Here is a 55,980-nt window from a genome sequence, read left to right as displayed (position 1 = left end):
GCCCTGAACACCGATGCGTCGGTGCGCCGCCTGAAGGGCGACGGACGTCCCGTGAACGATCTCGACAGCCGCGCCGTGGTCATCGGCGGTCTGGCCAGTGTCGACCGCGTCACCTCGTTCGACGATCCGACCCCGCTGTCCCTGATCGAACGCCTGCGCCCCGATGTCCTGATCAAGGGCGCGGACTACACCCGCGAGGGGGTGGTCGGCGGCGATCTGGTCGAGAGCTGGGGCGGCGAGGTGCGTCTGGCGGCGTTCGCCGACGGCTATTCCACCACCCGGACCATCGAGAAGATGGCTGAGAGCACCCCCGGAGAGGCCGGCTGATGCGGCGGATGATCGTGGTCACCGGCGGCGCCGGCTTCATCGGCTCCAACATCGTCTCGCGCCTGTGCGCCGAGGACCGCTGGGACGTGGTCGTCTGCGACCGGCTGGAGGACGCTGGCCTCGGCAAATGGCGGAATATCGCCAAATCGGCCATCGCCGACTTCTGGCAGCCGGAGGAGCTGTTCGGGCAGCTCGAACGTCACGCCGAACGGGTCAGCGCCATTGTCCACATGGGCGCCATCTCCTCGACGACGGAGCAGGACGCCGACCTGATTCTGCGGACCAACTTCAGCCTGTCGCGCGACATTTGGGACTGGTGCGCCCTGAACGACACGCGGATGATCTACGCCTCCTCGGCGGCCACCTATGGCGACGGCGAGGCCGGGTTCGAGGATGCGGACGATCTTGAATCGATCTCGAAGCTTCAGCCGCTAAATGCCTACGGATATTCAAAGAAACTCTTCGATCAATATGCCGTGCGCGAAGCCTCGCGCGATCACGCGCCGCGTCAGTGGGCCGGGCTGAAGTTCTTCAATGTCTATGGCCCGAACGAGGGTCACAAGGGCGGGATGAAGTCGGTCATCGCCCAGATCTGGCCAAAAGTCGCGGCCGGCGAGACCGTCAGCCTGTTCCGCTCGCACCATCCCGACTACGCCGACGGCGGCCAGTTGCGGGACTTCGTCTTCGTCGACGACGTGGTCGACATCATCGACTGGCTGCTCTGTACCCCCGACGTCAGCGGCGTCTTCAACGCCGGATCGGGCCAGGCGCGGTCCTTCCTCGACCTCGCCAAAGCCACCTTCGCGGCCGCCGGCAAGGCACCCGCCGTCGCCTATATCGACATGCCCGAGGTCATCCGCGACCGGTATCAGTATTTCACCGAGGCCCGCATGGATCGCGTCCGCGCCCTCGGCTTCGGCGGCCAGTCAACGCCGCTGGAAGAGGGCGTGCGTCGCTACGTCCAGTCCTTCCTGTCGCAACCGGATCCCTATCGGTGAAGCTGCCGCGCCTGACCTTCTGGCAGGGCGTGGGCTGGGCCGGGTTCGCCCTGGTGTTCCTGATTGCGACCGCCGTCACGGTCTGGCGCGGGGATATCCTGAAGGCCGGTCTGGACCCCCAGGTGCCGTTCCAGACCTACGATCCGCCGCCCGCGCCGGACTACGCCTCAGCGGCCTCCTGGGTCATGAGCGATGAGCGGGCCCCCACCTCGGGCCCGGCCGCCATCTTCTTTCTGCACTCGACCACCTTCGACGGCGGAGAGGACTGGAACGGGCCGATCGGCGCCGCCGGGGCCGACGCCTATCTGGAGCGGGTGGTGATCCCGAACTATGCGGGTCCGTTTGCGCGGGCCGGCGCCATCAGCCTGCCACGCTATCGCCAGGCGTCGCTCTACACCCGGTTGACGCTGAGGGATGACGCTCGCGACGCCCGCGCCTTCGCCTATGGCGATGCCCTGGCGGCCTTCGAAGTCTGGCTGACCGCCCATCCGACCGGACCGCTGGTGCTGGCCGGAGTGGAGCAGGGGGGCGAGTTGATCGACCGGCTGGTGCGGGAACGCGTGTCGGCGGACGCCGCGCTTCGCCGCCGGATCGTCGCCGTCTATCTGGTCGATGTGATCGTGGCCGAAGACTCTCTGTCGCCCGCCGTGCCCGCCTGCGTCACGGCCACCAGTATCGGCTGCGTCGTCGGCTGGTCACAGGTCGGAGACGAGAATGACGGTGCCGCCTGGCGTCGTCTCCGCCGCGCCCTGGTCTGGGACCAGGCCGGACGACTGGTCGATCTCGGCGGCCGTGCGGCCCTCTGTGTCAATCCGGTCAGCGGAGCCCGCAGCGACGCCGCCGTGCCCGCGCGCCTCCATCACGGCGCGGCGAATGCGACGGGGCTGGAATGGGGCGTGCGACCGGCCTTCATCGACCGCGCCGTGGCGACCCGGTGCGTCGAAGGCATCCTGCGCCACACCGAGCTGACCACGGAATCCTTCCGCGAGGTCGGCAACTGGGCCGATCGACGAAAAGCGCGTCCCTACAATCTGTTCTACGCCGATATTGAAGCGGACGTTGAGCGACGCCTGAATGTCTGGGAAGCGTCGGACGCGCCCTAATCCAGCCCGCCCCGCTCTGTCTTCCAGTCGAACAGCGCCTCCAGCACCTGGATCGCCTCGCCGCGCGGACTGGTCAGGTCTGGATCGCGGCCCAGCACCAGTCGGGCGTCGTCCGCCGCCGCCAGCAGCAGGGACCGGTGCCGGATCGGATCGGCAAATCGATAGGCTGGGAAACCGCTCTGCCTGAGGCCCAGCGGATCGCCGCCGCCGCGCAGACGGAAATCCTCTTCCGCGATCTCGAACCCGTCCTCGCTGCGCCTCAAGGTCTCCAGACGCTCCCGCGCCGTATCGCCCAGGCCCCCATCCTGACCGCCGTACAGCAGGATGCAGGCGCTCGATTTCGCCCCGCGCCCGACCCGCCCGCGCAACTGGTGCAACTGGGCCAGGCCGAAGCGGTCGGCGTGTTCGATGACCATGATGGTGGCGTTCGGCACGTCGACGCCCACCTCCACCACCGTGGTGGCGACCAGCACCGACAACCGCCCGTCGGAGAAGTCGGCCATGACCGCCTCCCGCTCGGCGCCCGGCATCTGCCCATGGGCCAGGCCGACCTCGATATTCAGGATCCGCCGCAGATCGCGCGCGCGTTCCTCGGCGGCGGCCAGATCGCTGACCTCGGATTCCGCCACCAGCGGACAGATCCAGTAGGCCTGGGCTCCGCTCTCGACCGCCGCCTTGAGCCGCTGCGCCACCTCGCCGATCCGCGCGAGCGGCAGGACGGCGGTGGAGATCGGCGTTCGCCCCGGCGGTTTCTCCATCAACCGGCTGACCTCCAGTTCGCCGTACTGGGTCAGTTCCAGCGTGCGCGGGATCGGCGTCGCCGACATGGTCAGCAGGTGGACGCCGCCGACGCGCGGATCGCCCTTGGCCTGCAGTCGGCTGCGTTCATTGACCCCGAACCGATGCTGTTCATCGATGACCGCCAGGGCCAGTCGGTCAAAGCGGACGGCGTCCTGGAACAGGGCGTGGGTGCCGATGGCCACCCTGGCCTCGCCGGACGCCAGGGCCGCCAGCCGTTCGCGCCTTTCCGCCGGCGTGTCCCGGCCGGTCAGCAGGAGGGTGGGCGCTCCGGCCGCCTCCAGCATCGGCGCCAGCCGCTGGTAATGCTGGCGGGCGAGGATCTCGGTCGGCGCCATCAGGGCCGCCTGGAAACCCGAACCGGCCGCATCGGCCAGAGCCAGGGCCGCGACCGCCGTCTTGCCGGAGCCCACGTCGCCCTGCAGCAACCGGCCCATCTGCTCGCCCGAGGCGAGGTCGCGGCGGATCTCGGCCACGGCCCTGGCCTGGGCATGGGTCAGGGTGAAAGGCAGGGCGGTCAGCAAGGCCTGCGACACGGCGCCGGGCGCGATGATCGGTGCGGGCGTGATCTGGCGCGCGCGCTTCCGTCGGGCCAACGCCAGCTGATGGGCGAACAGTTCGTCATAGGCCAGACGCTGGCGCGGCGCGGCGTCCGGCGACAGATCGGCCTCGCCCTTCGGCCTGTGCAGGGCCTCGATCGCCGCGTGCCAGGCCGGCCACCGCTGCTTCGCCAGCCAGGCGGGGTCCTGCCACTCGTCCAGCTCCGGCGCGGCATCCAGCGCGCCCAGCGCCAGCTTCCGCACCACCCGCGAGGTCAGCCCGGCCGTGGCCGGATAGACGGGCTCTACGGCCGGAATCTCCTCGCCCCTGTCCAGGGGCACGATCCAGTCGGGATGGACGATCTGCACCTCGCCGTTGAACCGCTCGACCTTGCCGGAGACCAGCCGTCGCTCGCCCTGCGGCAGCTGACGGTCGATGTGCTGCGGACTGCCGCCGAACCAGATCAGGTGCACGAAGCCGGTCTCGTCGCTGGCCCGGACCTTGAGCGGCACGCCCGGGCGTGCCGGCGCGATCATCCGGTCCACCACGACGTCGAAGATCCCGACCTCGCCCTCCACTGCGTCCGCGGCATGGGTCCTGCGGCGCGTGATGACCCCGACCGGCGCCAGGAACAGAACGTCGCGCACCAGCGGCCCGGCCAGCTTCTGGATCAGGGGCGCGACCTTGGTCCCCACCCCCTTCAGGCTGGTGACCTCCGCAAACAGGGGAAAGAGAATCTGGGGTCGCATCGCTGATGACATTAGACGGTGCGGCGGCGCTGGCGAAACGGGATGGGGAGGGCTATCTGAGAACCACTGTTGAATGACTGGACCGGGCAAGGATTCTTGTGGCCGATAACGATGCGCGTGCCGACACCGACCTTCGCCAGCAGCGGCTGGGCCGGATCACCTTCAGGGCGTGGCGGCGGGGCTTCCGCGAGGCGGACCTGGTGCTCGGCCCCTTCATGGAGCGAGAGGGCGCGACCCTGAGCGACGACGATCTCGACGCGCTGGAGGCCCTGCTGGCCGAGGACAACGATCACGACCTCTACGCCTGGATCATCGAGACCAGGCCGACGCCGACCGGGCATGACACGCCGCTGATGATGAAGCTGCGCGTCTTCATGCGAGCCCACGTCGCCGCGGCCGTCGCCGATGGGGCGGGCTGATGGACGGCGCCCGGATGGATCGGCGGACCGATCAGGAACTGGGCGGCGCGCCAGAAGGGCTGGACGCTCTGGTCGTCGCCGACCGACTGAAGGCCTCCGGCGGCGTCGGCGTCTTCGTGGCCCGGGACTTCTCGCGCTCCGGCGCCTTCGTCCAGGCGTTCAACTTTTTCGCCGGGGACGTCGAGGTCCTCGAGTTTCCGGCCTGGGACTGCCTGCCCTACGACCGGTTGAGCCCGACCTCGGGCATCTCGGCCGAACGCATGGCCGCCCTGACCCGACTGGCCGGGCGCGCCGCCGACGAGACCCGGCCTCTACTGGTCGTCACGACCGTGGCCGCCACCCTGCAGCGCACGCCGCCGCGCGAGGTCACCTGCGCCGCCGGATTCGGGGCCGTCGTCGGGCGGGAGCTCGATATCAAGGCGCTGGAGATCTATTTCACCACCAACGGCTACATGCGCGCCTCGACCGTCAACGAGCGCGGCGAATACGCCGTGCGCGGCGGGGTCATCGACGTCTTCCCGCCGGGCTTCGAGGAGCCGGTGCGGCTCGACATGTTCGGCTCCGAACTGGAATCGATCCGCACCTTCGACCCGGCGACCCAGCGCTCGACCGGCCAGCGCACCGAGGTGGCCCTGTCGCCCGTGTCCGAGGCCCTGCTGGACGCCGGGACCATCAGCCGCTTCCGCACCGGCTATCTGAACCTGTTCGGCGCGCCGGGCGACGATCCGCTCTATGCGACCATCAGCGAGGGCGCCCGGCGTCAGGGCATGGAGCACTGGATCCCGCTGCTCTACGACCGGCTCGAGACCCTGTTCGACTACCTTCCGGATCGCGCCTCGATCTTCCTCGACCACCAGGCCGACGCCGCCCGCACAGACCGCTGGAACCTGACCCGCGACGCCTATGAGGCACGCCAGGAGGCGTCGAAGGCCAAGGGCGGCGCCGCCAACCGCGCCCTGCCGCCGAACCGCCTCTATATGCCGGAGGAGGACTGGAACTCGGCGCTGGCCGGGCGAAATGTCCGCCGTCTGTCGCCATTCGACGCCGCCGCCGAGGACGCCGGCGGCCGTCTAGGTCGGACCTTCGCCGCCGAGCGGGCCCAGGACAGCGTCAACCTGTTTGAGGCCGTCGCCGACCATGCCGCCAGGCTGAAAGCCGACGGCAAGCGCGTCCTGTTCGCCTCCTGGAGCGAGGGCTCGTCCGATCGGCTCGGCGTCATGCTGGCCGATCACGGGCTGGAGCATGTCGTCGCCGTGCGCGACTGGGCCGATGTGCAGACTGCGTCGAAGGACCTCTATCTGCGCGCCATCCTGCCGGTGGAGCATGGCTTCATGACCGGCGACCTCGCCGTCATCTCCGAGACCGACATCCTCGGCGACCGGCTGGCCCGCCCGAAACGGAAACGCCGGGCGTCAAACTTCCTCGCCGAGGCCTCGGCCCTGACGACCGGCGACCTCGTCGTCCACCTCGACCACGGCATCGGCCGTTATGAGGGGCTGAAGACCCTCGAGATCCAGGAAGCGCCGCACGACTGCCTGGAGCTCCTCTATGCCGGTGATAGCAAACTCTATCTGCCGGTTGAAAATATTGATCTTCTGACTCGATACGGGTCCGAATCCGATGGCGTCCAGCTCGACCGGCTCGGCGGCGCGGCCTGGCAGGGTCGCAAGGCCAAGGCCAAGGCCCGGCTGCGCGACATGGCCGAGGGGCTCATCGCGCTCGCGGCCAAGCGTGCGCTCCGGGTCGGGGAGGCGATCACTCCGCCCGCCGGTCTGTTCGACGAGTTCTGCGCCCGCTTCCCCTATGAGGAGACCGACGACCAGCTCAACGCGATCGGTGACGTGCTGGAGGACCTCGGCAAGGGCGTGCCGATGGACCGACTAATCTGCGGCGACGTCGGCTTCGGCAAGACCGAGGTGGCCATCCGCGCCGCCTTCGTGGTGGCCATGAGCGGGCAACAGGTGGCCATCGTCTGCCCGACGACGCTGCTGGCCCGCCAGCACTTCAGGACCTTCTCCGAGCGGTTCGCCGGCTGGCCGATCAAGGTCCGCCACCTGTCGCGCATGGTCACGGCCAAGGATGCGGCTGAAACCCGAGCCGGGCTCAGGGACGGTCAGTTCGAGATCGTCGTCGGCACCCACGCGGTGCTGTCGGATCAGGTCGGGTTCAAGGACCTGGGCCTGGTCATCGTCGACGAGGAGCAGCATTTCGGCGTCAAGCACAAGGAGAAGCTCAAGAGCCTCCGCGCCGACGTCCACCTGCTGACCCTGACCGCGACGCCGATCCCGCGGACGCTGCAGATGGCCCTGTCCGGCATCCGCGAGATGTCGATCATCGCCACGCCTCCGGTCGACCGCCTGGCCGTGCGGACCTATGTCGCGCCCTGGGATCCGGTCATGGTGCGCGAGGCCCTGCTGCGCGAGAAATATCGTGGTGGTCAGGCCTTCTACGTTTGCCCCCGCCTGTCTGACCTGCCCGACATCGAGGAGTTCCTCCGCATCCAGGTGCCGGAGATCAAGTTCGTCGTCGGTCATGGCCAGATGAGCCCGACCCAGCTCGAAGACGTGATGAGCGCCTTCTACGACGGCTCCTACGATGTGCTGGTCTCGACCACGATCGTGGAAAGCGGCATCGACATTCCGACCGCCAACACATTGATCGTGCACAGGGCCGACATGTTCGGCCTGGCCCAGCTGCACCAGATTCGCGGACGCATCGGGCGGTCCAAGGCCCGCGCCTTCGCCTATCTGACGGTCGATCCGAAGCGGCCGATGACCCTGTCGGCCGAGCGGCGGCTGCAGGTGCTGCAGTCGCTCGACAACCTCGGCGCCGGCTTCCAGCTGGCCTCGCACGACCTCGACCAGCGCGGCGGCGGCAACCTGCTGGGCGACGAACAGTCGGGCCATATCCGCGAGGTCGGGGTCGAACTGTACCAGCAGATGCTGGAGGACGCGGTCGCCGAGCTGCGCCAGAACGGCGAGGGCGGCCCGGTCGATCGCGGCTGGTCACCGGCCATCAACGTCGGCGCGGCGGTTTTGATTCCAGAGGATTATGTCTCGGACCTCAACGTCCGTCTCAGCCTTTATCGCCGCCTGTCCGACGCCGAGAACACCGAATCCCGTGAGGCCTTGGCCGCAGAACTCATCGACCGGTTCGGCCCGCTGCCGGATGAAGCCAAGCAACTGCTGCGCATCGTCGGCATCAAGGCCAGCTGCAAGACGGCCTGTATCGAGCGGATCGACATCGGACCCAAGGGCTGCGTCCTGACCCTGCGCGACAACAGCTTCCCGAACCCGATGGGGCTGGTCGGCCTGATCCAGAAGAACCACGCGTTCTGGAAGATCCGCCCGGATCAGAAGATCGTCGTGAAGGGCGACTGGCCGACGCCCGAGGATCGGCTGAAGGTCGCCGAACGGATCACGACCGATCTGGCGCGGGTGGCGGGGGCGGGTTGACGCCTATGCTGGCTTGGACCGGGCGATGCTCGCGGATTTGACAGTCCGGTCCCCCCAGGCTTAATCCGCCGGACGTTCGACGAACGGAGGTTTTCGGCATGAGGGTTGGGGTCGCGGTTCTGACGGTCTGCCTGACGTCTGCGTGGGCGACCGACGTCAGGATGCGGCTCGCAGAGTTGGCGGAATGACATCGCTGGCCGCTCAAACGCGTCGCGCGGTTCTCGCGTCCATCAGCTTGGCGGCACCGACAGCGGCTCTGGCGGCGGGGCGCGGCGAACTCGCTGAGGGGCTTTCAGAATACCTGCTCACGCCCGGCCTGACCTATCTCAACACCGGCTCGGCCGGCCCCACACCGCGGGCCGTGATCGACCGCATGGTTCAGGCCTTGATCGAGGTGGAGTCTAACCCGGTCGGGGCGGTCTATGGCCAGGGGCCCCTCCGGCTCGAGACCGACCGCGCGCGCGACACCGCCGCCGCCTTCATCGGCTGCGATGCGCAAGACCTGCTGATCACGCGCAGCACGACCGAGGCGATGAACAGCGTGGCTTTGGGGATGCGGCTGGAGCCCGACGACCGGGTGCTGACCACCGATCAGGAGCATCACGGCGGCAGCCTGTGCTGGACCCATCTCGCGCGCCGGCGGGGCGTCGTCGTCGATGTCGTCCCGATCTCGCCCGAGGACCACGATCCGCAGGCGATCGTCGATCGGTTCGAGCAGGCCATGACGCCGCGAACCCGGGTGGTCAGCGTCAGCCACGTCATCACCACGACCGGCTATCTGATGCCGATCCCGGAGATCGCCGCACTCGCCCGCTCGCGCGGCGCGCTGTGCGTGGTGGACGGCGCCCAGGCCGTGGGGCAGATCGCCGTGGATGTCCGGGCGCTGGGCTGCGACGCCTATGCGGCCAGCGGGCACAAATGGCTGATGAGTCCCAAGGGCACTGGCCTGCTCTATGTCAGCCCCGACGCCGCCGATGCGATCCAGCCGATCCAGCGCGAAGACGACGGCCGCGTCTTCATCTCGGAATCGACCGGCGTGGGCTGTCTGCCGCTGCCGATCGGCCTGGGCGTCGCCATAGAGGCCATGCGCGCACGCGGCATGGCGGCGGTGGCGGCCCGCGCCGTCGCCCTGCGCAATCTGGCCTACGAGGGTCTGCGGGCCATGCCGGTGCTGAGCGTCGCCGGAGTGCCCCCGGCCCGCACGCCACGGCGATGGTGGCCGCGCGCCTTCCGGACCGCATCGACAGCGCGGTCTTTCAGAGGGCCCTGCGTGAAAAGCACGGCGTCGTCGTCAAGATGGCCGAGAAGCGCTGGCTCAACGGCATCCGCCTGTCTTCCCACATCTTCAACACCGAGGCCGACATCGACCGGGCGCTGTGGGCGATCCGGACCGAAATGGGCTGACCAGCGGTTCAGATGGCCGATTAGGTGGGCCCGGTGAGGGGGGAACGGCCCGTCATCATATCGGCCGAGGCACGTTCCAGAACAGCGGCGGCGCCTTCTCCCGGCCTCAACTCGGCGACCCCGACGCTGAACTCGACCACGAAGGGCGTCCGGTCGGGACCGGCGTCGAAGGCGGTGCAGCCGATGACCGCTGCGATCCGCTCGACCGCCAGCCGCGCGGCCGGTCCAGGGGTGGCGGGCAGGGCGAGGGCGAAGACCTCGGGGGCCAGTCGGGCGGCGGTATCCTCGACCCGAACGAGGCGCGACACCATGGCGCCGATCTGGGGCATGGCCCGGTCCAGCCAGCCGCCAATACGAGCGCGGGTCAGGTTATCGCTGTCCGCCACCCGCAGGACGCAGACGGAAAGGGGGCGCCGCCGCGCCGAAGCACCCTCGGCGATGCGCCCGAGATGGCTGGCGAACAGGTTGCGGGTGAACAGGCCCGTCGACGGATCCATGATGCCCGCGCCACGCGCGCCTTCCAGAGCCTTGCGGATGGCCAGGTGGCGGCGATGGGTGTGGGCCAGGTCGAGGACGCGCGCGGCGGCCTCGGGCTCCGGCGTGTCTGCGGCCGCCACTTCCGAGAAGCCCCGGTTGTACAGTTCGCTCAGATTGATCTCGCCTTCCGACCGCAGATAGAGGGCCAGCGGGATGTGATAGAGGCGCGTGTTCCGCTTCATGCCCGAGGCGATGGACAGGGCCGGCGCATGGTCCGGCGCGCCCCACAGAACCGCGGCGTCGAACGCGCTTTCGTGCAGATAGTCGAAGGCGGTGTAGGGCGTCGGCGCGGCCACCACCTCGGCTCCGCCGGCGGTCAGCGTGTTTGAAAGAGCAATGAACCGGTGATCCGGGGCGCCGGCGATCAGGATACGAACCGCGCTGGGATCGGGCACGCCCGGGTCCAGGGTCGCGCCGTGCAGGGCGAAGGTCGCCTGACGCAGGCGGAACTCCTCCTCGGCGATGGCGGCGCGAACCAGTTGTTCGATGCGCAGGGCGGCCTGGGCGGGATGCGGCGGTTCGGCCATCGTCAGATCGAACGTCCCGGCTGGGACGCTCGCCGCCATCGGGCCGAGGGCGATGACGGGCAGACGCCGGGCGCCGGCCGCGAGTCGCAGGGCCTCGGGAAGGGCGTCAATCTCCGGGTGATCGGCGTCCAGGATCGCCGCCTCCAGCGTGAAGTCCGTCAGGGCGGCCACGGCGGCGGCGCCTGACCGGGCCGTCATTGTGCGCCAGCCCAGCGAGTCCAGCCCGCGGCACAGGGCGCCGATCCGCTCATCCGTCTCGGCGACGACCAGAACGCGTGGATCCGAACCCAAAATCGATGACTCCCACTGCGCGACCGGACGGCCGCGACTCCGGACACGGAGCGGGCCGACCATACCGACGCGGCCCCGTTCGGCGCAACGGTGCTGATGCGCGTGGCAGGGGAAAACGACGGGGGCCCGGCTGCTTCCAAAGCGAGGATTTTCCGCTAGAGTCCTCCCTTGGGCTACGGCGGGAACCGGCTTGAGCGGACAGACTACGGAATTGGCGTCACCCGGCTTCTGGGTGCGGCTGTCGGGCCGGGCGTTCGCCCGCAGCTGGGGCCGCGACGTCATGCTCTACACGGGTGGGGTGTCGTTCTTCGCCCTGCTGGCGGTGTTTCCGGCGATCGCCATCCTGATCGGCTTCTACAAGGCCGTGCTGTCGATCGGTCAGGTCGGCGAACAGGCGGCGGCCCTGGCCGACGTCATGCCCCATGCCGCCCGCGCCATCTTCCGCGCCGAGGTCGAGCGGCTGTCGAACGCCTCGGCCCGCGCCGTCTCGACCCAGAGCGCCTTCGCCCTGGTGGTCGGCGCCTATGCCGCGCATCGGGGATTCAAGGCCTTGCTGGCCGGACTGAACCTGATCCACGATGAGACGGAGCCGCACGGCTTCTTCAAGTTCAACTTCCTCGCCTTCATCGTCGCCGTAGTGGCGTTCGGCCTGTTCACCATCGTTTCGGGCGCCGTGGTCACCGCCCGGCTGCTGGAGCATGCCGGGCCGGTCACGGGGCAGGGCGGGCTGCCGTTCAACGGCTTCCTGCCCGCGGCCGGCCTCGGCCTCGGGCTGACGTTGCTGTATCGTTACGCCATGTCGCACCGGGACCCGGTGGCCTGGGTCCCGTCCATCGCCGGCGGGGCGGTGGCGACCATCCTGTCGATGATCTCGTCCTGGCTCTGCGCCATCTATGTCGAGCAGATCGCCCAGCTGGGCGCGACCTACGGATCGGTCGGCGCCGTCGTGGTCCTGCTGATCTGGCTGTCGTGGAACGTCAACGCCATCTTCTACGGCGGCGCCTTCGCCACGGAGATGGAGATCGCCTCGCGGGCCAGGGGAGCGCCGGATATCGCGCCCGAGGACAGCCCCTCGGTCGTCAATCTGTCGGAACGGCGCGCGTCTCGACGGTAATCGTCAGGACGCCGTCGGTCTCCTCGACCGACATCACCCGTCCGCCCAGTTCCGCCATCAGATACGGAACGTCGATCCGCGCCATCGGATCGGTCGCGAGGAGGACGAGACGGGTTCCCGCCCGCCCTTCGGCCGCCTTCCTCAGACGCAGGCTCGGCACAGGGCAGCGGTGGCCCCGGGCGTCGACGACGAGGGGCGCGCCTTCGCTCACCCCGCCTCGCAGGCGGCGAGCAACAGACCCAGGGCGACGCGCACGCTTTCCAGCCGCACCTCTTCGCGCCCGATGTCTCCGAACAGTCGCTTGTCGTGAACGAGCCCCTGTGGCGTTGCGCAGCCGAAATGAACCAGCCCGACCGGCTTCTCTGCGGAGCCGCCCCCCGGGCCTGCGACGCCGGTGATCGAGACGGCGAGGGCGGTCTTCGCGGCCTCCCGGGCCCCGGTCGCCATGGCCCGCGCCACCGGCTCCGACACCGCGCCGTGCCTGACGATCAGGGCAGCCGGCACGCCCAGCATCTCCGACTTGGCCGCGTTGCTGTAGGTCACGAAGCCCCGGTCGACGACCGACGACGACCCGGCCACGGCCGTCAGGGCCCCCGCGACCAGCCCGCCGGTGCAGCTCTCGGCCGTCGCCACCGTCCAGCCCCGCGCCGAGGCGGCGGCGATCACCGAGGCCGCCAGTCGCTGGATATCGTTCGGGAACATGGGTCTTTCCGATCCGTGCGCGAGTCAGTCTAGGCTGAGCCTCGTGCATGGATCTGTCGATAGCACGCGCGCCAGACCGGGGACCCCATGACCGACACAGCCCTGCCGGACGACGCCGCGCCTTCGACGGAGGGCGGCGATCGCGTGACGCCGATCCTGTTCGCCGTGGCCATCTTCACCTCGGCGGCCCTGGTCTTCGTCGTCCAGCCCATGGTGACCAAGCTGGTCCTGCCGATGCTCGGCGGCTCTCCATCGGTCTGGAACACGGCCATGGTCTTCTTCCAGACCGCGCTTCTGGCCGGCTACGGCTATGCCCACCTGCTGCAGCGCCTGACCTCGATGCGGGCCCAGATGGCGACCCATCTGGTCCTGCTGCTGCTGGCGGCCCTGTTCCTGCCGCTGAAGATCAACGGAGTGCTGGGCGACCCCGATCCGAACGCCCCGATCGGCTGGCTGCTGGCGACCCTAGCCCTGTCGGTCGGCGCCCCCTTCGCCGTCCTGTCGGCGACTGCGCCCCTGCTGCAGGCCTGGTACGCCCGGGTTCGCGTCGGTCACGCCGATGGCAAGAACCCCTATGTCCTCTATGCGGCGTCCAACCTCGGCAGCTTCCTGGCCCTGCTGGCCTATCCGCTCATCCTCGAACCGCTCATGACCCTGTCGGGCCAGCGCGCGAGCTGGAGCGGAGGCTATGCCGCCTTCATGCTGATGGTTGTGGCGCTGGCGGTCGTGGCCTGGCGACGCGGTCAGATCGGCTCGACCCCCGTAGCCCGTCTGGAGACCAGCGCGCCGATCCCATGGCGCGAGAAGATCATCCTCGTGCTTCTGGCCGCCGCGCCGTCCAGCCTGATGCTCGGCGTCACCGCCCACCTGGCCACCGACGTCGCCTCGGCGCCCTTCCTGTGGGTCATCCCTCTGGCCCTCTATCTGCTGACCTTCGTCATCGCCTTCCAGGACAGGCCCTGGATCCCGCTGCCGATCACCCTGGTCGTCGCGGCGGCCGTCAGTCTCGCCTGTATCGCGTTCACGGCCTTCAGGACCGGCGACTGGATCCTGATGTTCGGCCTGCATCTGGGCGCCTTCTTCCTGCTGGCCCTGATGTGTCACCAGAGGCTGGCCGCGCGCCGGCCGCCGCCGGACCGGCTGACCGAATTCTATCTGCTGATGTCGCTGGGCGGGGTCGTCGGCGGCGCCTTCACGGCCCTTCTGGCGCCCGTGCTATTCAACGGCGTGTGGGAGTATCCGCTGGTTCTCGTCCTCGCCGGTCTGGCCCGGCCCATGAACAAGGCCCCGATCCGGAACTGGGAGGTCTATCTGTTCGTCGGCGCAGTGCTCGCCACCGGCCTGCCGCCGCTGCTGTCGGCGGCGGCCCAGGCCGACTGGAGCTTCGGCTGGTGGCTCAACAACAATGTCTCGGACAGCATGCCGGGCCTGACCCAGTTCATCATGCTGGGACCGATCCTGGCCGGCTTCATCCTGCGCGACCGGACCCCGGCCTTCGTCATCATCGCCGCCGGCATCGCCCTGTCGACCGCCTATATCGCGCGCGGCTATGAGGCCGCCTTCACCGACCGCAGCTTCTTCGGCGTGATGAAGATCGGCGTCACCGAGGACCCGCGCCTCGGCGGTCAGGTGAACATCCTGATGCACGGCACGACCTTGCACGGGGCCCAGCCCCGCAATCCGGCCTTCGCCTGCATGCCCACCCTCTACTATGCCCCGGCCAGCCCGATCGGTCAGACGACCCAGATGCTGCAGCTTCGCCGTCCGGCCCTGAAGATCGGCGTGGTCGGGCAGGGGTCGGGCGCCATGGCCGGCTACAAGCGCGCCGCCGACGAGATGAAATTCTTCGAGATCGATCCGATGGTCGACCGGCTGTCGCGCGATCCGCAGTGGTTCAGCTTCATCTCCGGCTGCGCCGACGGCCCGATCGAAACGGTGCTCGGCGACGCCCGGCTGACCATGGCGCGCGAGACGGCCGGCACCTATGACCTCCTGCTGATCGACGCCTTCTCGTCGGACTCGGTGCCGACCCATCTGCTGACGGTCGAGGCGATCGAGGGCTATCTCAAGCTGCTGAAGCCGGACGGCGTGGTCATCCTGCACCTGTCGAACCGCAACCTCGACATCACCCTGCCGGCCGCGGCGGCGGCGCAAGCCCTGGGCGCGGCGAACCTGCATCAGCTCTATCAGGAATCGCCCCTGGCGCCGGACATGGCCGAGGCCTCCACCGAGGCCCTGATCCTGTCGCCGACGGAAGAGGGCCTGGCGGAGTTCCGTGACCAGGCCCAGTGGCGAACCCTGGCCGAGACCGACGTTCGACCTTGGACCGACGACTATGTGAACCTGTTCGGCTCGTTGTGGCGTCACTTCCGGCGGTGACGCCAGCCCTCTGATCAGGAAGGCAATTCGATCGTCGCGATAGCCGAGGCGGCGAGGCCTTCCTCGCGTCCGGTGAACCCCATCTTCTCCATCGTCGTCGCCTTCACGCTGACCGCGTCGAGCGGCAGATTCAGGATCCCGGCGAGGCGTTCGCGCATGGCCTGACGGTGGGGCTTCACCCTGGGCCGCTCGCAGATCAGGGTGACGTCGACGTTGACCAGCCGCCCGCCACGCGCCGCCAGCCGCTCGACCGCATGGATCAGAAACTGGTCCGAGGCCGCGCCCTTCCACTTCGGGTCGGTCGGCGGGAAGTGGTCGCCGATGTCGCCGTCGCCCATGGCGCCCAGCACCGCATCGGTCAGGGCGTGCAGTCCGGCGTCGGCGTCGGAATGGCCGATCAGGGTCTGGTCATGTGCGATCTCGACCCCGCACAGCCACACGCTGTCGCCCGGCCCCCAGCGGTGGGCGTCGAACCCCTGACCAACCCGAGTTTGAAGGGGGCGGGGCTGTCGGGCGATCAGCGCTTCGGCCATTGCGAAATCCTCGGGATAGGTCAGTTTCATCAGGCGCGGATCGCCCTGGACCAGACGAACGGTTCCCCCGTCCTGCTCGACCACGGCCGCATCGTCGGTCGCCGCCGCACCCTCGGGCCATGCGGCATAGGCGGCCCGCAGGCGGTCGGTGCGAAACGCCTGCGGCGTCTGGGCCCGCCACAGGCCGCCGCGATCGACCGTCGCCTCGATGCGATCGGAGCCGCGCTTGAGGGTGTCGGAGACGGGCAGGGCGGCGATGGCTCCATCCGCACCCGGCAGGCACTCAAGCAGCCGCCGGATCACCTCGGCGGACAGAAGGGGCCGCGCGGCGTCGTGAACGAGGACGGGCCGATCCGGTGCCCCGGTCAGGGCTTCGAGCCCGGCGCGCACCGAGTCCGCGCGCTCGGCCCCGCCCGCCACGGCCCGCCAGTCGTTCAGCCCGGCCAGCGCCCCGGCCGCCCGCGCGAACCCGTCCGCCGCGACCACCACGACCACCTCTTCGGCCCCTGCATTGAGCAAGGCCTCGACCGACCAGCGGACCACGGGCTTGCCGCCCAGCGGCCGCCACTGCTTGTCGCCCCCGGCCCTGGAGCCCGAGCCGGCCGCCACCACGATCGCTGCAAACGTCATGATCGCCTTCTAGGGCGCGATCCCGAAAAGTGTGAGCGGTTTTCGGTCGAGATCGCGCCCCACTTTTGTGATGAACCACGATGGCGGTTGACGAGGGGCCTGGCTTCGCGTGTTGACGGACGGATGAGCACAGGGTTTCAGATCGGCGATGTCGCCATTCCCGGACGGGTTCTGATGGCGCCCATGACGGGCATCACGGACCTGCCGTTCCGGCTGCTCGCCAGCCGCCTCGGCGCCGCCTATGTCGCGACCGAGATGGTGGCCGCGGCCGAACTGGCCCGCGCCCGTCCGGACGTGGTGCGCCGCGCCGCCGTCGGCGACGGCCTGCCGCTCACCGTCATCCAGCTGGTCGGCCGCGATCCTTCCGCCATGGCCCAGGGCGCGCGCATGGCCGAGGCGGCCGGCGCCGACATCATCGACCTGAATTTCGGCTGCCCGGCCAAGGAGGTCACCGGCTCGGCCTCGGGCTCGGCCCTGATGCGCACGCCCGACCTGGCTGGCCGGATCATGGCGGCGACGGTGGCGGCGACCTCTCGCCCGGTCACGGTCAAGATGCGCCTGGGCTGGGACGACGACACCAGGAACGCCGCCGAGCTGGCGAAGCGGGCCGAAGACCTCGGCGTCAAGGCCGTGACGGTCCACGGCCGCACCCGCCAGCAGTTCTACACCGGCGCCGCCGACTGGGATGCGGTCGGGGCGGTCAAGGCGGCGGTCTCCATCCCGGTCATCGTCAACGGCGACATCATCACCGCCGAACAGGCGAGGGAGGCTCTGGACCAGTCCGGCGCAGACGCCCTGATGCTGGGCCGCGGCGTCTATGGCCGTCCGTGGCTCGCCGCCCACCTCGACCGCGCCCTGCGGGACGGCACGGTCCTCGTCGAGCCGGATCGCCGCGAGCGGTTCGATATCGTCGTCGCGCACATGCTGGCGTCCTGCGACTTCTACGGCGGTCACCTGGGCCTCAGGATGTTCCGCAAACATCTGGGCTGGTATGTCGAACAGGCGCCCTGGCCCGCCGATCCGGCCGAGCGCCGCACGGCCAAGAGCCGCATCTGCCGGCTCGAACAGCCCGCGCAGGTGTCGGAAGCCCTCGCCGAACTGTGGGATCTGTCGCCCCCTTCGCTGTATTTCGGCAACTCTCCTGTTGAACTTTCGCCACAGGTGGTTGAAGCTTCCGGGTCATGACGGACACGCCCGCCCCGCTTCCGGCCACAGAAGGCGACCCCTCCTTCTGGGGACGTCTCGCGGCCGGTCGGGCGCGGGCCGCCTTCGGCGCCGCCTATGTCATCGCCTTCCTGATCACCGGCGCCGCCATCTGGCTGGTCGCCGTGGCTCCGGGCGCGAGCGCCGGCGATGACGCCAAGGCCACCGCCAGCCGGGCGGTTCTGTACATTCTGCTGGCCAACCTGGTCCTGATCGTCGGCCTCGCGACCATCATCGGCGGCCGGGTCATGCGCCTGTCGCAGAGGCGGCGCGAAGATCCCGGCGCCCGGCTGCACCTGCGGTTCGTGGCCCTGTTTTCCCTCGTCGCCGTGGTGCCGGCGGTCCTCATCGCCCTGGTCTTCGGCCTTCTGGTCAATCGCGGCGTGGATCAATGGTTCAGCGACAACGTCCGTTCGGCCGTCAACAACGGCGCCTTCATCGGCAAGGCCTATGTTGCGGACGTCGGAGGCGGCCTTGAACGCGACCTGGGCAGCATGGCCAACGAACTCGGCGGCGTTCGCGGCGCTTTCGCCGACCGCATCCAGTTCTCCAGCGCCCTGACCCAGATCGCCGACTTCTTCGGCTACCCGGCTGTCTATATCCTGAACGGCGAGGGCGAGGTCCTGGCCCAGAGCGACCTGCCCGATGCGCCCGCCTATGTCGCCCCGCCGCGCGAGGAGTTCGAGAAGGCAGCCGAGGGCGAGGAGGTGCCGGTCACCGTGACCGAGCACCCCGACACCATCCGCGCCCTCTATCCGTTGCCAGACTACGGCGATGCCTATCTCTATGTCGTGCGCCCCCTCGCTCCCGGTCTCGTCGAGCGGATGCGCAATGGCCGCGACTCCATCGAGTCCTATCGTGTCGCCGAGGAGAGCCGGGCCCGCATCCAGGCCGCCTTCGCCCTCAGCTATCTGGAGACGGCCCTGCTGGTGCTGGTCGGCGCCGTGTGGCTGGGCATGTCGGCGGCCAGCGCCATCTCTGCGCCCATCGGTCGTCTGGTGAAGGCGGCGGATCAGGTCGCGGCCGGCGACCTGACCGCCCGGGTCGAGGCCGACGGGGCGCCCGGCGAGATCGCCACCCTGTCCGAGGCCTTCAACCGCATGACCGGCGATCTCCAGGCCCAGCAGGCGGCGCTGAAAACCGCCAGCGAAGAGGCCCAGGACCGCAGTCGATTCATCGAAACCGTCCTGTCCGGCGTCAGCGCCGGCGTCATCGGTCTGGACAAGCGCGGCCGGATTTCCGCGATCAATGACAGCGCCTTGCAGCTACTTTCGATTTCCGAAGTTGAAGTACACGGCAAGGCCCTGGGCGTCGTCGCGCCCGAATTGGCGGAACTGGTGAAACGCGTCGAGGCCCATATCGAGGAGGACATAGACGTCGCTCGCGAGGGCGAGACCCGGCGTCTGCGCGTCCGCATCGAGGGCGGGGTCGGCGGCGAGATGGTGCTGACCTTCGACGACATCACCCGTCTGGTCACGGCCCAGCGCAATGCCGCCTGGCGCGACGTCGCCCGCCGGATCGCCCACGAGATCAAGAACCCCCTGACCCCGATCCAGCTCTCGGCCGAACGGCTGAAGCGCAAATTCCGTCCGGCGATCACCGAAGACCTCGAAATCTTCGACCGCTGCACCGACACCATCATCCGCCAGGTCGGCGACATCGGCCGGATGGTCGACGAGTTTTCCTCCTTCGCCCGCATGCCGGCGCCGCGGTTCACCAATGAGAACCCGGCCGAACTGCTGCGGGAAGCCGTCTTTGCCCAGCGCGTCGCCGCGCCCGACCTCGTGGTCGAACTGGTCGAGCCCCTGCCCAGGGCCAAGATGAAGGCGGACGGCCGCATGGTCGGTCAGGCCCTGGCCAACATCCTCAAGAACGCCGGAGAGGCCGTGGCCGCCCGCCGCCTCGCCACCCCCGCCGATGAGGAGCAGGTCGCCATCATCGCCCGGCTTGAGATCGAGGACGGCATCGCCACCTTCATCATCGAGGACGACGGCAAGGGTCTGCCCGTCCGCGACCGCGACCGTCTGACCGAACCCTATGTCACCACGCGCGAGAAGGGCACGGGCCTCGGCCTCGCCATCGTCAAGCGCATCTGCGAAGACCACGGCGGCGAGCTGAAACTGTCAGATGCCGACAGCCTGCACGGCGCCAGGATCTGCCTGATCTTCCCCCTCAACCCCACCGGCAAGGCCGGGCGTGAAACGGAGCCTCGCGGCGCCGGCGCCCCGGCGGCCGAATAGTAGCGAGGCGTCATGCGTTCCACCGGAGCCGATATCCTGGTCGTCGACGACGAGGCCGACATCCGCGACCTGGTCTCGGGGCTGCTGGAGGATGAGGGCCATTCCGTCCGCGTCGCTTCCAGCTCCGAGGAGGCCCTGGCCGGCATCCGCGCCCGCAAGCCCAGCCTGATCGTCCTCGACATCTGGATGCAGGGCGGCGGCATGGACGGGCTGGAGCTGCTCGACCTGGTCAAGACGCTCGACGCCGATCTTCCCGTCGTCATGATCTCGGGCCACGGCAATATCGAGACGGCCGTCAGCGCCCTCAAGCGCGGCGCCTACGACTTCATCGAAAAGCCGTTCAAGTCCGACCGGCTCGTCGTCGTCATCGAGCGTGCCCTGGAGTCCGCCCAGCTCAAGCGCGAGAATCGTCGCCTCCGCACCGTGGCCATGACCCCGACCGGCCTGATCGGTCGCTCGGCCGCGGCCCAGGTCCTGCGCACCACCATCGTCAAGGTCGCCCCGGCCAACAGCCGCGTCCTGATCTCGGGTCCGCCGGGCTCCGGGAAAGAACTGGTCGCCCGCCAGATCCACGAGGCCAGCTCCCGCTCGCGCGGCGAGTTCGTCGCCATCTCGGCCGCCGGCATGACGCCGGAGCGCCTGGATCTGGAACTGTTCGGGGAGGAGGGCCACGACGGGCGTCCGCGCAAGATCGGCGTCTTCGAACGCGCCCACAACGGCACCCTCTATCTCGACGACGTCGGCGACATGCCGCGCGAGAGCCAGAGCCGCATCCTGCGCGTCCTGGTCGAACAGCGCTTCCGTCGCGTCGGCGGCGAACAGGACGTCCAGGTCGATGTCCGCGTCGTCACCTCGACCTCGCGCGACCTGAAGATCGAGATCACCGAGGGCCGCTTCCGCGAGGACCTGTTCCACCGCCTCAACGTCGTGCCGATCCGCGTCCCGCCGCTGTCGGAACGCCGCGAGGACATCGGCGAACTGGTCGAATATTTCATCGAGACCCTCAGCGTGTCGCAAGGCCTGCCGCGCCGCCGGCTGGGCGACGACGCCATCGCCGTGCTCCAGGTCCATCCCTGGCCCGGCAACGTCCGCCAGCTGCGCAACAACGTCGAGCGCCTGCTGATCCTGGCCACCGGCGACCTCAACGACCCGATCTCGGCCGACATGCTGCCTCAGGAGGTGGCCTCGACCGGCGCGACAGGGATGGGGGCCGAACGCACCATCGCCCTGCCTCTGCGCGAGGCCCGCGAGGTGTTCGAGCGTGAATATCTGGCGGCGCAGATCATGCGCTTCGGCGGAAACATCTCGCGCACGGCCGCCTTCATCGGCATGGAGAGATCGGCCCTGCACAGGAAGCTGAAGTCGCTGGGCGTGTCGCCCTCGCGCGGCGGGGACGAGGACGAAGGGAATACCGACTGATGTCGCGCGTCGCCTATGTGAACGGGGTCTACCAGCGCCACTCGGAGGCGACGATCCATGTCGAGGATCGCGGCTTCCAGTTCGCCGACGGCGTCTATGAGGTCTGGTCGGTGTTCGACGGCCGGATGGCCGATTTCGAAGGCCACATGACCCGGCTTCACCGCAGTCTCAACGAGCTCCGCATCGACATCCCCATGTCGGTCGACTCCCTGACCCGCGTGCTGAAGGAAACCATCCGCAGGAACCGGGTCCGCGACGGCATCGTCTATCTGCAGGTCACGCGCGGGACGGCCCGCCGCGACCACCCTTTCCCCGCGCCCGGAACCCCGCCCAGCGTCGTCGTGACGTCGAAGTCGCTGAGCGCGCGCAAGTCCGACGCCCAGGCCGCCAAGGGCGTCGCCGTCGTGACCCACCCCGACATCCGCTGGGGCCGTTGCGACATCAAGACGGTCGGCCTGCTGCCCAACGTCCTCGCCAAACAGGCGGCCCGCGACAGGGGCGCCTACGAGGCCTGGATGGTCGACGAGATGGGCCTGGTCACCGAGGGTTCCTCGACCAACGCCTGGATCGTCGACAAGTCCGGCAAGCTGCGCACCCGCGACACCCAGGCCAATATCCTAAAAGGGATCACCCGCACCGCCATCATGGCGATGATCGAGGCTGAGGGGATCGAACTCGACGAACGCCCCTTCAGCGTCGACGAGGCCAAGGAGGCGAAGGAGGCCTTCTTCACCGCCGCCGGCGCCTTCGTCATGCCCGCCGTCTCCATCGACGGGGTGAAGATCGGCGACGGCAAGCCCGGTCCGATCGCGACCCGGCTGCGCGCCCGCTATCTGGAAGAGGCGAAGCGGGACTCGGTCTGATTTTTCTCCGTGCACCCCGGCGAAGGCCGGGGTGCACGGATGCAGGGCATGTAAGCCTCGCGCTCTGTGGTTGCGCGACCTCGAAATCCATCGGGCGATGAAATCGGTTACCGGGCCTGTTGCGACCCGCGAGCGCCAGCGTCTAAGGTGACGAACCGGGCGTTCGATCCGGAGCCGCGATCTCCCCGACGCGGTGAAAACCAAGAAAGAACAGGACCAACCTGCCATGTCGCAAGACAAGCGTCAGAACCTTCAGGACACCTTCCTCAACTCCGTCCGCAAGACCAAGACCCCGCTGACCATCTTCCTCGTCAACGGCGTCAAGCTGCAGGGCATCGTGACCTGGTTCGACAACTTCTGTGTGCTGCTCCGTCGGGACGGCCAGTCCCAGCTCGTCTACAAGCACGCCATCTCGACGATCATGCCGTCGGCGCCCGTGCAGCTGTACGAACCCGAGGCCGACGAGGACTGAGGCCCCGTCGTTGTCATCCCGGACGTAGCGCAGCGAAGATCCGGGACGCCAACCAATTCCTTCGACGCTCCCGGAAGACGCGAAGCGGCTGTCCCGGGAGACCGTCAGGTGCGGTCCCACCGTCCCCCGGATAATCGCTGACGCGATTTCCGGGAGGTCTGACTTCATCGTCTGACGTCCCGGCTCTTCGCTTCGCTACGGCCGGGATGACAAGCATCGCACGCTGACCACTGGCGATGGCTGCCCAGGCGGCCCATGTTGACGCCTCCGCCCGACAACCGACAGAGACCCTTTGAACGCCAAACTCATCGACCACTCCGTGCCGCTCATCCGCGCGGTCGTCATCCACCCCGATCTCGGCGAGCGCGCCTCTCGCCCGGCCGGGGAGCGTCTGGAGGAGGCCGCCGGCCTCGCCCGCGCCCTGGACCTCGACGTCCGCGCCGAGGAGATCGTGCGTCTGCGCAAAACCACGCCCGCGACCCTGTTCGGGGCCGGAAAGGTCGAGGAGCTCGCGGCCCTGATCCGCGCCGCCGAGGCCGAGGCCGCCGTCATCGACTTCGACCTGACCCCGGTCCAGCAGCGCAATCTGGAGAAGGAATGGGACTGCAAGGTCATCGACCGCACCGGCCTGATCCTCGAGATCTTCGGCCGTCGCGCCCGCACCAAGGAGGGCAAGCTCCAGGTCGAGCTCGCCCGCCTCGACTATGAGAAGTCCCGCCTCGTCCGCACCTGGACCCACCTGGAACGCCAGCGCGGCGGCACCGGCTCGACCGGCGGCCCCGGCGAGACCCAGATCGAGCTCGACCGCCGCCTGATCGCCGACCGCATCGTCAAGCTGAAGGGCGAGCTGGAGGAGGTCCGCCGCACGCGCGGCCTGCACCGCAAACAGCGCAAGAAGGCCCCGTTCCCGGCCGTCGCCCTGGTCGGCTACACCAATGCCGGCAAGTCGACGATCTTCAACCGGCTGACGGGCTCCGAGGTCCTGGCCAAGGACCTGCTGTTCGCCACCCTCGACACGACCCAGCGCACCATCCGCCTGCCCCAGGGGCGCCCGGCCATCATCGCCGACACCGTGGGCTTCATCTCCGACCTGCCGCACGAACTGGTCGAGAGCTTCCGCGCGACCCTGGAAGAGGTGGGCGAGGCCGACCTGATCCTGCACGTCCGCGACATCGCCTCGGCCGACAGCGCCGCCCAGGCGAAGGATGTCGAGGAGGTGCTGAAACAGATCGAACAGCCTGAAGGCAAACCGCGCCGCATCCTCGAGGTCTGGAACAAGACCGACCTCCTCGACCCCGAGGTCCGCGAAGAGATCGAGGGCCAGGCCGCCCGCTCGGGCAATGCCTCGGTCGCCGTCTCCGCCTGGACCGGGGAGGGGATTGAACGCCTGCGCCAGGCCATCACCGACCTGATCGACGACGACCCCGAGACGGAGCTGGTCCTCCAGCCCTCACAGGGAGAGGCCCTGGCCTGGCTCTACGCCCACGGCCGGGTCACGGCGCGCGCCACGGACGCCGAGGGGCGGATGCGGCTGACCGTGCGGCTCGACCCCCAGGCCATGGGACGGTTCGAGCGGCAGTTTCAGGCAGGGTAAGGGCCTGTCTCCTCCCTGTCGCGTAGCGATGGGGAGGTGGCGCGGCGCATCTTCGCGCCGTGACGGAGGGGTTCTTGCCGCACGAAGAGCCCCTCCGTCTGCTCGCAAGAGCTCGCATCCACCTCCCCACGCCTGCGGCGCAGGGAGGAGACGAGGCGGATACGGCTGACGGTGCGGCTCGACCCCCAGGCGATAGGGTGGTTCGAACGGCAATTTCAGGCGGGGTGAGAGCCGGTCCGATTTCCCTTTTGGAACCTAAGAGTTGCCAAACGCTTCTGTCTCCGATGTCGCATCCCCCTTCTGAAACCAGCCGACAACACGGATGGCTGTCCGATTTCCAATTCTCGAACGGCCGCGTCAGGGTTCGCAAGACGGACATCAACCTCGCGGTCGATGAGAAGCTCATCGCCGAAATCTGGGCCTGGCTCCCTTACCTGAGCGTCCTCTGGCTACGGGCCGTTTGGGCGACGCTCGCTCGGCTGGTCAGGGACGACCGTCGAATGATCTGGTTCGCGCCGGATCGGCCAAGACCCTGGTATCTGGTGCGAGGAGCCGCGCTGTGGGCCGGAATCGGTGTCGCCAGGCGTCAGGCGGACGCCGACATCGAATTCTACTTCGATGATGTGACCGCAGGGGAGGCTCCACTCGGCGGTGAGGCGCTGAATGTGCGGTGCACCGACGTCTCGAAGAGCCACGTCGCCGAAACCTTCGAAGCGGTTTTCGGCTATCCGCTCCGGGTTGACCCGACCACCTGCCAGGGCCCTGTCGTCGAAAAGTCCGAGAAGAACGGCGTCCACGACGGCCGCATCATGGGGTCCGGCGATGCCCCGCGGTCCGACTGCGTTTATCAGCGACTGATCGACACCACGGACGCCGACGGAAGCGCCAACGACCTGAGGACCCTCTGCGTCGGCGGGGTCCCCGTCCTTGTCTGGTTGAAGGTCAAACCGGCCGGCGCCCGGTTCGCGATCCACAATCGCAAGGCCAGCCTGCGAGAGCCTGCCGAGATCTTCAGCCGCGAAGAGTGCGCGCTCATCGGCCAGTTCACCGCACGCATGGGTCTGGACTGGGGTGGACTGGATATCCTGCGTGATCGGGCGGACGGTCGAATCTATATCGTCGACGTCAACAAGACGGACGTCGGTCCGGTCATCGCCTTGTCCTGGCGCGACAAGATGCGGTCGATGGACCGGCTTGGCCCCGCCCTAGAGGGGCTGGTCGCGGCGCGCGGGCGGGTCCGTCAATCGCGTTTTGCGGATCTGCCGGCCGAAGGGCCCGTCCATGCGAGCTGACTCTCTTCCGCTGGGGGACACCGAACTCGACGGGGCGGACAGACTTCGGGCCTTCGTCGCCGACATGGCCTTTCCGTGCGTCGGAGCGAAATCGGCGCTGGCGCGCGGCGGTCTCGTGATCCATCGGGCCCGCGACCTCACATCCGCCTGGGACGACCTTCAGATCTACGCGGCATTGACGGCGTTCGTTGCCCGATATCGGACCGACCCCGTGCCGTTTCAGAGCCTGGCCATCGTTTTTGAGGGCCCCGGGACGCTGGATGAAGCGGCTTTCGAAACCGCCCTGTGGCAGCGCGCGCAGTCGCTTTCGGACAAGGATTTCTGGTTGGGCCAGACGCCGGACCCACGTGTCAGCCTCGATCCGGAGGATCCGGAGTTCGCCCTGAGTTTCGGCGGAGAGGCCTTCTTTCTCGTGGGACTTCACCCGGCCGCCAGCCGGCCGGCCCGCCGCTTCGAGCGCCCGACGATCGTCTTCAACCCGCACGCCCAGTTCCGGAACCTGCGTGAGACGGGTCGCTATGAGCCGATGCGGCGGACCATCTTGAAGCGGGACCTCGCCCTGGCAGGAACCCAGAACCCGATGCTGGCCCGGTTCGGCGAGGTGTCGGAAGCGCGTCAATACAGCGGTCGTGCGGTGGACGCGCACTGGCGTTGCCCGTTCCAGTCCAGGGCGATCCTACCCCATGAGACATGAAATCGCCGCGCGCAGCGGGACAGCGTTCCGGCTCAACAAGGGCGACAGGCTGAAGGTGATCGATCCCCGGGGAGAGCAGGTGTCGGACCTGCTGGCCTTCAACGCCGCTGACACCAATGAGGTGATCTCATCGGGCCGCACGCTGGACTACGCCAGTCGGCTTTTCCTGACGACCGGCGACCCGCTCTATTCGAATCGAAGCCGGGTCATGCTGACCATCGTGGAAGACACGGTCGGTCGCCATGACTTCCTTCTGACGCCGTGTTCGAAAGACACCTTCCGGATCATCTATGGCGATACCGATCCCCATCGGGGCTGTTTCGGCAACCTCGCGGAAGCGCTCCAGCCCTTCGGGATCCTGCCGGACCAGATCCCGACGGCCTTCAATGTCTTCATGAACGTGCGGGTGGATGGCGAGACGGGCGTCCTGACCGTCGCGCCGCCCCTGAGCAAGGCTGGAGACCACATTCTGCTGGAGGCGCAGATGGACCTGATCGTGGCGCTGACGGCGTGCTCCGCGCTTCAGTCGAACAACCACAGCTTCAAACCGATCGAGTTCGAGATTGAAACCGCTCGCGCCGGAGAGGTTTCATGAGCCTGAAATCGGTTGTCCTGACAGCAACCGCCCTGGGTCTGGCGTTGGCTGGGGCATCTGCGCAAGCGCAGGACTCGGCTTTGGCGCCGACCTTCGGAAACACCGTCATATCCACCCACCCGGACGGACGGCAGGCCCGGCTTTGGCTGAGCGCCGACCACACGTTCCGGGCTCAGGGACGTGGCGGCAACCGGTCGAGCGGCGCATGGCGCGTGCGGGGAAGCCGACTATGCCTGTCCCAGCGGCGCCCGATCTCCATACCGTTTTCCTACTGCCATGCGTTCCCCCAGGTGGCCGTGGGTCAGGCGTGGAACGATACGGCTTCGAACGGCGACCATGTCGTCAATCGAATCGTCCGCGGGCAATAGGGAATTCGCCAAGCCTGTGAGCGGGGCGATATCCGCGACCGATTCTGACGCACCGGCATGGCAGCCTCACGCCATGACCTCCGACACTCAACTCAACCCCGCCGACCTCGACGGTCTCGGCGGCGACTATTGGGACCATGCCCGGCGGGAGTATCTCGCGGGCGTGAAGGCGACGACCGTCTGCCAGCGGTACGGCATGTCGCTCAGTTCCTTCCGGCAGCACGCGCGGCTCGGGGGCTGGCGGCGCATGGATCAGCCGGGATGCGAGGCGCCGCCCGAGTTCGGCGAATACCATCCCGACGACACTGTCAGCTTCGCCGACCTGGCCGCCGAGGCCTTCCTCAACATCCGCCGGGCCCTGGGCATGGGCCGGGCGTCCGAGGCCTCGACCTGGATGCGGGTCTACGACAGCCTCGCCGACCGCGCCCGCTCCGAGGTCATGGCCGACCTGCCCGACCTCGCCCCGCCCTTGCTGGAGTCCAGACGCGAACCGCTGAGGCTGGTCGCCGACGGTGACGCGAAAACCAATGATTTGAATGACGTGCCCGAACGTCCCGAGATTTTACTTCAGGAAATGGACTCCTTGCACCCTGTTTTTTCGGAGTTCAATCCGCCCTCAGACTTCCTTCTCCCGGTGGGAGAAGGTGGCTCGCGAAGCGAGACGGATGAGGGTCGGATTTCTCAGTCGGCGTAAGCCGTCGCGGGACGCCGGATACACCCGACCCTCACCCTTTCGCCCGACCGATCGCTGCGCTCCCGGAGGCTCAAGCCCTCTCCCAACGGGAGAGGGATGACGGGAGAGAGATCACATCCGCTCCGCCGCCTTGGCCGCGTCCCACAGACCGTCCATCTCGGCCAGATCCGACTGGTCCGGCGTCCGCCCGTCCTTCGCCAGCTCCGCCTCGATGAAGCCGAACCGGCGCACGAACTTGGCATTGGTCCCGCGCAGGGCGTCCTCGGGCTCGACCCCCAGTTTCCGGGCCAGGTTGGCGACGACGAACAGCAGGTCGCCCATCTCCTCGCGGGCCTTGTCGAGGTCCCCGGCGGCGATCTCGGCCCTCAGCTCGGCCACCTCCTCGTGCAGCTTGTCGAAGACCTCATCCGTGCTGGGCCAGTCGAACCCGACCCGCGCCGCCCGCTTCGTCAGCTTGGCCGCGCGGTGCAGGGCGGGCAGGCCGACGGGCACGTCGTCCAGCACCCCGTGCTGGGCCTTTCCGGCCCGCTCCGCCGCCTTGATGTCCTCCCAGCGCAGCTTCTGGGCCGGGCCCGAGATCTGGGGATCCTCATCGGCGAACACATGGGGATGGCGCCGGACCAGCTTGTCGCACATGGCCTCGGCCACGTCGTCATAGTCGAACAACCCCTGTTCCTCGGCCATCCGCGCGTGGAAGACGACCTGGAACAGCAGGTCGCCGAGCTCGGTCTTCAGCTCCCCCATGTCGCCGCGATCGATGGCGTCGGCGACCTCATAGGCCTCCTCGATCGTATAGGGGGCGATGGTCGCGAAGGTCTGTTCGACGTCCCACGGACAGCCGCCGTCCGGGTCCCGCAGCCGCACCATGATCACCTTCAGCCGGTCCGTCGGGCTCATGCGCCCCCACCTTGATAGAGTGCCCCGTCACGGGCCTCGAGTTCACGCCGGATCTCGTTGTGACGGGCCGGCGTCAGCGGATAGTTCTTCAGCAGCAGGGCCGCGCTGGCCAGCAGCAGGCCGGGCAGGGCGATGAACAGGATCTGGAGCAACAGCAGCGAGCTCCCGCTGTTGCCTCCTGCAGGCGGCACCGCCTGGAATCCGACCCACTGCAGGATCAGATAGGGGATCAGGGCCACGACATGCCCCACCTTGGTCGTCGCCGACAGGATGGAGAACATCAGCCCGGTCCGGTCCACCCCGGTCTCCAGGCGCACCTCGTCGCCCACGTCCGCCATCATGGCCCTGAGCAGGAACAGGCCCGCCGCATAGGGAAGCCCGGCGATGAACATCGCGACGGCCGTCAGGGCGAAGCTGCCGCCGGGCACAAGGGTCGCCCCGACATAGAAGACGGCGAACACCAGACTGGCCACGGCCAGCGCCCTGTCCTTGCCGATCCGCGTCGCCAGCCAGGCCCAGAAGGGCGCCCCGACCAGGCCGGCGACGAAATACAGCAGCATGAACAGCGACGCCTCGGTGTGGCCGTAGCCCTTGATCTGGCCGAAGAAGAAGAACAGCAGCGACCCCGTGATCCCCGGCGCGACGCCCAGAACCACGTCGGCCAGAAGCAGCTTGCGCACCGCGGGCCGCTTGAACAGGTCCAGATAGGCGCGCGGTCCGCCGTGCGGCGCGGCGCCGGCGTTGACCGGCTCCGGCACGACGAACAGGGCCAGGGCTATGGTGACTGGCAGAGCGATCAGGATGGCCCAGCCCATGATCTGCACCCCGTCGGCATAGTCCCCGAGGCCCGTCTGGATCACCACCGTCGGCAGGATCAGGATCAGGATGACCCCGATGATGTTGAACACCTGCCACCAGCCGTAGACCCGGCTGCGCTGGTCGTACTCGGGGGCCAGCACCGAAGCCCAGCCGAGCTGCCCCAGCGTCCCGATCGAGAAGCCGAGGTAGAGGACCAGCAGCCAGGCGAACAGATAGACCGGCCCGGCCCCCGGCTGGACCACCACGAACATCATGAAGGCCGCGAGCATCAGGATCGGGGTCGAGGCGACCATCCAAGGGCGATAGCGACCGAACCGGGTCTTCGTCCGGTCCATGGCCCAGCCGATCAACGGGTCGAAGGTGATGTCGATCAGGCGGACCGCCATGAACACCGCCGCCACGACGCCCAGTTCCAGCCCCACATGGGTCGCGTAGAACTCCGGCAAGGTGACCGGCAGGGCCACGCCGAACGCCGCCAGCGGCAGGCAGACCGACGAGAAGGCCGCGAGGACGCCGTTGCTGCGCCTCGGCGTCGTGGGGGCGATGGCGTCGGACATGCAGGGTTCCAGCGGCGTCGCCTTGAGTCGGCGCACGGTCTCACCATGCCAGTTTTGATCGCACCGGGAGAGGGGCCTTGCTTGCGCCGCAACGGTGAGGCTTCCTCTCTCCATGCGCGTGGGGATGGCGGGACTAATCGTGGCGGCGGCCCTGGCCTGGGGCCTGCCCGACGCCGCCTCGGCCCAGGGGCGATGCGAGACCCAGCGCGGCCAGTGGGCCGATCAGGCGGTCGCCAACGCCATCTCTCTTTATTCGCTGGAGTGGACCCCGTTCGGGGCGACCGAATGGGGATGGGGGACCTATCTTCCCCTGCTCCAGAAGGAGATCGGCACCGGCTGCGAGCCGGGCACGGCCGACTTCGCCGCAGCCCTGGCGGCCTTCCAGACCCGCTATGGCCTTGCCGCCACCGGCGTCTTCGACCAGGCGACTTTCACCGTGCTGAAGGGGGTGCTGCAGGAACGGCGGCCGTTCGTGATGGCGCGGGTCCGCGATGAATGCCCCGATCCGCCGCCGCTGCGCGAGCTCGGCTATCTCGAGGCGCCGGAGGAGCATGCCGACCGGCTGACCCGGCTCTTGAGGCGCGACGTGCTGGCCTCCTACCGCCGCATGGTCGCCGCCGCCCGCGCCGAGGTTCCCGAGGTCCGCAATGATCCGGAGTTGCTGCAGATCTTCTCCGGCTTCCGCGATCCCGAGGCCGACGCGGCCCGTTGCGCGACGGAACGCAACTGTGACGGGCTCAGGCGGGCGGTTTGTTCGCCGCACAGGACCGGCACGGCTGTCGATCTCTATGTCGGCCAGTTGCTCGGCATGGGCGTCGACTCGACCAATCCGGCGAGCCGCCAGCATATGACCCAGGGGGCGACCTATCGCTGGCTGGTCCGGAACGCCGGCCGGTTCGGCTTCGTGCCCTATCTCTACGAGCCCTGGCATTGGGAGTGGATCGGCGCCTCGGCGAGCTACGGTACGCCGTGATCCGGGGGCTGACCGAGGCGGAGCGGAGACTGGCCCGAGGCGAGTTCGCGGACGCGCTCGACTTCGACAGCATCCGGCTCCTGCGGACGCCGTGGCCGTTCGATCGGGCGTTTGTTCCGGGGCGCTGGTTCGGGCGGGACTGGATCCTGTGGCCGGGCCGGAGCCTGCCAGGAGATTTCGCCGTCGCGCCAGTCGCGCTCCAGGCCGTGCTGATCCACGAACTGGTCCATGTCTGGCAGGCCCAGGCGGGGGTGAACCTGCTGGCCGCAAAGATCAGGGCTGGGGACGGCCCCTCGGCCTATGCCTACCCCGAGGCGCCCTGCGGCTGGGACGCGCTGAACATCGAACAGCAGGCCATGGCGGTGGAGCATCGCTTCCGGGCGGCCAGGGGCCACAGGGTGCCCGACGAGGCATCGCTCTACGCAGGCCTTTGTCCGATCGGCAAGGCGAGGGCTTGAACGGCGGGCGGAGATCGCCACATCTGCTACTGTAGTTGTTTCAATAAGCAGGAAGCCCGTCGTCATGCGCCAGCCCGCCGTCTTCTTTGGCCACGGTTCGCCGATGAACGCCCTGGGCGGCGCCTATGCCGACGCCTGGCGCGCGGTCGGTACGGCCATCGGCAAGCCGAAGGGCGTGGTCATGGTCTCCGCCCATTGGGAAACGCAGGGACTGGCTGTGACCGCGCAAGAGCGACCTGAAACCTTACATGATTTCGGTAATTTCGGCCCGGAACTGCATGCGATGCAGTATCCGGCGCCGGGGTCGCCGGAGCTGGCGCGGCGTGTCGCCGAGCTGGTCGGCGCCCAGCCCGTCAACACGTGGGGGCTGGATCACGGAACCTGGTCGGTGCTGACCCATGTCTGGCCCGAGGCCGATGTGCCGGTCGTGCAGTTGTCGCTCAATCGCGACCTGACGGCGCGCCAGCACTACGAACTGGCGAAAGGACTGAAGCCCCTGCGCGACGAGGGCTATGTCATCGCGGGCAGCGGCGACTTCGTCCACAACCTGCGCACCTGGAAGCGGGACGGCGGCGACGCCTGGCCTTGGGCGACCCGCTTCAACGCGGCGGTCAAGTCGGCCTTCGAACGCGGCGACCATGACGCCCTGATCGACTGGGTCGATCTGGCCGAGGACGCGCAACTGAGCGTGCCGACCGATGAACACTATCTGCCGCTGCTCTACGTCGCCGCCCAGGCCGAACCGGGCGAGCCGGTCGCCTTCTTCAACGACGTGATCGAGGGCGGCTCGATCTCGATGACCGGCGTGCGGATCGGCTGATCCTTATCCGTGCACCCCTGCGAAGGCCGGGGTGCACGGTGAGAGGGTGGATTGTCCGGACGAAAAACACCCTGACAAGACGGACAAACCGACTAGGCACCTGTGCAAATTCAATCGCTTGTCGCGTCTCGGTGAGTCCGGCCGACTCGATTATGCGAAGCCTGACCCAATCCCTGCTCTGGTTGTCAAAGACCCGATCGACACATGGTGGTCGGCAATCGGCCTCGCAGGACCCGAAGAGGAAAATATTCTTAGGCCGAGACCTGGCCGATCAGGCCGCCTCGGCCAGATCGACCAGCGACTGGATCGCGACATAGTCCGTCTTGCCGGTTCCGAGCACCGGCAGTTCGCGCACCCTGACGATCTTCTTGGGCACGGCCAGTTCCGGCGCGCCGTGTTCGCGCGCCCATTCGGCGATCTTGCCGACGTCGGCGTCGCTGCGCTCGGTGACCAGGACCAGTTTCTCGCCCTTGCGGCTGTCGGCGATCGAGATGACGGCGTGGCGTTGCTCGGGCCAGACAGACTGGACCAGACCCTCCACCGCGCTCAGGGAGACCATCTCGCCGCCGATCTTGGCGAACCGCTTCACCCGGCCGAGGATGGCGATATAGCCCTCCTCGTCGATGTCGACGATGTCGCCGGTGTCGTGCCAGCCGCCCGCCAGCGGGTCGATCTTCGTCGGATCTTCAGGCGACATATAGCCGGCCATGACGTTCGGGCCGCGCAGGAACAGGCGTTTGCCCTCGGTGATGCCTTCGACCGCCTCCAGCCGCGCCTCCATGCCCGGCAGCAGCTGGCCGACGGTGCCGGGGCGATTGCGACCGGGGTGGTTCACCGCGACCACGGGGGCGGCTTCGGTCGCGCCGTAGCCCTCCAGCAGCTTCACCCCGCCGAACTTGGTGTTGAACAGGTGATGGGTCTCGTCGCGGACCCGTTCGGCGCCGGCGACCACGAACTGCAGGGTGCGGAAATCGTCGGGCGAAGCCACGCGCGCCCACTGGTTCAGGAAGGTGTCCGTCGCGAACAGGATCGACGCCTTCACCTCGGCCAGCAGGGCGACTATCTGTTTGCCGTGCAGCGGGGAGGGGTACTGGAAGGTCTTCAGACCGTTCAGGATGGGCAGGATGACGCCCCCGGTCAGGCCGAAGCAGTGGAAGGTCGGCAGGGGATTGAACATCACCCAGTTCGGATCGAGCGGTATGTGGGCATTCACCTGACGCGCGTTGGCGACGAGGTTCTTCTGGCTCAACAGCACCCCCTTGGGGGCGCCGAAACTGCCCGAGGTGAACAGGACCACGCCCGGATCGTCGGGTTGGGTCTCGACGCGGAAGCGTTTGGGCATCAGGCCGGCCATCAGGCCGAACAGCTTGTCCTGCAGGCCGATGCTCTCGCGCACGTCGTCCAGCCAGACGATCTCGGCGACCGCGCCCAACTGGGCGATCAGGTCCTCGAGTTTGGCCTGTTCGACGAAGCGATGGGCGCAGAGGATCTTCCTGACCCCGGCCGCCTCGATCGCCGCCTTCAGGTTCCGCTGGCCGGAGGTGAAGTTCAGCATCACCGGCACCCGCCCGAAGGCATGCAGGCCGAAGAAGGTCACGACCACGCCCATCGACGACGGCAGCAGGATGCCGACCCGCTCGGCCGGCTGGGTCATGGCCGCGATCTTGCGCCCGAGAACGAAGGCCGCCCGGATCAGGCCGGTGTAGGTGAGGGGCTTGCGGTCCTGGTCCTCCAGGATTTCCTTGTCGCCGTAGCGGGCGCGTGCGGCGATCAGGGCGTCGAACAGGGATTCGTCGCCTGCCGATGGGTCGAGGCCGGGCCTAAACAATACGCGTCTCCTCCGGAGGGCATTGTCGCCGCCCCCTCGCTGTCAGGCGCGCAAACTAGTTAAGCGCCGCGACGATGAAAAGATGCGTTACGCGGCGTGAGGTTTTGGCGCGGCAGGTGTCGGCCTGAATGTTTCACGGGCGCCGATCCCACGCTCGGGCCAACTTCCGCTTTCGACCCGTTACGGACCCTCAGCCCCCGCCCCATCGCCGTCACAGGCGATAATCACGCAGTTCATGGGGCAGACGCCAGTCAATCAAACGGAAGCCTTTTAGTTCGTGCTCGCAGCGACAGGCAGCCTCACCACGAAAGAGGCTCCTCCTTGCGGCGGCGATTCCACTCCAACTGTTCCGCCGGCCTGGGCGATGGCTCCGGCGACTTGGGCCAAGCCAAGGCCGGTGCCCGCCCCGGCCGGTTTGGTGGTGACGAAGGGTTCAAACAGGCGGTCGCGGACGGCCGGAGGAATGCCAGGGCCATTGTCCGTGACAGTGATCTCCACAACGTCACCCAGGCGTTGTGCTGTAATTTCCAGTCGACCGTTGCCCCCCATCGAGTCTCGGGCATTTAGGGCGAGGTTGAGCAAGGCCATCTCCATCTGGTCGCGATTGGCCACGATCGAAACGGGTGAATTCGGTGGGGTGAGCACCAGGACGATTGCACCGCCCACAGACTGCCGCAGTAGTTCGCTGACGCCATCCAGGAGACTGGACACCTCAAGGGCCGCCAGCTTACCCCCGCCGTCGCGGGCGAAACTCAGCAACTGGTTCGACAACTTGCTCCCGCGGTTCGCGGCATCCAGCGCCATGCCAGCCCTACGAGCCACGTCAGGTCCGGCTTCGGCCTTCCGGATGCGCTCCAGATTGGCGATGATCACCGTCAGCAGGTTGTTAAAGTCGTGAGCCACGGTACTCGCGAACCCGCCGATAGCCTCGCTTTTCTGCAGGCGCAGCATCTGCTCATCCGTCCGTCGCCGGGCGGCCATGTCCTTGACGACGTGGGCGATGATCCCGGCGGCCGCCAGCAGCGCCAGAAATGCGCCGCCGACCAAGGTGACGAAAAGCCAGAGACGCGGCGTGTCGATGAGGGTGCGGTTGACAGCCACGTGGGCAGACCAACCATTGATTGGGGAGACCACATAGGCGCTGTAGTTCTTCAGACCCTCGTAGGTCCGTCCGCGGTAGAGGCCTCGCCCGCCCCGCGCCAGCGCCTCGCGGACATAGGAGGTCGCGGGGGTGCCGACGCGGCCTTGAAAATCAAGCGATCTGCCCACGAAATCGCCGTCGGCATCGACCAGGGCCGCGACCGACCCGGGCCTACGGGATTTCAACAGATCGGCTTGGAAAATTTCTGGTTTGGCTAAGCCGACCAAGGAGTATCCCGGCAGGCGGCGGATGGGGTGACGCAGGACAACGCATGGGCATCCGTCACCAGCGCGTATAATGGCCGGCCTTGTGTCGACACTGATCAGTCGCGGCAGGGATGCGCGAGCGGCGGCGGGACGGGTATCCATCATGACACGGCCGGTCGCGTTCTCAATCACCAGCAGCGTGGTCAGGCTGGGACTGAGTTCCAGAACATCGTGCGCTCGCTGCGTGGCTGAGTCCCAGTCGCGATCAGCCAGCGACCCGGCAGTCGAATATGTTCCGAGGATGCCATCGTAAAAAGCGAGGCGATTGTCAGCGCCGCCAACTATGTCGGCGGCCGTGATGAGTGCTTCGTCCTCGACGCGCGATTGCGCGCTCAGCAGCCCGATGGTCAGCGTCCAAGCCAACAGAATGAGCGCAGGCAGGAAAAGGACCCCACTGACCAGGATCCAAAGCCTCTGCCTGGAATCTCGCTTAACCTGCGGCATCCGACAATCGTTTCCCGCGCTGCCGTGTCGGCAGATGGTTAGCGCTGACGAGGACAATCCTCGCCGCCTTGGCGACAGTCAGGTTTCGCTACACCGCCAAGCCTTAATGACCTCGACGCGTCTCAACTTCTTGCCATCGGAACCCCACCGTACGTGGCTCTCTCCGGTACGTTCAGACAACCATGCCCATTCCGCATAGTCATGATGTGCAGTCGGGCGTCAACTTCAACATCAACTGGCATCGAGACGGCTCCGCCGTCGCCGTTTGGCCTACGGCCGCTGAGCGAAGGACCAGCTTTGACGCAGGCGATCCATCGACCTGACGACCTCCCGCCGGAGAGGGGGCAACTTCCGATCACCACCCTGAACAACCGTTGAGCGAGTCTGTTCAAGGGCGGGTCCATCTTGGTCAGTCGGACGCCCTCGCACACCGTCACAGGCCGTGACTTGCCTTCCGGAGGCGGAACGACGACATACCCTGTTCAAGTTCCTGGAGCCCGACCCGCCTCGATGGTCACCCTCATCGACACCCTGACGCGCAAATCGTCAGACCTGCGTCATCCGGAAAAGCAGAACCGGCCCGAGACGGCCGTGCTGAAGAAGCCCGACTGGCTGCGGGTCAAGGCGCCGGGATCGGGCCAGTACAACGCCACGAAGGAGATCGTCCGCTCCAAGGGGCTGGTGACCGTCTGCGAGGAGGCGGCCTGTCCCAACATCGGCGAGTGCTGGAGCCAGAAGCACGCCACCCTGATGATCATGGGCGACACCTGCACGCGGGCCTGCGCCTTCTGCAACGTCAAGACGGGCCTGCCCCAGCCGCTCGATCCGGAAGAGCCGGGCAAGGTCGGGCTGGCCGTGTCGCAACTGGGCCTGAATCACGTGGTGATCACCTCGGTGGACCGCGACGACGTCTCGGACGGCGGTGCAGCCCATTTCGCCGAGGTGGTGCGCCAGATCCGCCTGCAGGCGCCGAACACCACGATCGAGATCCTGACGCCCGACTTCCTGCGCAAGGACGGCGCGGCCGAGGTGGTGATCGATTCGACGCCCGACGTGTTCAACCACAACCTCGAAACCGTGCCGCGGCTGTATCTGAAGATCCGGCCCGGGGCGCGCTACTTCCACTCCCTGCGCCTGCTGCAGATGGTTAAGGAGCGCGACCCCAACCAGTTCACCAAGTCCGGCATCATGGTCGGTCTGGGCGAGACCAAGGAGGAGGTCATGCAGGTGATGGACGACATGCGCTCCGCCGGCGTCGACTTCATCACCATCGGCCAGTACCTGCAGCCGACGCGCAAACACGCCGCCATCGACCGGTTCGTCACGCCCGAGGAGTTCAAGGCCTATGAGGCGATCGCGCGGGCCAAGGGCTTCCTGATGGTGTCGTCATCCCCGCTGACGCGCTCGTCGCACCACGCCGGGGACGACTTCGCCCGGCTGAAGGCGGCGCGTCTGGCGCAAACGGGACGCTGACGACCTTTTGGCCGTCCACCGCGTCACCCGAGTCCTGCCCTATACGCCCGCCCAGCTCGCCGATCTGGTGGCGGACGTGGAGGCCTATCCGCGCTTCGTGAAATGGGTCACGGCCATGCGCGTGTGGAACCGGCGCGAGGAAAGCCCCGGCGTGTCCCTGCTGGACGCCGAGGCGGCCGTCGGGTTCTCGTTCCTGAAGGAGCGGTTTTCCACCTGGGTGCGGCATGACCGAAACGCGCCGTCGGTGGAAGTCGGCCTGTTGCGCGGCCCGTTCCGACATCTGAAGAACCGCTGGATTTTCCACGCCATTCCAGAGGGTACGCGGCTGGAGTTCACGATCGACTTCGCCTTCAGGTCGCCCTTTCTCAACGCCGCGCTCCAGGCCAATTTCGACCGAGCGGTCTCGTCGCTGATCGGCAGTTTCGAGCACGAGGCGGCGCGGCGCTACGGAAAGCCCGAATGACGGATTTCGACTTCGACGCGGTCGTGGTGGGGGCAGGGGCCGTCGGCCTCGCCTGCGGGCGGGCGCTGTCGAAGCGGGGGCTGAGCGTGCTCGTGCTCGAGAAGGAGCCGCACATCAGCGAGGGCGTGTCCTCGCGGAACTCCGAGGTCATCCATGGCGGGCTCTACTATCCGACCGGGTCGCTGAAGGCGAAGTTCTGCGTCGAGGGTCGGCGCGCGCTCTACGCCTATCTGGAGACGCACAAGATCGACTCCCGCAAGTGCGGCAAGCTTGTGGTGGCCACGCAGGAGGACGAGGTCAGGCTGATCGAGACGATCTTCGTCCAGGCGACAACCAACGGCGTCGAGGGGCTGGAGCATCTGTCAGGCGAACAGGCGCGGGCGATGGAGCCCGAGCTGAACGCCCACGCCGCCATCCTGTCGCCCGAGAGCGGGGTGTTCGCCAGCCACGACTATATGCTGGCCCTGGAGGGCGAGATCCAGGACGGAGGCGGGTCGGTCGTGGTCTCGACGCCGTTCGAGCGGGCCGAGCCCCTGCCGGGCGGCGGGTTCACGATCACGGCCGGAGGGGAGGGCGGCGCGACCCTGACCTGTCGCCTGCTGGTGACGGCGCCGGGGTTGTCGTCGCAGGAGGTCGCGGGGCGGATCGAAGGCTTCCCGGCCGATCACATCCCCAGGGGCCATTTCGGCAAGGGCGTCTATTTCCGGCTGACCGGCAGGGCGCCGTTCGAACGGCTGATCTATCCGCCGCCGATCGCGGGGGCGCTGGGCACCCACTACCGCAAGGACCTGGGCGGCCAGGCGGTGTTCGGGCCGGACCTCGAATACGTCGAGACCGAGGACTATTCCGTCGACCCGGCCAGGGCCGAGGGGTTCGCGACCTATATCCGCCGCTTCTGGCCCGGGCTGCCGGACGGCGCCCTGACGCCCGACTATGCCGGCATCCGCCCGAAACTGCATGGGGCCGGCGAGCCCCAGCCGGACTTCCAGCTGCGCGGGCGCGACGATCACGGCATCGAGGGTCTGGTCGCCCTGTTCGGCATCGAGAGCCCGGGCCTGACCAGCTCCCTTGCGATCGGTGAGGCGGTTGCGGCAATGCTGACCGATGACTGAACTCGTGATCCGGGACGCCGATGCGGCCGATATTCCGGCCATTCACCGGCTGATCGAGAGCGCCTATCGCGGCGAGAGCTCGCGCGCGGGCTGGACCACTGAGGCCGATCTTCTGACCGGACAGCGCACCGATCCTGACGAGCTCGCAGAGATTGTCGCCGATCCGGAACAGGCGATGCTGACGGCCTGGGACGGCGAGGATCTGCTGGCCTGCATCCGCATCCAGCGGCAACCGGACGGAGCCGGGTACTTCGGCATGCTGTCGGTCAGCCCGAAGCGGCAGGCTTCGGGTCTGGGCCGGCGGATGGTCGCGGCGGCGGAACACGCGATGGCGCAGCGATTCGGGGCGCGGGTGATTCGGATTTCCGTCTTTCCCCAGCGTGACACTCTGATCGCCTGGTACGAGCGGCTGGGCTACGCCGACACCGGCCGAACCCTCGCCTTCGACTACGGGAACCTGCGGCTGGGCACGGCGCTGCGCGACGACCTGTATTTCGTCGTCATGGAGAAGGCGCTGGCCTGATCAGATCGGGTTCGGCTGGCCGAAGCCGAGGCTGAAGATGATGATCAGGGCGACAACCCAGGCGAACGGCGAGAACAGCAGGATCCACGATAGCCGCTCGTACCTTAGCCAATAGGCGATCCAGCCGAGGACCGGCCCCAAAATGATGGCCAGCGGGAAGGTCATCATCGTGAAGATGAAGACATAGATCATCGTGTTCACGCCCGCGTCGGTGGCCATCACGGACATCATCCCCATCACGCCGGCCGGGATGATCGCGAGCACGGCGACGATCGATCCGATGATCAGCCACAGCCGCAGGGTCTTGCTGCGGGGCGGGCGAGGGGCGTTGGGCTCGGTCATGGTGGCATTTGACGCGGTCAAGCCCGATACGGCAAGGCTCGCGGCATGGAGATCACCACGTCCCGGCTGAGGCTTCGTCCCGCCCGCCCGGAGGATCTGAACGCCATCCACGCCGTCCTGTCGCACCGGGAGGCCATGCGCTGGTGGTCGACCCCGCCGCATGACGACATCGAACAGTCGCGCGCCTGGCTGGACGGGATGATCGCCAATACGGCGGCCGGCGCGGCGGATTTTGTCGTCGAACACGAGGGGCGCGTCATCGGCAAGGCCGGCTGCTGGAAGGCACCCGACGTGGGCTACATCCTGCATCCCGCCGTCTGGGGACGGGGATTCGCGAGCGAGGCCCTGCGCGCCGTGATCGACCATGTCTTCGCCGCGACGGACCTCGACGCCCTGAACGCCGACGTCGACCCGAACAATGCGGCGTCGATCCGGCTGCTGGAACGGCTCGGCTTCGTCAGGACCGGCGAGGCGAAGGCCACCTGGCATATCGGCGGCCAGTGGATGGACAGCCTCTACTACGGCCTTGAACGGTCTCGCTGGCAGACGCGTCAGGAGGGTTGAACTTCCGTCCGGCTTGAGGCATAAGCCCGCGCTCGCTGGCGGCTCTTTCGAGGGGCCGCCGCTTCTGTTTTTTGCGTCAGGCCCCTGCGGGAACCGGCGCCGTATACGAGATCGAGACGGACATGGCCGTTCCTAAGCGCAAAGTATCGCCCTCGCGTCGCAACATGCGCCGCGCTCACGACGCCCTGGGTACGAACCCGTACACCGAGGACAAGGACACGGGTGAGCTGCGTCGTTCGCACCACATCGACCTGAAGACCGGCACCTATCGCGGCCGCCAGGTCCTGACGCCCAAGGAAGACTAGGGTTCGACACGAGGTCGGGCTCCGGTCTCATGACGAAACGGTGAAGTTTGCGGCGCGCGGTTCACCCGCGCGCCGTTTTCGTGCGTTTATGGCGTCTCATCTGACGAGGAGCGCCCCCATGATTCGGACCCTTTCCGCCACCGCCGCCGTCGCACTGTTGCTCGCCGCCTGCGGGCAGCAGGATGCGATAGAGCCCGCAGCCGCGCCTGAAACCCCCGCCGCCACCACGCCCGCGGCTCCAGCGCCCAACGCCCTGACGGCGGGCGGCTATGGCCCCCTGCTCATCGGCATGACCCGCGCCGAGGTCGTCACGGCCCTGGGCGACGACAGCGATCCGAACTCGGCCGGCAGCGCCGAGCCCGAGGCCTGCGACCAGTGGCGTCCGGCCCGCGCGCCCGAGGGCGTTCTGGTCATGATCCAGGACGGCGTCCTGACCCGAATCTCCGTGGCCTCGCCCTCGACGCTGAAGACGGATCGCGGCTTCGGCGTCGGCGACACGGCCGCCGCCATCAAGGCGGCCTACGGTCCCTTGGCCGTGGCCCAGCCGCACAAATATTCCGCGCCGCCGGCCGAGGACATTTTCGTCTGGGCCACGGGCGGTCCGGCGACAGCCGGCGCCTTTGTCCAGGACGCCGCCGCGCGCGGCGTTCGCTACGAGATCAACGGCGAGGGCAGGGTCCAGATCGTCCACGTCGGCGGGCCGGACATCCAGCTGGTCGAAGGCTGCTCGTAACCTGACGAGGTTGGCGATTCGCAGGCGTCGGGCTAAACCCCGACGCCTGCTCTCCCTCGCACCTCGAAGGCTCCCATGACCGACATCGCCGACATCGTCGCCCGCCAGATTCTCGACAGCCGGGGCAACCCCACGGTCGAGGTGGATGTGGTTCTGGATGACGGCAGCTTCGGCCGCGCAGCGGTGCCCTCCGGCGCCTCGACCGGCGCGCACGAGGCGGTCGAGCTTCGCGATGGCGACAAGGACCGCTGGGGCGGCAAGGGCGTCCAGAACGCGGTGGACGCCGTCAACGGCGAGATCTTCGATGCGCTCAGCGGAATGGACGCGGAAGACCAACGCCGCATCGACGAGGCCCTGATCACGCTCGACGGCACCGAGAACAAGGCCCGCCTCGGCGCCAACGCCATCCTCGGCGTGTCGCTGGCGGTCGCCAAGGCCAGCGCCATCTCCGTTGGTCTGCCGCTGTTCCGCTATGTCGGCGGCATCTCGGCCCGCGTGCTTCCGACCCCGATGATGAACATCATCAACGGCGGCGCCCACGCCGACAATCCGATCGACATCCAGGAGTTCATGATCCTGCCGACCGGGGCCGAGAGCTTTTCCGAGGGCCTGCGCATGGGGTCGGAGATCTTCCACGCGCTGCGGAAACAGCTGAAGGACGCGGGGCACAATACCAATGTCGGCGACGAGGGCGGCTTCGCCCCCAACCTGGCCTCGGCCGAGGAGGCGCTGAGCTTCATCACCAAGGCAGGTCAGGCGGCCGGCTATCTGGCGGGCGAGGACTTCCACCTGGCGCTCGACGTCGCCGCGACCGAGTTCTTCAAGGACGGGGCCTACAACATGAAGGGCGAGGGCAAGATTCTGGACGGGGAGGGGATGGTCGCCTACCTGGCCGACCTGTGCGAACGCTTCCCCATCGTCTCGATCGAGGACGGCTGTTCCGAGGATGATTTCGAGGGCTGGAAGTTGCTGACGGATGCCCTGGGCGAGCGGGTCCAGATCGTCGGCGACGACCTGTTCGTCACCAACCCGGCGCGCCTGGCCGCCGGTATCGGCGAGGGCCTGGCGAACTCCATCCTGATCAAGGTCAACCAGATCGGCACCCTGTCCGAGACCCTGGACGCCGTCGATATGGCCCACCGCGCCGGCTACACGGCCGTGATGAGCCACCGTTCGGGCGAGACCGAGGATTCGACCATCGCCGACCTCGCCGTGGCCACCAACTGCGGACAGATCAAGACCGGCTCCCTGGCCCGTTCGGACCGCACGGCCAAGTACAACCAGCTGCTGCGCATCGAGGAGCTTCTGGGCGATCAGGCCAGCTATTACGGCGACGGAATGCTGCTGAAATAGGCGGCGAGAGGGGCGGGTCGTCGGCGGCGTCCGCCCCTTACAGTCCGTGCTACGTAATTCTACGGCAGAGCTAGGATTTGTTAGGCATTTCCGGTCACAAACGCTCAACTGTGTGACCACGCTCAGAAGGAGCGTTCGTATTGCCCGAACGGATGAAGCCCTACTCGCTGTCTGCCTTCCTCTTTTTACTCGTCGTGTACCTGGGAGTTCAGGCGCTGACGGGGGAGCGGGGTCTGCTCAGCGGCGCTGCCCGCGATGCACGGCTGGACCAGCGCGAGGCGCAACTCACCGCCCTGACCGAGCAGCGCGCCGACCTGGAGATCCGCGTGCGCTATCTGCGTACGGGCAGCCTGTCGCGTGATCTGCTCGAGGAGCGGGCCCGCGCCGTGCTCGGTTTCAGTGATCCGCGCGACTATGTCGTGCGCACCGTGGCAGCCTCGACGCCCGTCGTGAACGCCACTGTCTCCTGAACTCTTGTTACAGCCCAGGTGGCGTGCTTTGCCTTTGGGGAACGAAGGCTGCTACAGCCGCTTTCCGTAACGACAAGAGGCCCGAACGGCGCGTTTCGCCATGGGCTCACCCGGGAGATGCCGGATGGCGAGAGCTGCCCAGAAGACCACGGATTCCAAGGGGTCCGCCAAGATTCCAAACACGCCGGCGGCGTCCAAGGAGGACCTGCTCAGGTACTATCGCGAGATGGTCCTGATCCGCCGCTTCGAGGAGCGCGCCGGACAGCTGTACGGCATGGGTCTGATCGGCGGATTCTGCCACCTCTACATCGGCCAGGAGGCCGTGGCTGTCGGCGTTCAGGAGAGCGTCAGGCAGGGCCACGACAAGATCATCACCGGCTATCGCGACCACGGCCACATGCTGGCCGCCGGCATGGACCCGAAAGCGGTCATGGCCGAGCTGACCGGTCGCTCGGGCGGGTCGTCCAAGGGCAAGGGCGGGTCGATGCACATGTTCGACGTCCCGACCGGCTTCTACGGCGGCCACGGCATCGTGGGCGCCCAGGTGGCGCTCGGCACCGGCCTGGCTTTCGCGGGCAAATACCGCGGTGATGACTCGGTCGCCTTCATCTATTTCGGCGACGGCGCCTCGAACCAAGGTCAGGTCTACGAGAGCTTCAACATGGCCCAGTTGTGGAAACTGCCGGCCATCTACATCATCGAGAACAACCAGTACGCCATGGGCACGAGCATCGAGCGTTCGTCCTCGACGACCGAGCTCTACATGCGCGGGTCGAGCTTCGGCATTCCGGGCGAGCAGGTCGACGGCATGGATGTGCTGGCGGTCAAGGACGCGGTCGAACGCGCCGTCAAGCGAGCCCGGGAGGGCGGCGGTCCCTTCATCCTCGAGGTGAAGACCTATCGCTATCGCGGTCACTCGATGTCGGATCCGGCCAAATACCGGTCCAAGGACGAGGTCGACGAGGTCAAGAAGACCCGCGACCCAATCGACCACGTCAAGATGCTGCTCGAACAGGCCAGGGCCACCGAGGACGAGCTGAAGGCCATCGACGCCGAGATCAAACAGATCGTCGCCGAGGCGGTCCAGTTCGCCCAGGAAAGCCCTGAGCCCGATCCGTCCGAACTCTATACCGACGTCTATGTGGAGACCGCAGCGTGACCGACATCCTGATGCCGGCGCTGTCGCCCACGATGGAAGAGGGCAATCTGACCAAGTGGCACGTGAAGGCGGGCGACGTGGTCAAGGCCGGCGACGTGATCGCCGAGATCGAGACCGACAAGGCCACGATGGAGGTCGAGGCCGTCGATGAGGGCGAGATCGCCGAAATCCTGGTTGCCGAAGGCTCCGAGGGCGTGAAGGTCAACACCCCGATCGCACGCATGGCCGGTGAGGGCGGCGCTGTGGCAAGTCCCCCCTCGAACCCTGCCTTGCAGGCTTCGGTCCCCCCTGAGGGGGGACAATCTGTGGCGCAATCTCCCCCCGCCGGGGGGAGTACCGGCGAAGCCGGGGAGGGGGGCAAGTCCGCCGCTCCGAAGGTCGAACTGCGCGATCCGGAAATCCCCGCCGACGCCAAACTGGTCAAGACGACCGTGCGCGACGCCCTGCGCGACGCCATGGCCGAGGAGATGCGGCGTGACGAGGCCGTCTTCCTGATCGGCGAGGAAGTCGCCCAGTACCAGGGGGCCTACAAGGTCTCCAGAGAGCTGCTGCAGGAGTTCGGCGATCGCCGCGTGGTCGACACCCCGATCACCGAGCACGGTTTCGCGGGCCTGGGCGTCGGAGCCGCGATGGCGGGTCTGAAGCCGATCGTGGAGTTCATGACCTTCAACTTCGCCATGCAGGCGATCGACCACATCATCAACTCGGCGGCCAAGACCCTCTACATGTCGGGCGGACAGATCCGCGCGCCGATCGTGTTCCGCGGTCCGAACGGCGCCGCCAGCCGCGTCGGCGCCCAGCACAGCCAGGACTATTCCGCCTGGTACGCCCAGGTGCCCGGCCTGAAGGTCGTCGCTCCGTATGATGCGGCTGACGCCAAGGGCCTGCTGAAATCGGCCATCCGCGACCCGAACCCCGTCGTCTTCCTCGAGCACGAGATGATGTACGGGATCGAGTTCGACGTGCCCGACGTCGAGGACTGGCTGGTCCCGATCGGCAAGGCCAAGGTCCGCCGCGAAGGCACGGACGTGACCATCACGGCCCATGCCCGCATGGTCGGTTTCGCCCTTCAGGCGGCCGAGCAGCTGGAGGCCGAGGGCATCTCCTGCGAGGTCGTCGACCTGCGCACCCTGCGTCCGCTGGATCACGAGACCATCGTCGCCAGCGTGAAGAAGACCAGCCGACTGGTCTCGGCCGAGGAAGGCTGGGGTCCGATGGGCGTCGGCGCCGAGGTCGTCGCCCGGGTGATCGAGCACGCCTTCGACTATCTGGATGCGCCGCCGATGCGGGTGCACCAGGAAGACGTGCCGCTGCCCTATGCCGCCAACCTGGAAGTCCTGTCGCTGCCCGGCGTCGACAAGATCGTCGCGGCTGTCAAGGCGGTGATGGCGTGAGCAACGAGCCGTCCGAGTTCCAGCTGACCGTCCCGGACAGCGTGGCCTCCGACCCCGATGCGGTCGAGATGCTGCGCTTCTGGTGGTCGCGCGGCGAACCCGTGATGGCGATCAAGCCGGCTTTCGAGGACCCCCGGGCCTATGGAAGCATCCTGGCCATCGCGGCCCGGAACGTCGCCCACGTCTATCATGCGGCCAAGGGGCTGGATGAGGACGAGACCTACCGCCAGGTGCTGGCCGGGCTGGAAGCCGCCCTGGGCGGCCCCGGCTATCAGACCATCGCCGAGACCAAGAGCGAAGCATGACCGACATCCTGATGCCCGCCCTGTCGCCCACCATGGAAGAGGGCGTTCTGGCCAAATGGCACGTCAAGGTCGGCGATGTCGTCAAGGCCGGCGACGTGATCGCCGAGATCGAGACCGACAAGGCCACGATGGAGGTCGAGGCCGTCGACGAGGGCACGATCACCGACATCCTGGTGGCCGAGGGTGCCGAGGGCGTGAAGGTCAACACGCCGATCGCGCGTCTGGCCGAAGAGGGCGGCTCAGCCGCTCCCGCTCCGAAGGCTACCGAACCGGCCAGGGCAGAGACCCCGAAGGCGGAAGCCCCTCCGGTCAAGGCCGCTCCCACCGCCGCACCTGCCCAGAAGTCCGGTGAACGCGTCTTCGCCTCGCCCCTGGCGCGTCGTCTGGCGAAGGACGCCGGTCTCGACATCGCGACGCTGAAGGGCTCCGGCCCGCACGGCCGTATCGTCAAGTCCGACGTGGAGGCCGCCGGCAAGGGCGGCGCCCGCCCGGCCGCTGCGCCGGCGACCGCGACCTCAGGCATCGAAACCCGCAAGGTCCAGTCGCTGGCCGACATGGGTATTCCGGACGGCAGCTACGACCTGATCCCGCTGGACGGGATGAAGAAGGCCGTCGCCCGCCGCATGGTCGGCGCGGTGCAGAACGTGCCGCACTTCCCGCTGTTCATAGACGTCGAGATCGACGCCCTGCTGGCTGCCCGCGCCACAATCAACGCCCTGCTCGAGAAGAGCGGCGTCAAGGTCTCGGTCAACGACTTCGTCATCAAGGCCGCCGCCATGGCCCTGAAGGCGGTGCCGGAGGCCAACGCCAGCTACAGCCCCGAGGGCATCGCCCTGCACCACAACGCCGACGTGGCGATGGCGGTGGCGATCGATGGCGGCCTGATCACCCCGATCATCTTCAAGGCCGAGACCAAGTCCCTGTCGCAGATCGCGGTGGAGTCGAAGGATCTGGCCAAACGGGCCCGTGAGAAGAAGCTGAAGCCCGAGGAATTCCAGGGCGGCACCTTCAGCGTCTCGAACCTCGGCATGTTCGGGATCAAGGCCTTCAGCTCGATCATCAACGAACCGCAGGGCGCGATCATGAGCGTCGGCGCGGGCGAGCAGCGTGCGGTCGTGAAGAACGGCCAGCTGACCGTGGCGACCGTGATGACGGTCACCGTCACCTGCGATCACCGCGTGGTCGACGGCGCGACCGGGGCCCGCTTCCTGCAGGCGTTCAAGCCGCTGATCGAAGACCCCGTCACCATGCTGGCCTAGGGCGATGACGGCGTCGGTCTATGACTTCACCGCCACCGGGATCGACGGGACAGAGATCCCGCTGGACCGGTTTCGTGGACAGGCGCTGCTGATCGTCAATACCGCCTCGAAATGCGGCTTTACCGGCCAGTACGCCGGGCTAGAGGCCCTGCATCGGCAATACGCCGACCAACCGTTCGAGGTGCTGGGCTTTCCCTGCAACCAGTTCGGCGGCCAGGAGCCCGGCCGGGCGGCGGAGATCGCGTCTTTCTGCAGTTCGACCTTCGACGCGAGCTTCCCGATGTTCGACAAGGTCGAGGTCAACGGCCCGAGGCGGCATCCGCTCTATGACTGGCTGACGCGCCAGAAGCGCGGTTTCCTCGGCAGCCGCGACGTGAAATGGAACTTCACCAAATTCCTGACGGACCGCGAGGGCAGGGTGGTCGCCCGATTCGCACCCCAGGTCGAACCCGAGGCCATCAAGGCCGATATCGTGAAGGTGCTCTGATCATGGCCGTTGAATTCGATCTCATCGTCATCGGTTCGGGCCCCGGCGGCTATGTGGCCGCGATCCGCGCCAGCCAGCTGGGCCAGAAGGTCGCTATCGTCGAGCGTGAGAGCCTGGGCGGCATCTGCCTGAACTGGGGCTGTATCCCCACCAAGGCCCTGCTCAAGTCGGGTGAGAAGTTCGAGAGCCTGTCGCACCTGAAGGAGTACGGCCTGTCGGCATCGGGCGCGACCTTCGACTTCGACGCCATCATCCAGCGCTCGCGCGGCGTGGCGGCGACGATGAGCAAGGGCATCACCTTCCTGATGAAGAAGAACAAGATCGAGGTCATCGAGGGCTCGGCCAGGCTGGAGAAGGGCGCGGCGGCGCCGAAGGTCGTCATCGATCTGAAGGCCGGCGGATCGCGCACGGTCGAGGCGAAGGCGGTCATGCTGGCCGTCGGCGCCCGCGCCAGGTCAATCCCGCAGATCGGCCTGAAAGCCGACGGCGACCGGATCTGGGCCTATCGCGAGGCTCTCGCGCCAAAGACCATGCCGGCCTCGATCATCGTCATCGGCTCAGGCGCCATCGGAATCGAATTCGGCAGCTTCTACAGAGCCCTGGGCGCTGAAGTTACGGTCGTGGAAGCGGTCGATCGCATCATGCCGGTCGAGGACGAGGAGGTCTCCAAGGCCGCCCAGAAGTCGTTCGAGAAGCGCGGCATCAAGTTCCGCCTCGGCTGCAAGGTCACCAAGGTGTCCAAGAGCGCGAAGGGGGTCGAGGTCGCCATCGAGACCGACGGCAAGGCCGAGACCCTGGAGGCCGAGGTCTGTATCTCGGCGGTCGGCATCACCGCCAACACCGACGGCATCGGACTGGAGGCGCTGGGCGTCAACATGGACCGAGGCCACATCACCATCGACGGCCACTGCGCCACGAATGTGAAGGGACTCTACGCCATCGGCGACTGCGCCGGCGCGCCCTGGCTGGCGCACAAGGCCTCGCACGAAGGCATCCATGCGGCCGAATACATCGCCGGCTACAAGACCCCGAACGTCGTCTCGCCGATCGCCGGCTGCACCTACGCCCAGCCCCAGGTCGCCTCGGTCGGGATCACGGAGCAGGGTGCCCGCGAGGCGAAGCGCGAGGTCAAAATCGGCCGCTTCCCGTTCCGGGTGAACGGCAAGGCCGTCGCGGCCGGTGAGGTCGACGGCTTCGTCAAGGTCATCTTCGACGCCAAAACCGGGGCCCTGATCGGCGCCCATATGATCGGCCACGAGGTCACCGAGATGATCCAGGGCTATGTCACCGCCATCACCATGGAAGCGACCGAGGAAGACATCCACGGCATCGTCTATCCGCACCCGACCATGTCCGAGGCCATGCACGAGGCGGCGCTGGACGCCTACGGGCGGACGATCCACCTATGATTTGATCACTTCAAACTTCGGCCGAAAATCCATCGTAGCTAAGGCGAAATTGATCTCACCCTTGGGAGTGCGAGTATTAACTTCCCAGAGATCGCCTGCCGAGTTGACTGATTTTGCCTTGGTACTTCCAAGTGAGGCCATCGCTTGGAGGTGGGAAAGGGCGTCCACAGTTTGACTTGGCCCAACACCCAAAACGACGAAGGTAGCTCCGATCGGGATCCTGAAAACACGTATTGCCACAGTGGACCCTAGACTAGCGCTTCTTGCCGAGCTCGGCGGCGATGTCCTTGACCATGCGGCCGGCCTTGCGGTGGGCGGCGGTGATCTGGTCGCGGGTCACGCCCCAGCGCTTCATCCAGTATTCGACGGCCTGACGCTCGGAGAGGTCCAGACGGTCCTTGTCGATGAAGCCGCGTTTGTCCTTGAGACCGGCCATAGTTTCAATCTTCCGACTTATTGGAGGACGTGCGTACACGGCTGAGATGCTCACTCATGGCTGCTGCGTAGTCCCAAGTGAACTTGTGTTCCTGAGCGATCTTTAAGCCGTGTACCCGCCGAAGGATTGCCGCCAAGGCACGTGCCTCCAGACCAATCTCCGCCGCCGACTCTGCCACATCGGCGAAAATAGCATCGGCGGCGTACTCCCAATACTCGCTTAAATGCAATCTGGTGAGTGCTACGCGGGTCCGAAACGACAAGGCATCATCCGTCAAGTGGACGCCCAGAGCTGTCCAGTTCAACTCTGTAGGAAAATCAGGAAGCGCATTCAGGTTTGCTCGATGCGGCGATTGGTCGTCGTAGGGATCCAGATTGGATTGATTTCCGACGACAATTTCAGCGCAATCACGAGCATACGCTTCAAGAGCATTGGCGAGATAAAGCGCGGCGAAAGCTGCTGACTTTCGGATTTCAGCATCAATACGCTTTCGCTCCAAATGCTGCTTGATGGGCTCGCCGAGCAAAGCACTCGCGACGGCCGTGAAAAATGAAGATCCGAGAATCAGCGAAAGAGTGGCGGTAAAATCCATAACCTCGTTTGCGCCTAAGATATATTATGCGAAATTGTATGGCTCAGAAGAGCCGTCAGATCGGCACGTTTCCGGTCCAGCCGTCGAATCCGACTTCGACATTGGCCGGAAGAAGCACCGACAAGGCGTTGTAATCCAGATCGATGTGCAGATTGGTAAGCACAGCACGCTCGACGCCGCTGCGCGCGATCCATTCCAGGGTCCGATCGACATGGCTGTGTGTCGGATGGATCGTCCAGCGCAGCGCATCAACGATCCAGAGGCTGCATCCGGCCAGGGCCTCGAACGCCGCGTCGTCCAGAGCGTCGATGTCGCTTGAATAGGCCACTGATCCCACCCGGTAGCCGACCGACCGGATCGGCCCGTGGCCCTGATCGAAGGTCACGACCGGCACAGGGCCGCCAGCACCCTCTACGGCCCAATGCGCGCCATGCTCCGGGATCTCGCTGAGGTCCAGGATCGCCGGATAACCCTCCATGCTCTCGAAGATATAGGGGAAGCGCGGAACCAGGGCGTCGCGGGTCGCGGCGTCCATCCAGGCCGGAATACGCTTGCGGCGACGGATGGCGAAGACGCGCAGATCATCGATCCCGTGGGTCTGGTCGGCGTGGTCGTGGGTGTACAGGACCGCATCCACGGACTTCACACCGGCGCTCAGCATCTGTTCACGCAGGTCTGGAGAGGTGTCGATCAGGACGGTCGTGTCGCCGTCCGGGCCGCGCCGCCGGATCAGGGCCGAACAGCGGCTGCGCCGGTTCTTTGGCTCGGCGGGATCGCAGACGCCCCAGTCGCCGTCGCCGCGCGGCACCCCGCCGGACGAACCGCTGCCCAGGATGGTGACCTCAAGTTCACCGCTCATGGGCGGGGAATTCCGTCGAACAGGTTGAAGAAGGCGTCGGTCGTGCGCGCCTCCGCCTCCTCCCGGCTCCAGCCGCGGATGTCGGCCAGGGCCTGCAGCACATGGCCGACATAGGCCGGCTCGTTGCGGCGGCCCCTGTGCGGCACGGGCGCCAGATAGGGGCAGTCGGTCTCGACGATGATCCGGTCGGCCGGCATGGCGCGGATGACCTCGCGCACGTCCTCGGCCGCCTTGAAGGTTGCGATACCTGAGACCGAGAACCAGGCCCCCATTTCCGCTGCCAGTTCCGCCAGTTCCGCGCCGCTGGTGTAGCAATGCATGAGGAAGCGGAACGGCGCCTTCGCCTGACCGTCCCGCAGGATCGCGGCCATGTCGGCGTCCGCCTCGCGGGTGTGGACGACGAGCGGCAGGCCGGTGCGCTGGGCCGCCTCGATGTGGGTGCGAAAGACCTGGGCCTGAGCTTCGCGCGGGCTGAGGTCATAGTGGAAGTCGAGACCGCATTCGCCGATGCCGACCACGCGCGGACGTTGGGCCAGCGCCACCAGATCGTCGGCCGTCATGGCCGTGTGGTCCTTGGCCACATGCGGATGGGCGCCGACGGTGCACCAGATGTCCGCATGCGCCACGGCCAGGGCGTGGGTGGCCTCGAAGGTGGAGAGCTTGTCGGAGATTTCGACCATCAACCCGACCCCGGCCTCGCGGGCGCGGGCGATGACGGCGTCGCGGTCCTCGTCGAACTGGTGCGCGTGGAGATTGACGTGGCTGTCGATCAGCATCAGCCCGCCATCCGTTTGACGCGCGCCAGATCGGCCAGGGCCCCGGCCAGCAGGTCGCCCTTGTCGAGGTTGATGGCGACCGCCCGCTCGGGCGCCTCGGTCAGCCGGGTCCACAGATCGGCCCAGGCGGCCCCCTGCCCTCCCTGCGCCAGTGACCGCGCCTTCACGGCGGCGGCGAGCCGGTCCAGCAGGGCCTCGAACCGCGCCTGTCCTTCCGCGCCCCGGAAACCGTCGGCGACCGACAGCTGTTCGGCGCGATCCACCAAGCCTTCGTTGACCCAGCGGCGCGCCAGCCGATCGAGCTCGAGGTTGGCGGCTGTGGCCAGCAACAGGGCGGCGCCGGGCGAGCCGCGCGCCATGCCGGCGATGCGTTCGGCCTCGTCGCCCTCGAGTTCGGTCTGGCGCTCCAGCAGGGTCGCCACCGCGCTCTCGGTCCACGGCTGGAAGGTCAGACGGCGGCAGCGCGAGCGGATCGTCGCCAGCAGCCGCCCCGGCGCATGGGTCACCAGGAACAGCACGCCGCGCTCAGGCGGTTCCTCCAGAACCTTCAGCAAGGCATTGGCGGCATTGAGATTCAGATCATCAGCCGCGTCGATGATCGCCACGCGATAGTCGGCCCGGGACGGGCTCTTGGAGAAGAACTCCGGCAGGTCGCGCGCCTGATCGACCGAGATCGACTTCTTCGTCTTGCCGCCTTCGACCAGCCGTTCCAGCACCAGCAGGTCGGGATGGGACTGGGCCGAGATCAGCTGGCTGACCGGATCGGACGGCCGTGCGCCGAGCGGGCCGCGCGAGGGATCCGGCGCCGCGCCCAGCAGACGCCGGGCGGCGCGCCAGGCGAAGGTCGCCTTGCCCAGACCCTCGGGCCCGCAGACCATCCAGGCGTGATGAAGGCGTCCGCGCTCCAGGGCGTCGAGGAAGGCCGTCTCCGCCTCCATCGACGGAACCAGATCGAAGCGATCGCGCGGATGCTCGCTCACGGCAGGATCGGCTCCACGGCCCGCCAGACCCGCTCGGCGACCGCATCCGGCTCGCCTGTCGCGTCGATGATCCGGCAGCGCTCGGGGTGCTGGGCCGCCACGGACAGGAAGCCGTCGCGCAGGCGGCGGTGGAACGCAAGCCCCTTGGATTCGAACCGCGTCTCCGCCCCGCCCCGCGCCAGCGCCCGCTCCAGACCCACCTCGACCGGCAGGTCGAAGATCAGGGTCAGGTCCGGCTGGTCATCACCGACGATGACGTCGTCCAGGGCCTCGATGAAGTCCGCCGGCGCGCCACCGCCCGCACCCTGATAGGCGCGGCTGGAATCCGCGAAACGGTCGCACACGACCCAGCGACCGGCCTCCAGCGCAGGGCGGATGGTCTTTTCCAGATGGTCGCTGCGCGAGGCGAACATCAGCAGGGTCTCGGTCAGAGGCGACCAGCGGCCGGCGTCGCCGTTCAGGGCGATATGCCGAATCTCCTCGGCGCCGGGCGAGCCGCCGGGCTCGCGCGTGTGCACGACGTCGAGGCCGCGCGCGGCGAGCCGGGCGACCAGTCTGGCGGCCTGGGTGGACTTTCCAGTCCCCTCCCCGCCTTCAAGCGTAATGAAATGTCCTCGGGTCACCGGCGCACAATGGCGATCCGGACCGCCCGGGCCAAGGGCGCAGTGGGTCTAGGGCGCCGATATCAACAGGGCGTCGGCGAATCCGTCGGCCATGACCGACCGGCGGGCCCGTTCGGCGGCCTCGGCGTCGTTCCACGGCCCCATCAGGACCCGGAACATGCTCTGGTCGCTCGCGGCCTGGACGCGGGCGGAGCGGCCGATTCTCTCCGCGACAGACTGGGCCCGGGACGGGTCGCGATCGGCGGCGACCTCGATCCAGTATCTCTGGCCGGTCTCCACGGGCGCCGCGACCGGGGACGGGGGCGGCGGCGCGGCCGCGGCGACCTGCAACACCGTCCCGCCGCCCAGACGCGGGGCGCGGCCGAGATAGCGGACCCTCACCTCGCCGACGCCGCGCGACAGCAGGTCCAGCGCCTCGGCCGCGCCGCGCGACAGGTCAATGATCCGGTCGTCGACGAAAGGCCCGCGATCGTTGACCCGCAGGACCACGCGACGACCGTTGGCCAGGTTCGTCACCTCGACCAGACCGGGCAACGGCAGCGTCTTGTGAGCCGCCGTCAGGGCATGCATGTCGAACCGCTCGCCGGTCGCCGTGGGCCGCCCGTTGAACTGGTCGCCGTACCAGGACGCCAGGCCGACCACGTCATAGTCTGGCTGCTCCTCCGGCTGATACCAGCGCCCGCGGATCTGGTAGCGGCGCATGGTCCCCGACACGATCGGCGCCGGGTCGGTCACGACAGGCGCGGCCTCGGCCAGACGGGGTCCGTCGCGCACGGGACCGGACAGACCGCCCGACGTCGCCCCCGCACTCGCACAGGCAGCCAACAGGGCCGTCGCGGCGGCGACGACCGCGACCCGGGAGGCGCGGCGGAGGAGAAGGGGCGACATCGACATGGCGAAATCTTCGCCGACCCGATTTCCGTTTTGGTTAACGCGCGATGCGCTGCTATGCCCCCTCTCCAGCCGGACAGGTGGCTCAGACCGCCACCGATCAAGCCTGTCGCAAGCGACAGCAGCAGTGCGGCATGGAAGTGTGGCCGAGTGGTTTAAGGCACTGGTCTTGAAAGCTGCTGCGGGTTCACCGCTTGAATACGACGACGGCTCCAAATAGGAGCTATGTTACAGCCCGTTAGCTCGTGTCATGCGCACGGCGGAGCGGGTCCAGAATGCCACCGAAAAGCTTGTCGTAAGCGGCACAGCAGTTCGGTATGGAAGAGTGTCCGAGTGGTTTAAGGAACCGGTCTTGAAAACCGGCGACGGGGAAACCCGTCCGTGGGTTCGAATCCCACCTCTTCCGCCACCGTGGTTCAAGGCAGAGACGAACCACGGTTGCGGTACCGCAAGAGTCGCGGCCAAGTGGATCCATGACCACTCGACTTACGCGTGACCGGGCTAGAGCCAGTCTCACCTACCTTTTCAAGATCGCAAACGATGCAGAGTTCCTGCGCATGATCTGGTGCGTGGATCGGATTAGGTCAGGGGAGATTGAGCTCGGCATGCTCGGGCTCAAGGATGTCCCAGAGAAAGTCATTGCCGCCGTCCGCGACGGCAATCTCTACATTCAGCCATGGCTGCTTGAAGACCTAGTCAACGAGGTGCTTACGACGCCAAAGCCGAAGTTGGAGCTGCCTCGCCGACTAGCTTGCGACAGCTATGAGGGTTTCGCGGCGGTCTACAACGCTCTCTTGAGGGTTGAGGATGCGGAAAGCGGGTTCGAACTGGACCGTGGCCGCGATGTCATTCACGCCATGCCGCGTTTCGCTCACCGCCAGTTTGACTGGCAGCATGGTTGGATGAACGCGCCGCAGCTTTACAGGTCGGCCTATATTTTTGGACAAGGCGAGTGCGAAGCGTGGTTCACTGAAAACCACGAAATCACTCCTGCTGATTTCGTGATGTTTGCTCTAGCCGCGGTGTCAGTTTTTTCGGGCACGCTTTACGCTGACCGGGACAAGTTCATAGTTCCGCAGCTTCAGCTAGATCGCCGCGTGGTCGACTCCGGCTTGAAGCTGGTGTGCCAGCCGCTCGCGAGCTTTAGAGGTCAGGCAGCCAAACTGCGTCGTGGGACTGACAACATCGCTGCGAAGCCCAGCATGCTGCGTGACGTGACCCCCTGAAACTCCTCCAGGAATAGCTAGAGTCCGCCCCTCGAAAGGACGGACAGAATGAAGCGATCGAGATTTACGGAAGAGCAGATCATCGGGATCCTGCGCGAGCAGG

The 55,980-nt window shown here is 67.4% G+C and carries 55 protein-coding genes and 1 tRNA gene (1 of these 56 only partly in view); 39 read left to right on the top strand and 17 right to left on the bottom strand.

Annotation, left to right across the window (positions count from 1 at the left end; genetic code table 11):
- The 3 genes in view from rfaE2 to ACP7AB_RS12415 are tightly spaced (at most 8 nt apart) and all read left to right on the top strand, a layout consistent with a single transcriptional unit that may run on beyond the window.
- On the top strand, positions 1–327 hold the end of the coding sequence (gene rfaE2, locus ACP7AB_RS12425) for a D-glycero-beta-D-manno-heptose 1-phosphate adenylyltransferase (protein WP_425991551.1). The gene continues 1,146 nt to the left of window position 1, outside the view; only the last 327 of its 1,473 coding nucleotides appear in the window; the start codon falls outside the window, past its left edge; its stop codon occupies positions 325–327.
- An 8-nt stretch (positions 328–335) separates the two neighbouring features.
- Positions 336–1,325 carry an ADP-glyceromanno-heptose 6-epimerase gene (gene rfaD / locus ACP7AB_RS12420; protein ID WP_425991671.1) on the top strand — a complete coding sequence of 330 codons (990 nt, stop codon included), beginning with the start codon at positions 336–338 and terminating at the stop codon, positions 1,323–1,325.
- Positions 1,322–2,428: a DUF3089 domain-containing protein gene (locus ACP7AB_RS12415; RefSeq protein WP_425991549.1), complete on the top strand. Its 1,107-nt coding sequence runs from the start codon at positions 1,322–1,324 to the stop codon at positions 2,426–2,428. Before rfaD ends, ACP7AB_RS12415 begins: the two co-directional genes overlap by 4 nt.
- On the opposite strand, the gene recG is transcribed toward ACP7AB_RS12415, so the two are convergent.
- Complete coding sequence (gene recG, locus ACP7AB_RS12410; protein WP_425991547.1) at positions 2,425–4,515, bottom strand: ATP-dependent DNA helicase RecG; 2,091 nt, start codon at positions 4,513–4,515, stop codon at positions 2,425–2,427. The two genes, ACP7AB_RS12415 and recG, sit on opposite strands and share 4 nt — an antisense overlap.
- Before the next feature lie 98 nt (positions 4,516–4,613).
- Here recG and ACP7AB_RS12405 point away from each other — a divergent pair, with 98 nt between their 5' ends.
- The 3 genes from ACP7AB_RS12405 to ACP7AB_RS12395 all read left to right on the top strand — a co-directional run bounded on the left by ACP7AB_RS12405 (position 4,614) and on the right by ACP7AB_RS12395 (position 9,830).
- Positions 4,614–4,934, top strand: coding sequence for a succinate dehydrogenase assembly factor 2 (locus ACP7AB_RS12405; protein ID WP_425991545.1), 321 nt, complete (start codon positions 4,614–4,616; stop codon positions 4,932–4,934).
- Positions 4,934–8,389: a transcription-repair coupling factor gene (mfd, locus tag ACP7AB_RS12400; RefSeq protein ID WP_425991543.1), complete on the top strand. Its 3,456-nt coding sequence runs from the start codon at positions 4,934–4,936 to the stop codon at positions 8,387–8,389. The genes ACP7AB_RS12405 and mfd overlap by 1 nt, the downstream gene beginning before the upstream one ends.
- 235 nt (positions 8,390–8,624) lie before the next feature.
- Positions 8,625–9,830, top strand: coding sequence for an aminotransferase class V-fold PLP-dependent enzyme (locus ACP7AB_RS12395; protein WP_425991541.1), 1,206 nt, complete (start codon positions 8,625–8,627; stop codon positions 9,828–9,830).
- Here the strand turns inward: ACP7AB_RS12395 and ACP7AB_RS12390 are convergent.
- A complete protein-coding gene (locus tag ACP7AB_RS12390) occupies positions 9,814–11,148 on the bottom strand; it encodes a diguanylate cyclase domain-containing protein (RefSeq protein ID WP_425991539.1) in 1,335 nt (444 codons plus the stop codon). The genes ACP7AB_RS12395 and ACP7AB_RS12390 overlap by 17 nt on opposite strands.
- A gap of 190 nt (positions 11,149–11,338) precedes the next feature.
- Between ACP7AB_RS12390 and ACP7AB_RS12385 the strand changes: the two genes are divergently transcribed.
- Entirely contained in the window at positions 11,339–12,262 is a 924-nt protein-coding gene (locus tag ACP7AB_RS12385) for a YihY/virulence factor BrkB family protein (protein ID WP_425991538.1), read from the top strand.
- Here the strand turns inward: ACP7AB_RS12385 and ACP7AB_RS12380 are convergent.
- Together ACP7AB_RS12380 and ACP7AB_RS12375 are read right to left on the bottom strand one after the other, a co-directional pair.
- Entirely contained in the window at positions 12,228–12,473 is a 246-nt protein-coding gene (locus ACP7AB_RS12380; protein WP_425991536.1) for a sulfurtransferase TusA family protein, read from the bottom strand. The genes ACP7AB_RS12385 and ACP7AB_RS12380 overlap by 35 nt on opposite strands.
- The gene (locus ACP7AB_RS12375; protein ID WP_425991534.1) at positions 12,470–12,964 is read right to left on the bottom strand and encodes a CinA family protein; all 495 of its coding nucleotides are present in this window, start codon (positions 12,962–12,964) and stop codon (positions 12,470–12,472) included. The genes ACP7AB_RS12380 and ACP7AB_RS12375 overlap by 4 nt, the downstream gene beginning before the upstream one ends.
- Before the next feature lie 87 nt (positions 12,965–13,051).
- Between ACP7AB_RS12375 and ACP7AB_RS12370 the strand changes: the two genes are divergently transcribed.
- A complete protein-coding gene (locus ACP7AB_RS12370) occupies positions 13,052–15,343 on the top strand; it encodes a fused MFS/spermidine synthase (RefSeq protein ID WP_425991533.1) in 2,292 nt (763 codons plus the stop codon).
- A 14-nt stretch (positions 15,344–15,357) separates the two neighbouring features.
- On the opposite strand, the gene ACP7AB_RS12365 is transcribed toward ACP7AB_RS12370, so the two are convergent.
- Positions 15,358–16,506: a bifunctional 2-C-methyl-D-erythritol 4-phosphate cytidylyltransferase/2-C-methyl-D-erythritol 2,4-cyclodiphosphate synthase gene (locus ACP7AB_RS12365; RefSeq protein WP_426046149.1), complete on the bottom strand. Its 1,149-nt coding sequence runs from the start codon at positions 16,504–16,506 to the stop codon at positions 15,358–15,360.
- Between the two features lie 123 nt (positions 16,507–16,629).
- On the opposite strand from ACP7AB_RS12365, the gene dusB reads away from it, so the two are divergent.
- The 11 genes from dusB (at position 16,630) to ACP7AB_RS12310 (ending at position 27,940) form a co-directional block, all read left to right on the top strand.
- Positions 16,630–17,691, top strand: a complete 1,062-nt coding sequence (dusB, locus tag ACP7AB_RS12360; protein ID WP_425991529.1) for a tRNA dihydrouridine synthase DusB — start codon at positions 16,630–16,632, stop codon at positions 17,689–17,691.
- Positions 17,688–19,949: an ATP-binding protein gene (locus ACP7AB_RS12355; protein WP_425991527.1), complete on the top strand. Its 2,262-nt coding sequence runs from the start codon at positions 17,688–17,690 to the stop codon at positions 19,947–19,949. The genes dusB and ACP7AB_RS12355 overlap by 4 nt, the downstream gene beginning before the upstream one ends.
- 12 nt (positions 19,950–19,961) lie before the next feature.
- The gene (locus ACP7AB_RS12350) at positions 19,962–21,368 is read left to right on the top strand and encodes a sigma-54-dependent transcriptional regulator (RefSeq protein WP_425991525.1); all 1,407 of its coding nucleotides are present in this window, start codon (positions 19,962–19,964) and stop codon (positions 21,366–21,368) included.
- The gene (locus tag ACP7AB_RS12345) at positions 21,368–22,231 is read left to right on the top strand and encodes a D-amino-acid transaminase (RefSeq protein ID WP_425991523.1); all 864 of its coding nucleotides are present in this window, start codon (positions 21,368–21,370) and stop codon (positions 22,229–22,231) included. Before ACP7AB_RS12350 ends, ACP7AB_RS12345 begins: the two co-directional genes overlap by 1 nt.
- 226 nt (positions 22,232–22,457) lie before the next feature.
- A complete protein-coding gene (gene hfq / locus ACP7AB_RS12340) occupies positions 22,458–22,703 on the top strand; it encodes an RNA chaperone Hfq (RefSeq protein ID WP_013269198.1) in 246 nt (81 codons plus the stop codon).
- Positions 22,704–22,995: 292 nt separating this feature from the next.
- On the top strand, positions 22,996–24,297 hold the full coding sequence (gene hflX, locus ACP7AB_RS12335) for a GTPase HflX (protein ID WP_303695937.1): 1,302 nt from the start codon (positions 22,996–22,998) through the stop codon (positions 24,295–24,297).
- A 500-nt stretch (positions 24,298–24,797) separates the two neighbouring features.
- On the top strand, positions 24,798–25,589 hold the full coding sequence (locus ACP7AB_RS12330; RefSeq protein ID WP_425991520.1) for a hypothetical protein: 792 nt from the start codon (positions 24,798–24,800) through the stop codon (positions 25,587–25,589).
- The gene (gene gntA / locus ACP7AB_RS12325) at positions 25,579–26,283 is read left to right on the top strand and encodes a guanitoxin biosynthesis heme-dependent pre-guanitoxin N-hydroxylase GntA (RefSeq protein ID WP_425991518.1); all 705 of its coding nucleotides are present in this window, start codon (positions 25,579–25,581) and stop codon (positions 26,281–26,283) included. The genes ACP7AB_RS12330 and gntA overlap by 11 nt, the downstream gene beginning before the upstream one ends.
- On the top strand, positions 26,273–26,878 hold the full coding sequence (locus ACP7AB_RS12320; protein ID WP_425991516.1) for a DUF1989 domain-containing protein: 606 nt from the start codon (positions 26,273–26,275) through the stop codon (positions 26,876–26,878). The genes gntA and ACP7AB_RS12320 overlap by 11 nt, the downstream gene beginning before the upstream one ends.
- Complete coding sequence (locus ACP7AB_RS12315; protein WP_425991514.1) at positions 26,875–27,246, top strand: hypothetical protein; 372 nt, start codon at positions 26,875–26,877, stop codon at positions 27,244–27,246. The genes ACP7AB_RS12320 and ACP7AB_RS12315 overlap by 4 nt, the downstream gene beginning before the upstream one ends.
- A 73-nt stretch (positions 27,247–27,319) precedes the next feature.
- Entirely contained in the window at positions 27,320–27,940 is a 621-nt protein-coding gene (locus tag ACP7AB_RS12310) for a hypothetical protein (protein WP_425991513.1), read from the top strand.
- 111 nt (positions 27,941–28,051) lie between these two features.
- Here the strand turns inward: ACP7AB_RS12310 and mazG are convergent, their stop codons facing one another.
- Both mazG and ACP7AB_RS12300 read right to left on the bottom strand, forming a co-directional pair.
- The gene (gene mazG / locus ACP7AB_RS12305) at positions 28,052–28,837 is read right to left on the bottom strand and encodes a nucleoside triphosphate pyrophosphohydrolase (protein ID WP_425991511.1); all 786 of its coding nucleotides are present in this window, start codon (positions 28,835–28,837) and stop codon (positions 28,052–28,054) included.
- Positions 28,834–30,213 (bottom strand): MFS transporter, encoded by a 1,380-nt coding sequence (locus ACP7AB_RS12300; protein WP_425991509.1) that lies wholly within the window; start codon positions 30,211–30,213, stop codon positions 28,834–28,836. Before ACP7AB_RS12300 ends, mazG begins: the two co-directional genes overlap by 4 nt.
- A 124-nt stretch (positions 30,214–30,337) precedes the next feature.
- On the opposite strand from ACP7AB_RS12300, the gene ACP7AB_RS12295 reads away from it, so the two are divergent.
- From ACP7AB_RS12295 to ygiD, 3 genes are all read left to right on the top strand, one after another.
- Complete coding sequence (locus ACP7AB_RS12295; RefSeq protein ID WP_425991508.1) at positions 30,338–31,186, top strand: D-alanyl-D-alanine carboxypeptidase family protein; 849 nt, start codon at positions 30,338–30,340, stop codon at positions 31,184–31,186.
- Entirely contained in the window at positions 31,150–31,644 is a 495-nt protein-coding gene (locus tag ACP7AB_RS12290) for a hypothetical protein (protein WP_425991506.1), read from the top strand. Before ACP7AB_RS12295 ends, ACP7AB_RS12290 begins: the two co-directional genes overlap by 37 nt.
- A gap of 64 nt (positions 31,645–31,708) precedes the next feature.
- Positions 31,709–32,464, top strand: coding sequence for a 4,5-DOPA dioxygenase extradiol (gene ygiD / locus ACP7AB_RS12285; protein ID WP_425991504.1), 756 nt, complete (start codon positions 31,709–31,711; stop codon positions 32,462–32,464).
- A 271-nt stretch (positions 32,465–32,735) separates the two neighbouring features.
- Here ygiD and ACP7AB_RS12280 read toward each other — a convergent pair whose 3' ends face one another.
- Positions 32,736–34,292, bottom strand: a complete 1,557-nt coding sequence (locus ACP7AB_RS12280; RefSeq protein WP_425991503.1) for an AMP-binding protein — start codon at positions 34,290–34,292, stop codon at positions 32,736–32,738.
- Between the two features lie 270 nt (positions 34,293–34,562).
- On the bottom strand, positions 34,563–36,143 hold the full coding sequence (locus ACP7AB_RS12275; protein WP_425991501.1) for a sensor histidine kinase: 1,581 nt from the start codon (positions 36,141–36,143) through the stop codon (positions 34,563–34,565).
- A gap of 510 nt (positions 36,144–36,653) precedes the next feature.
- Here ACP7AB_RS12275 and lipA point away from each other — a divergent pair.
- Genes lipA through ACP7AB_RS12255 form a run of 4 tightly spaced genes read left to right on the top strand, consistent with a single transcriptional unit; the run spans position 36,654 to position 39,714 of the window.
- Positions 36,654–37,616: a lipoyl synthase gene (gene lipA / locus ACP7AB_RS12270; RefSeq protein WP_425991499.1), complete on the top strand. Its 963-nt coding sequence runs from the start codon at positions 36,654–36,656 to the stop codon at positions 37,614–37,616.
- 7 nt (positions 37,617–37,623) lie between these two features.
- Positions 37,624–38,079, top strand: a complete 456-nt coding sequence (locus ACP7AB_RS12265; RefSeq protein WP_425991497.1) for a type II toxin-antitoxin system RatA family toxin — start codon at positions 37,624–37,626, stop codon at positions 38,077–38,079.
- Positions 38,076–39,191: an NAD(P)/FAD-dependent oxidoreductase gene (locus ACP7AB_RS12260; protein WP_426046148.1), complete on the top strand. Its 1,116-nt coding sequence runs from the start codon at positions 38,076–38,078 to the stop codon at positions 39,189–39,191. The genes ACP7AB_RS12265 and ACP7AB_RS12260 overlap by 4 nt, the downstream gene beginning before the upstream one ends.
- Positions 39,184–39,714: a GNAT family N-acetyltransferase gene (locus tag ACP7AB_RS12255; RefSeq protein WP_425991493.1), complete on the top strand. Its 531-nt coding sequence runs from the start codon at positions 39,184–39,186 to the stop codon at positions 39,712–39,714. Before ACP7AB_RS12260 ends, ACP7AB_RS12255 begins: the two co-directional genes overlap by 8 nt.
- On the opposite strand, the gene ACP7AB_RS12250 is transcribed toward ACP7AB_RS12255, so the two are convergent.
- Complete coding sequence (locus tag ACP7AB_RS12250; protein WP_425991492.1) at positions 39,715–40,056, bottom strand: hypothetical protein; 342 nt, start codon at positions 40,054–40,056, stop codon at positions 39,715–39,717.
- A 45-nt stretch (positions 40,057–40,101) separates the two neighbouring features.
- Here ACP7AB_RS12250 and ACP7AB_RS12245 point away from each other — a divergent pair, with 45 nt between their 5' ends.
- The 11 genes from ACP7AB_RS12245 (at position 40,102) to lpdA (ending at position 49,494) form a co-directional block, all read left to right on the top strand.
- Positions 40,102–40,620 (top strand): GNAT family N-acetyltransferase, encoded by a 519-nt coding sequence (locus tag ACP7AB_RS12245; RefSeq protein ID WP_425991490.1) that lies wholly within the window; start codon positions 40,102–40,104, stop codon positions 40,618–40,620.
- Between the two features lie 122 nt (positions 40,621–40,742).
- The gene (rpmF, locus tag ACP7AB_RS12240; protein ID WP_029416334.1) at positions 40,743–40,925 is read left to right on the top strand and encodes a 50S ribosomal protein L32; all 183 of its coding nucleotides are present in this window, start codon (positions 40,743–40,745) and stop codon (positions 40,923–40,925) included.
- A 118-nt stretch (positions 40,926–41,043) separates the two neighbouring features.
- The gene (locus ACP7AB_RS12235) at positions 41,044–41,658 is read left to right on the top strand and encodes a hypothetical protein (RefSeq protein ID WP_425991488.1); all 615 of its coding nucleotides are present in this window, start codon (positions 41,044–41,046) and stop codon (positions 41,656–41,658) included.
- A 75-nt stretch (positions 41,659–41,733) separates the two neighbouring features.
- Positions 41,734–43,011, top strand: a complete 1,278-nt coding sequence (gene eno / locus ACP7AB_RS12230) for a phosphopyruvate hydratase (RefSeq protein ID WP_425991486.1) — start codon at positions 41,734–41,736, stop codon at positions 43,009–43,011.
- Positions 43,012–43,163: 152 nt separating this feature from the next.
- Complete coding sequence (locus ACP7AB_RS12225; RefSeq protein ID WP_425991670.1) at positions 43,164–43,481, top strand: FtsB family cell division protein; 318 nt, start codon at positions 43,164–43,166, stop codon at positions 43,479–43,481.
- A 124-nt stretch (positions 43,482–43,605) separates the two neighbouring features.
- Complete coding sequence (pdhA, locus tag ACP7AB_RS12220) at positions 43,606–44,640, top strand: pyruvate dehydrogenase (acetyl-transferring) E1 component subunit alpha (RefSeq protein ID WP_425991484.1); 1,035 nt, start codon at positions 43,606–43,608, stop codon at positions 44,638–44,640.
- Positions 44,637–46,034 carry a pyruvate dehydrogenase complex E1 component subunit beta gene (locus ACP7AB_RS12215; protein WP_425991482.1) on the top strand — a complete coding sequence of 466 codons (1,398 nt, stop codon included), beginning with the start codon at positions 44,637–44,639 and terminating at the stop codon, positions 46,032–46,034. Before pdhA ends, ACP7AB_RS12215 begins: the two co-directional genes overlap by 4 nt.
- Positions 46,031–46,339 carry a DUF5076 domain-containing protein gene (locus ACP7AB_RS12210; protein ID WP_425991480.1) on the top strand — a complete coding sequence of 103 codons (309 nt, stop codon included), beginning with the start codon at positions 46,031–46,033 and terminating at the stop codon, positions 46,337–46,339. Before ACP7AB_RS12215 ends, ACP7AB_RS12210 begins: the two co-directional genes overlap by 4 nt.
- Positions 46,336–47,598 (top strand): pyruvate dehydrogenase complex dihydrolipoamide acetyltransferase, encoded by a 1,263-nt coding sequence (locus tag ACP7AB_RS12205; RefSeq protein WP_425991478.1) that lies wholly within the window; start codon positions 46,336–46,338, stop codon positions 47,596–47,598. The genes ACP7AB_RS12210 and ACP7AB_RS12205 overlap by 4 nt, the downstream gene beginning before the upstream one ends.
- A 4-nt stretch (positions 47,599–47,602) precedes the next feature.
- Positions 47,603–48,085, top strand: coding sequence for a glutathione peroxidase (locus tag ACP7AB_RS12200; protein WP_425991476.1), 483 nt, complete (start codon positions 47,603–47,605; stop codon positions 48,083–48,085).
- A gap of 2 nt (positions 48,086–48,087) precedes the next feature.
- Positions 48,088–49,494: a dihydrolipoyl dehydrogenase gene (lpdA, locus tag ACP7AB_RS12195; protein WP_425991474.1), complete on the top strand. Its 1,407-nt coding sequence runs from the start codon at positions 48,088–48,090 to the stop codon at positions 49,492–49,494.
- Positions 49,495–49,747: 253 nt separating this feature from the next.
- Here the strand turns inward: lpdA and ACP7AB_RS12190 are convergent, their stop codons facing one another.
- The 7 genes from ACP7AB_RS12190 to ACP7AB_RS12160 are packed head-to-tail and all read right to left on the bottom strand — an operon-like array spanning position 49,748 to position 54,654.
- Positions 49,748–49,930 (bottom strand): DUF3606 domain-containing protein, encoded by a 183-nt coding sequence (locus tag ACP7AB_RS12190; protein WP_013269402.1) that lies wholly within the window; start codon positions 49,928–49,930, stop codon positions 49,748–49,750.
- Positions 49,931–49,934: 4 nt separating this feature from the next.
- Positions 49,935–50,522, bottom strand: a complete 588-nt coding sequence (locus ACP7AB_RS12185; protein WP_425991471.1) for a hypothetical protein — start codon at positions 50,520–50,522, stop codon at positions 49,935–49,937.
- A 55-nt stretch (positions 50,523–50,577) separates the two neighbouring features.
- Positions 50,578–51,381, bottom strand: coding sequence for an MBL fold metallo-hydrolase (locus tag ACP7AB_RS12180; protein ID WP_425991470.1), 804 nt, complete (start codon positions 51,379–51,381; stop codon positions 50,578–50,580).
- A complete protein-coding gene (locus ACP7AB_RS12175; protein WP_425991468.1) occupies positions 51,378–52,157 on the bottom strand; it encodes a TatD family hydrolase in 780 nt (259 codons plus the stop codon). Before ACP7AB_RS12175 ends, ACP7AB_RS12180 begins: the two co-directional genes overlap by 4 nt.
- Complete coding sequence (locus ACP7AB_RS12170; RefSeq protein ID WP_425991466.1) at positions 52,157–53,137, bottom strand: DNA polymerase III subunit delta'; 981 nt, start codon at positions 53,135–53,137, stop codon at positions 52,157–52,159. The genes ACP7AB_RS12175 and ACP7AB_RS12170 overlap by 1 nt, the downstream gene beginning before the upstream one ends.
- Positions 53,134–53,760, bottom strand: coding sequence for a dTMP kinase (gene tmk, locus ACP7AB_RS12165; protein WP_425991464.1), 627 nt, complete (start codon positions 53,758–53,760; stop codon positions 53,134–53,136). The genes ACP7AB_RS12170 and tmk overlap by 4 nt, the downstream gene beginning before the upstream one ends.
- Before the next feature lie 48 nt (positions 53,761–53,808).
- A complete protein-coding gene (locus tag ACP7AB_RS12160) occupies positions 53,809–54,654 on the bottom strand; it encodes a septal ring lytic transglycosylase RlpA family protein (protein ID WP_425991462.1) in 846 nt (281 codons plus the stop codon).
- Positions 54,655–54,970: 316 nt separating this feature from the next.
- Here ACP7AB_RS12160 and ACP7AB_RS12155 point away from each other — a divergent pair.
- Together ACP7AB_RS12155 and ACP7AB_RS12150 are read left to right on the top strand one after the other, a co-directional pair.
- Positions 54,971–55,060 (top strand) — tRNA-Ser (locus ACP7AB_RS12155).
- A 64-nt stretch (positions 55,061–55,124) separates the two neighbouring features.
- Complete coding sequence (locus ACP7AB_RS12150; RefSeq protein ID WP_425991460.1) at positions 55,125–55,877, top strand: hypothetical protein; 753 nt, start codon at positions 55,125–55,127, stop codon at positions 55,875–55,877.
- The last annotated feature ends 103 nt before the right edge of the window (positions 55,878–55,980 follow it).

Origin of the sequence: Brevundimonas sp. TWP3-1-2b1, assembly GCF_049896165.1 — a bacterium.
Classification (GTDB): Bacteria; Pseudomonadota; Alphaproteobacteria; order Caulobacterales; family Caulobacteraceae; genus Brevundimonas; species Brevundimonas subvibrioides_B.
This window is presented reverse-complemented; position numbering and strand designations above follow the sequence as displayed.

Excerpts from the sequence above, each read along its gene's own strand:
- ACP7AB_RS12160 (WP_425991462.1), bottom strand. The coding sequence starts at position 54,654 with ATGTCGATGTCGCCCCTTCTCCTCCGCCGCGCCTCCCGGGTCGCGGTC.
- ACP7AB_RS12355 (WP_425991527.1), top strand. The coding sequence starts at position 17,688 with ATGACGGACACGCCCGCCCCGCTTCCGGCCACAGAAGGCGACCCCTCC.
- recG (WP_425991547.1), bottom strand. The coding sequence starts at position 4,515 with ATGCGACCCCAGATTCTCTTTCCCCTGTTTGCGGAGGTCACCAGCCTG.
- ACP7AB_RS12190 (WP_013269402.1), bottom strand. The coding sequence starts at position 49,930 with ATGGCCGGTCTCAAGGACAAACGCGGCTTCATCGACAAGGACCGTCTG.
- ACP7AB_RS12315 (WP_425991514.1), top strand. The coding sequence starts at position 26,875 with ATGAGCCTGAAATCGGTTGTCCTGACAGCAACCGCCCTGGGTCTGGCG.
- ACP7AB_RS12225 (WP_425991670.1), top strand. The coding sequence starts at position 43,164 with ATGAAGCCCTACTCGCTGTCTGCCTTCCTCTTTTTACTCGTCGTGTAC.
- lipA (WP_425991499.1), top strand. The coding sequence starts at position 36,654 with ATGGTCACCCTCATCGACACCCTGACGCGCAAATCGTCAGACCTGCGT.
- ACP7AB_RS12205 (WP_425991478.1), top strand. The coding sequence starts at position 46,336 with ATGACCGACATCCTGATGCCCGCCCTGTCGCCCACCATGGAAGAGGGC.
- ACP7AB_RS12235 (WP_425991488.1), top strand. The coding sequence starts at position 41,044 with ATGATTCGGACCCTTTCCGCCACCGCCGCCGTCGCACTGTTGCTCGCC.
- ACP7AB_RS12345 (WP_425991523.1), top strand. The coding sequence starts at position 21,368 with ATGTCGCGCGTCGCCTATGTGAACGGGGTCTACCAGCGCCACTCGGAG.
- dusB (WP_425991529.1), top strand. The coding sequence starts at position 16,630 with ATGAGCACAGGGTTTCAGATCGGCGATGTCGCCATTCCCGGACGGGTT.
- mfd (WP_425991543.1), top strand. The coding sequence starts at position 4,934 with ATGGACGGCGCCCGGATGGATCGGCGGACCGATCAGGAACTGGGCGGC.
- mazG (WP_425991511.1), bottom strand. The coding sequence starts at position 28,837 with ATGAGCCCGACGGACCGGCTGAAGGTGATCATGGTGCGGCTGCGGGAC.
- ACP7AB_RS12310 (WP_425991513.1), top strand. The coding sequence starts at position 27,320 with ATGACCTCCGACACTCAACTCAACCCCGCCGACCTCGACGGTCTCGGC.
- ACP7AB_RS12375 (WP_425991534.1), bottom strand. The coding sequence starts at position 12,964 with ATGTTCCCGAACGATATCCAGCGACTGGCGGCCTCGGTGATCGCCGCC.
- lpdA (WP_425991474.1), top strand. The coding sequence starts at position 48,088 with ATGGCCGTTGAATTCGATCTCATCGTCATCGGTTCGGGCCCCGGCGGC.
- ACP7AB_RS12255 (WP_425991493.1), top strand. The coding sequence starts at position 39,184 with ATGACTGAACTCGTGATCCGGGACGCCGATGCGGCCGATATTCCGGCC.
- ACP7AB_RS12370 (WP_425991533.1), top strand. The coding sequence starts at position 13,052 with ATGACCGACACAGCCCTGCCGGACGACGCCGCGCCTTCGACGGAGGGC.
- hfq (WP_013269198.1), top strand. The coding sequence starts at position 22,458 with ATGTCGCAAGACAAGCGTCAGAACCTTCAGGACACCTTCCTCAACTCC.
- ACP7AB_RS12365 (WP_426046149.1), bottom strand. The coding sequence starts at position 16,506 with ATGACGTTTGCAGCGATCGTGGTGGCGGCCGGCTCGGGCTCCAGGGCC.
- ACP7AB_RS12320 (WP_425991516.1), top strand. The coding sequence starts at position 26,273 with ATGAGACATGAAATCGCCGCGCGCAGCGGGACAGCGTTCCGGCTCAAC.
- ygiD (WP_425991504.1), top strand. The coding sequence starts at position 31,709 with ATGCGCCAGCCCGCCGTCTTCTTTGGCCACGGTTCGCCGATGAACGCC.
- ACP7AB_RS12330 (WP_425991520.1), top strand. The coding sequence starts at position 24,798 with ATGATCTGGTTCGCGCCGGATCGGCCAAGACCCTGGTATCTGGTGCGA.
- ACP7AB_RS12150 (WP_425991460.1), top strand. The coding sequence starts at position 55,125 with ATGACCACTCGACTTACGCGTGACCGGGCTAGAGCCAGTCTCACCTAC.
- ACP7AB_RS12295 (WP_425991508.1), top strand. The coding sequence starts at position 30,338 with ATGGCGGGACTAATCGTGGCGGCGGCCCTGGCCTGGGGCCTGCCCGAC.
- ACP7AB_RS12300 (WP_425991509.1), bottom strand. The coding sequence starts at position 30,213 with ATGTCCGACGCCATCGCCCCCACGACGCCGAGGCGCAGCAACGGCGTC.
- ACP7AB_RS12245 (WP_425991490.1), top strand. The coding sequence starts at position 40,102 with ATGGAGATCACCACGTCCCGGCTGAGGCTTCGTCCCGCCCGCCCGGAG.
- rfaD (WP_425991671.1), top strand. The coding sequence starts at position 336 with ATGATCGTGGTCACCGGCGGCGCCGGCTTCATCGGCTCCAACATCGTC.
- ACP7AB_RS12260 (WP_426046148.1), top strand. The coding sequence starts at position 38,076 with ATGACGGATTTCGACTTCGACGCGGTCGTGGTGGGGGCAGGGGCCGTC.
- ACP7AB_RS12350 (WP_425991525.1), top strand. The coding sequence starts at position 19,962 with ATGCGTTCCACCGGAGCCGATATCCTGGTCGTCGACGACGAGGCCGAC.
- ACP7AB_RS12275 (WP_425991501.1), bottom strand. The coding sequence starts at position 36,143 with ATGCCGCAGGTTAAGCGAGATTCCAGGCAGAGGCTTTGGATCCTGGTC.
- ACP7AB_RS12180 (WP_425991470.1), bottom strand. The coding sequence starts at position 51,381 with ATGAGCGGTGAACTTGAGGTCACCATCCTGGGCAGCGGTTCGTCCGGC.
- ACP7AB_RS12250 (WP_425991492.1), bottom strand. The coding sequence starts at position 40,056 with ATGACCGAGCCCAACGCCCCTCGCCCGCCCCGCAGCAAGACCCTGCGG.
- ACP7AB_RS12200 (WP_425991476.1), top strand. The coding sequence starts at position 47,603 with ATGACGGCGTCGGTCTATGACTTCACCGCCACCGGGATCGACGGGACA.
- rpmF (WP_029416334.1), top strand. The coding sequence starts at position 40,743 with ATGGCCGTTCCTAAGCGCAAAGTATCGCCCTCGCGTCGCAACATGCGC.
- ACP7AB_RS12175 (WP_425991468.1), bottom strand. The coding sequence starts at position 52,157 with ATGCTGATCGACAGCCACGTCAATCTCCACGCGCACCAGTTCGACGAG.
- gntA (WP_425991518.1), top strand. The coding sequence starts at position 25,579 with ATGCGAGCTGACTCTCTTCCGCTGGGGGACACCGAACTCGACGGGGCG.
- pdhA (WP_425991484.1), top strand. The coding sequence starts at position 43,606 with ATGGCGAGAGCTGCCCAGAAGACCACGGATTCCAAGGGGTCCGCCAAG.
- eno (WP_425991486.1), top strand. The coding sequence starts at position 41,734 with ATGACCGACATCGCCGACATCGTCGCCCGCCAGATTCTCGACAGCCGG.
- ACP7AB_RS12185 (WP_425991471.1), bottom strand. The coding sequence starts at position 50,522 with ATGGATTTTACCGCCACTCTTTCGCTGATTCTCGGATCTTCATTTTTC.